Consider the following 57671-nt stretch of genomic DNA (forward strand, 5'->3'; position numbering starts at 1 on the left):
CATGCCTTGCAGCATTTCACCAAGCATATCCGCATCCATGAATCCAACGAAAGCCTGAAAAGCCATCCCTTTCAGTCCACCGAGCTTTACTTCAGCCAGTTTCTCACTGGCGATCTTACCCAGCATAGCTTTCGTTTCAGGACGACCGCTCCAGTTAGATACCCCTTCCAGCGCATAATCCAGAGCCGCTACATCTTTTCCATCGTTCATTAATTTAGTGACAATCTTATCAGCCGCAACTCCAAGCTCCGCTTCACGAATATAGTCAGAGGCTGCCTTTTGAAGAAAAGGTACAGCTTTCTCTACCGGAAGACGTGACACGAATTCGCTAAGTTGCTCTAGGATCTGGGCTCTCGCCTTCTTCTTGCTAAAGAACTTCGTCAGCAGCTTGGAACTCATAGACATAATGCCAAACTTGCGCAGCTTGTTCTCAATACTCTCTTTGTTCAGCAGCTCAGTCTCCATAGCGGTAATTAACGACTGAATAATCTTATCCCGATTCTTGAGCAGCAGTGAGGTATGTGGAATACGCAGCCCGAGCGGATGGCGGAATAACGCGGTTACCGCGAACCAGTCGGCAATCCCCCCAACCAGCCCAGCCTCAAAGCCACCTCTTAGTAGAATTACAGCGAGATTTTCAGGTAGAAATAGTGTAATCAGAAACCCACATGCCATAAAAGCTAGTGACATGGTGGCCAAGTTTTTGGATCTCACGATTAGTCCCCCTTACATACACAGCTGCCGATGTCCTTACGCAGGAAAAATACCGACGGATCACGTCCCACGAACATGAACTGACGATAGACTCGGCTAGTCGATTAGTTTAACAACTATTGTACCACGACTGAACTATTTTCTGAAAATATACGATTAGACTAGGAATGAAAAGGTGTTTTTGGTTTTCAGAATATTAATGATAAGATACAAGTAACGTTCTCACTGGCCCGCGAAGGGGACAACTATGACTGGATAAGGAGATCATACACTATGCTGATTGCTTTAGATATGGATGGAACATTGCTGAACGAAGAAGGACAAATTAGCCCAAAGAACCGCGAGGCGATTATAAAGGCTCAAAATTTAGGTCATATCGTAATTATTGCTACGGGACGCTCTTTTATGGATGCGGAACGACAGCTGCGGCTGGCAGATCTGGAATGCCCTGTAGTCAGTCTGAATGGCGCAGTGGTTACATTGTCTGACCACACGCTCGCAGCAAGTAAACCGCTGAATAAAGAAGATATCATTCCTGCGTTACGCTGGATGAATGAAATTCCGGATTTGTATTACGAGGTATACACAGAGGACAACGTATATGTGGAACTCAATAAACGGGTAAGATTAGAGAAACTATCTGCACTAAGTGAAGAAGAAGTACCTGAGGAAGTCAGCTGGCTGCTAAAAGCAATGATCGATCAGCAGTTTCAACAAGCGGCTGTAACTTACGTCGAAAGCATGGAAGAGATCTGGAGTAAAGAAGAAAACGTCATTTATAAAACATTAGCCTTTTCTCTAGACCGGGAACTGCTCAAAGAAGCCTCCACCCGCTTCGCCGCGATCCCTGGCCTCATTATTACAGCCTCCCATGTCAATAATATCGAAATTAACCATGAGGACGCCAACAAAGGCTCCGGTGTAGCTATGCTCGCCGCCCACTATGGCATCCCGCTAACAGATGTAGCCGTAATGGGTGACAGCTATAATGATCAACCGATGTTCGAGAGGGCCGGCTACCGGATTGCCATGGCTAACGCAGCACCGGTTCTAAAGGAAATGGCTGAATTTGTTACCGTCAGTAATGGGGAAGATGGAGTGGCAGCAGGACTTGAGCATCTTATGGCTAAATTCTGAACCAACATGCCTGGCTTAAATCATAAACAGCCAAAATAACCTCTAACATCATCCTGAGGATGGGTTAGAGGTTTTATTAAGATTGTCTTAACTAATTATAGCTACAGCTTTATACAAGGATGATTGTCCAAGCTCAATGGCTTGGCAAACTCAACGTCTTTTAATAACTCGTTATTCCGCTTATTGTGCATAACACGTGATTCGGATAGCCCTGACAGAATCTCCTTGAGCATTTGACGATTCTCATCATATAAGGTAACTGCCAGTGTATGATCATCTTGTCTTACAACCAGCTCCATATTGGGCTTAACTTCAAGCGATACCGTTTCGAAAGGAGACATATCGATGATAACTTCCAGTCCCACATTCTTGAATGTATAGGCGTAAGTGATTTCAAGTCCACGGTTATACGTGGCTTCGATCTGTCCCTTTCCTATGTTCACATTATAGGCCAAGGATTCAAGCTGTTGCGGAATTCTTGGAGCAATTGTCAGTGTATTGTTAATCAGGTCTGGACGGATACCTAAGAAATATTGGTACCACACACGCAGGTGCTCAGCATTGGACCAAGCTTGCAGGTATGCACCCGTCAACTTCGCCCAGCTCTCACCTTCCTCTGGATAAGCATCCATATTCTCACAAAGTCCACCAACAACACCTAAATTCAAGGCCTGCCAGTTCATATTCTTGAATAGCTGATAGGCCGTTTCTTCCTGCCCCGCTTCAATCATACGCTGCATCGCAATACCATTAAGCCAAATCCAAACTGCACCGTTATGGTAAGCCTCGTCTTTCGGATAATGAGATGTTAAATGAAACGGACGAAACAATGGATGATGTCTATCTAGCGAAGCAACACCCCATGGATAGACCAACTCTTCCCACGCGGTACGAATCGCTCTAGCCTTAAAATCGTTATCATCAAACATTTCAAAAGCAAATAACTGGTTTGGGCGCAGGGAGAATTCCGGCTTATCTTCTGCATCCAGTCTGTCTGCTAAATAAGGATGCGCTTGATCAATGAAATCGACCTCAAAATGGCGCTTCAAGGTTTCAGCAATGCCCTTCCATTTATCAGCATTCACCTTGTCATTCATATATTCAGCAAAGTAAACACCAGCAAGCAATTGGTTATACCAGAGTGCTTGAATATCATTGGCACGGGTATCCCGAGGAGAATATGACTCCAAATTGCCATCCCGGGCATCCATCCAAGTTTCATTATCTGCGTGCTTCAAGTACCCTTTATCATCTACCCAATATTTTATGGAACCTTCAATACTATATTGTACATTGTGATACAGCTCTTTAATGATCGCTGTATCTCCTGAATACTTAACGTAATCCTGCAACTGGATAATGAATCGCGGCGTACCATCCGTTGTATGGTAATCCACTTTTCCAGGAGACAAGATATTTGGAATTCTACCAAAGTATTTAGAATCTTCGTCCGTATTCTGAAACTCTGCGAATGATAGCAAGATATTTCTAGCCGTTTCGAATTGCCCTGTAACGAGCACAGCACCTGGAAGAGCTATGAATTGATCCCGTCCCCAATATTCGTTAAACCATGGCAGCCCTGCATAGATACCGTCACCCTGCTGTCTAGTAACCAACTGATCCATTGTGATGTTCAACCAATTCATGGCTAAAGTAAACGCATCATCACTGCTGGTTAGATGGGCATTATGGTGTAAGAAATCTTCCATCCGCTTAACACGTTCATCTTTCAAAGTACTAATATCTTGTCTAGCTTTAAGGATTAAGCTTGCTGCTTCTTCGGATGTCTTACCTGCAGCGATATAATAACCCCCAGCGTTTGCATCGGCAATTAGAACTTCATTATCCATATGCAAAGGTGAACGGTTGATAGCACTAACTGCAATCACCCAATCTCCCTCGATAGCGCTAAAGAACGCGAGATGATCCTGTTGGTTTATATAGCTAACATTCTCTCCCCTTAAAACGATGCCTATGTCTTCCTTAGCATTAGCGAGACTAATTTCTAATAGATTATGATAATCCAACAACCACAGCTCTTCTGTAAGATCGGCGTGCTTACGCACCATTTTATAAGGATAGGCCCAAACTTCAGATTGTCGATTGTCTAGCTTCTGTTCACCTACGAATAAGGTGTATCCACCGAAAATTCTATTCTTAGCAATATTAAGTCCCTCAAAAAATGCATGTTCCACATGATCCGTATGATGGGATTGCGTAAAATAAAAAGCTGCCTCTTTATTCGTAAATGAAATACTCCGATTGGCTTCTTGAGAGACAAATGTCTTCATGTCATCCAGAATTGATGTATGAACTTGATTACTATTCATTGTAAGCCTCCTACTTGAAAATAGTAGGCCGCTATGAAGCTTCATAGCGGCTGTCTACTAATATTTATTCTTTAACCGAACCAACGACAATCCCTGATACGAAATACTTTTGCATAAACGGATAAATCAACAACAATGGTAGCGTAGAAACTACGATTTTAGCAGCGTTCAAAGTCTTATTCGAAACTTTTGCTAATTCCAATAATTTTTCAGGATCCGTAATGTTCTGAACCTCAACGCTAAGCTGTTGGATATAGGTTTGCAATGGATAATTCGCCGTCTTATTAATATAAACCAGGGCACCAAAGTAATCATTCCAATGGCCCACAATAGTAAAGAGCGTAACGGTGGCAAGCGTAGGCAATACTATTGGGAGATAAATTGTCCCTAATATTCTCCACTGCGAAGCTCCATCTATATTCGCTGCTTCCTCTAGAGATTTCGGTACAGCGCGGAAAGCATTCATCAGCAAGATAACATTCCCTATCGGTACTGCACCCGGCAAGATCAATGACCAGATGGAGTCTAAAAGATTAAGCTCTTTGACTACCATAAAGGTTGGAATCAATCCGCCTGAGAATAACATTGCGAAGATAACGAGATTCATATAAACCTTCTGACCCGTGAATACTCGTGAACTTTTAGACAATGGATAGGCTGTAAGAATCATCAGTACCATATTCACAAGCAGACCTAACACTACCCGTTCTACAGAGATCATGAATGAACGCCAAAACTGGCTGTCAGACAATAATTTTTCATAGGAGCTAAACGTCGGATTAACCGGGAATATACTTACTAGATTTGCGGAAGCCGCCGCATTATCACTGAAAGAGATGGCTACTAAATTGACTAACGGTATGAGACAGGACAAGGCGAACGCTAGAACAAATACCCAGATAATAACATCTGCAATACGACCCTTGATGTTAGATGCGTAAATGGGAGAACCCCCCTTTCTTTAGAAAATACGATAATCCGTAAGTTTTTGGGCCAATTTATTCGCAGAAAGAATCAGTACGATACCAACGACCGACCGTAATAGGCCAACTGCTGTACCTAAGCTGTATTGTCTTTCCACCAGACCCACCCGATAAACGTAGGTATCAATAATATCCGAAGATTCATACACCAAAGGATTATACAGATTGAAGATCTGATCAAAACCAGCATTCAATACATTCGGCAAGTTCAAGGTTGTAACCAGCAAAATAGTTGGCATTAAGCCTGGCAACGTGATGTGCCACAGTTTCTTAAACCGGTTGGCTCCATCAATGGAGCCCGCCTCATAAAGTCCGGGATCAATGGATGTCAGGGAAGCTAGGTAGATGATTGAACCGTACCCAAAACCCTTCCAGACATCTGTTAATACTAGCATCGGTCTAAACCAGGTATTGCTGGCCATAAACAAGACCGGGTCAATCCCAAACCAACTTAACATGGCATTAACAGGACCTTCATAAGAGAAGATATTCATGACTACAGTAGCTAAGATCGCCCATGACAAGAAGTTCGGCAGATAAACAACCGTCTGTATGAATCGCTTAGCAAACTTTACCCGAATTTCATTTAATAACAGGGCAAACACGATGGATGTAAAAGTACCCACGATAATTTTCCATAACGCGATAACGATCGTATTACTGAAAATCTGTTTGCTGTCAGGAATTTGGAGCATAAATTTGAAATTATCAAGACCTACCCAGGATGAACCGCTCATTCCCTTAGCCGGAACATAATTTTGAAAAGCCATTATAATACCGAACATTGGAATAAACGAAAAGATAATTAGGAAAATCATGCCTGGCGCCATCATGAGATGGAATGCTGTCTGATCTTTTTTATTTTTCATTTACGGATCATCTCTTTCAACATCATTTGGTTGCTATCGCTTCGTTAACTTCCTTAGTAATTACTTCGCCGCCAGTTTTATTCCAGCTTTCTACAAACTTATCAAATGCGTCAGGTGTTTGCTCACCTGTAATGATCTTCAAGTACATCTCAAGTTCCATTTTAGTAAGTGTCGGCCATTTCAACGTCATGGATGATGTACTTCCAAAGAATAATGGATTCACTTCTTTAATATTAGAGGCTTTCACCAAACTAGCTGTCGTAATACTGGAAGTATATCCAGCCCATGCATTGGAGTCTGGTGTTTCTCCATTCTTCTTACTATCAAGAAATTTCTTATAGGAGTTATAAGCCGTTAAATCCTCATTGCTAGTTAATTTACTTGTATCGCCTGTTTCTAATGCTGCTTTCATGATGTCAACGTTACGATAGAAAGCGTCATAATAATCGATATTAATGGCGAGCGGAGATCCGCCAACATTCATGCTCTTATAATCTTCAAATTCTTTCAAAGCTTTTGCATCTTTTTCTTGGTAACGCTGATAGTCATATTGAACACTCACAAGCTTGGCTGCAAGTTCAGGATGTTCAAAGCCTTTGCGAACAACCAAATAACTGCTGGAAGGATTTCCAGTGAACATTGTAAGCGAGCCATCCTCTGATTGTGGGGCAACATAAGATACCCATTCCGCTTCTGGATTCAGCTTAAGCGTGTCAGCCACAGTCCAGCTTCCCCACCAGTTATCCATGAACGACCCACTTTTTCCGCTTGTAAGTAGCGCCTTGCGGTCATCACCAGTACGTACTGCAAACTGACGATCAATCAAGTTATTCTTGTACATTTCAGACAACTTGGTCAGTGCTGGCTTCATCTCTGGTTGAACAGATCCATATACAGCCTTTCCACTTCCATCATCAATCCACTGTTTTGGATACGCACCATATAGTGAAAAGATATTATTAAATGAGAATTGTCCACCAGAGACACCGGCAACGTTTTCATTATCGACAACAAGACCTAGCGTCTTACCCGCTCCGTTACCACCTGGATCTTTTTCTACAAATTGCTTAATAATGTTCTCGACATCAGCCATTGATTTCGGCTCAGCAAGTCCCAATTTGTCCATCCAGTCTTTGCGAAGCCAGAGGATACCAGGACCATGTGAGATTTCAGTAGTTGGTATGGCCATCAGCTTGCCATCGAACTTTGCGCTATCCAGAACACGACCACCGTAGGAATCATAAATTTCCTTAATTCGATCGCTGGCAGTATTTTCATAAACCTCGGTCAGATCTGCAATCAGATCGTTCTCATAAAGCTGTTGCAATGTCGCGTAGTCAGGAACCACCATTAGATCAGGGATTTCACCGCTTACAATCGCCATCGAAACTTTCTGACTATAGTCTGTACCATCATTGGACTCAAACGAGGTCGTATTTTGAATGTTCAGCTTATCCTTGAAATATCTTGTCCACACATTGTTTGTGGCATTATCTTTCTCATAAGGCGTTCCTGCAAGTGCTGAATAGCTCGTTGCCACTTGTCCAACAGAATAAGTAACTGTTTCAGGATAGGCGCCAAATGGAGTCGTCTGTGCTTCTTTCCATGCAGGATCACTCGCATCTGTCTTTGGGGTAGATGCTGAAGAATTATTAGAACTTGAACAACCTACCATAGCAACAGCTAATAGTGATGCTAATACTATGGAGCTTGATTTTCTCAATTTATGTTTCATTATAAGAGCCTCCCTTTTTCTATAAAAAAACTCGTATTAGAAAACGATTTCAAAGCGCCGGCCAGCTTCAAAAAAAATTATATTATTACTTCCTTAAGTTTATAGATTATTGCTATCCATCGTAAACGCAAAAAAATTATGTTTTACACAAATAAATACTCATCATTAACGATAATATCGAGGAATAATTGCTACGGTCGAAGATGTTATACTACAATATCAATGTCACTACATGTCGAAAGGTGGTAAATAATGTTATCCATATTGGTGGTAGATGATCATAAGGAGGAGCGAGAGGGGATTGCTTTCCTCATTAAGGAGCTTGGCTTCCCCCTCCAATTGCATGTTGCAGAAAACGGTCGTAAAGCACTTGAATATGTAAGCGCACACTCTGTCGATATTCTATTTACCGATGTGCGGATGCCTATAATGGATGGATTACAGCTAACAAAAGAAGCATTAAAGTTGCACCCCAAATTAAAGGTGATTTTATTCAGTGGATTCGCTGAATTTGAGTATGCCAAAACAGCCCTCTCCCTGGGCGTATCCGAGTATCTTTTGAAACCGGTTAACATTGAAGCATTCCAAACTACTTTAGAAAAAGTTATTCAGGAATTAAAGAACCAGCAACAAAAAGAAGAAGCGTCACAAAGAAAGCTAAGCTATGTGAGAAAACATCTACTCTTCTCTCTAGTCAATGGCATCGGAAGCCCGCCTCCTCTTCAAGAGCTGTCTATTGAATTACCCAGCCATTACAATAAAATGCTTTTGTTAGAATTCGATAAGCCATTTTTTGAATCTGTGGATTCAGAGTTCGAAGAGTTTGTTCTTGGTTTAGTAGACACATCTGCTGATTACTTAAATCTAAACGGATGTCAGAGTCTACTACTGTTTCCCGAGCAAGAGTCCCCTTCTTCCCGGTTTGATAATAATTCAGCGATGCACCTGCATCATTGTATCCTTGATAAATATAAAGTGAATTGTTATCTCGCTATGAAAGAGGAACTAACCTCAATACTAGATTTAGGTTCACTTTTGACTTCATTAGAAGAATTGATGGAATATCGTTTTTTTCTCCCAGATACCTTTGTGTTTAATACACAAAATGACTTACATTTCTCTGAGGCCTTGTATCCAGACCTTACAGATAGCCATCTACTAGATCAGATTCGAAATAATCTGAAGGATCAAGATATTTTTAGCTTACGAGCAAATACTGAGATTTTATATCAAAAATACGTACATCAAGTACAGTATTCACATTTATATGTAAAGTATATGTTTTCCACAATCTATCAAGAGATCATGACACAAGCTGCACCTATATCAGAAATGGAGCTGCAGACTGCCGTCGAGATCATATATGGATCTGAAGATTTGCGGGATATCAAAGATATCATATTTGAAGGTATCGCTCGGATTGATCAGAACTCCACCAACCATGAGCCTACTCAGAACCGTGATGTCGACGCCGTCAAACAATATATTGAACAATATTATGCAGATGATCTCAGTCTGGAAATGCTTGCTGCTAAAGTGTATTTGTCTCCACATTATCTTAGCTCCATATTCAAGAAGCAGACAGGCTGTGGGCTTAATAAATATATTAAGAATGTCCGCATGCAAAACGCAAAAGAGTTGTTAACAAATACGCATCAAAAAATATCAAATATTTGCACCGCAGTGGGCTATCGCAATATTTCATACTTCTGCCAAAATTTCAGGGATTTCTATGGGTACACACCAGAAAAATATAGACAGTATAATCAGAAGTCCTCTGTATATCGGGAGGAGCATTATGCAACTTTGGCGGACACTTAAGCAAAATATTCGCGACTTGAAGTTTCAAACCAAGATCATGCTTTCATTTATGTTAATCAGTATGATTCCTGTGATTGTATTGGGCAGCTTCTGCTATCAAGAAGCCAAATCATCCCTCATTAAGCAATCCAAATCTGATTTGAAAGCAGCCTTAAATCAAGGGGCTTTAGCTTTAAATAGTCATCTGGATGTCTACAATAAACTCATGAATTTCTTGAGTTTTAATCAGGAAATTATTAATTCGGCTAATCATACCTACACTAGTATGTATGAAATGTATGATCAGTTAACCCATGTGATTGACCAAAATTTCAATACGGCACGGTATCTAAATACAGGTGTAGAACAAATCACTCTGTATACAGGAACCAATCTTTTGGCACATGGCAATACCGTCCGAGCCCTAAATGATATTAAACAGAAACATTGGTACCCGGCGTTGATGAAGTCAGTCGATGTCCTGTGGTTTACGGGTAATAAGGAGATTTTTGCTGTTCGACGCATTATTAATACGAAACAGAAAGATCCAAAAGAAAATGTGCTGTATGCACGTGTGAATTACGATTCGTTATTCACACCTTTTGACTCCCTACTCTCTCAAGGTTCAGAGATTCTCGTCAAAGATGCTTATGGAAAGTCGATCTATGCCTCGCCTGGTATAGAAGGATATATTCCTTCCAATAGCACAGATAACTTGGATACGCTGCAATGGAAAAATACAAAGTACACTGTACTGCAATCTGAAGTTCCTATATCAGGATGGACAGTGATGTTATGCAAACCTACGAAGATGATTACGAATTCTGCTTGGAAAATCCTTTCGACAGTTGGGCTTGTTATTGTTGCCTGTATTGCTGCCGTTGCTATAACCGCCAATCTCTTCTCTCGAAAGTTCAATTCACAAATTAAGCGTCTGCGCAATAATATGCGCACCGTAGAAGAGGGATCCCTGGAAGTCACCGTCACCAGCACATCCAAAGATGAAATTGGGGATTTAATCAGAGGCTTTGGCAATATGGTTGACAAAACAAAAGTGTTAATCGATAAAGTCTACATTGAGGAAATTTCACGAAAAGAATATGAAATGAAAGCCCTACAGGCTCAGATTAATCCTCATTTTCTATATAATGCTCTTTCGCTCATCAATTGGAGAGCCATTCGAATCCATGCAACAGATATAAGTGAAATGGCTCAGCTTCTATCCACGTTCTATCGGACTACACTGAATAAAGGGAATAATATTATTTTGGTTTCAGATGAACTATTGAATGTACAATCTTATATACAGATTCAGCTTAACATGCATAGCAACAGCTTTGAGATAGAATATCAGATCGACGAGGCTATTCTCTCTTATTACATGCCTAACCTGATGCTTCAGCCTCTAATTGAGAATGCTATTATTCATGGTATTGAGAATAGAGAAGAAGAAGGAAGCAAAATTATTCTATCCGGAGAAATGGTGGAGGAGTCTATCATCTTCAAAGTAAAGGATAATGGCGTTGGCATCCCACAAGAACGACTCAATCTTCTGCTTAAATCCCAGTCTATAGGCTATGGGCTCAAAAATGTAAATGACCGGGCTATGCTAATGTACGGTCCAGAGTACGGCTTGTCCATTACCAGTATTCTAGGACTAGGAACGGAGGTCACATTTCGATTTCCATCCAAAAGATACGAAGGTGGCTCAGATCTATAACTCTTTTAAATGCAGTGATGTTAATTAGCTAGACTCTAAAATTAAATTCAACCGGGACATGTACGCTGGATTAAACCCGGTTGATTTTTTTTCAATCTATTGAATTACAAATGATCAGGAGCGCTTTCCTCCCCCACCCATTCAGCAGAAACACGTACATAATCCCCCACATCAGAAGACGTCACCAGTTCAATAATGATCAATTCGAGCAGTGTAATCGCCCGTAAACCATGTCTCGCACCGGCAGGTACTGTGACTGTGTCTCCGGCTGCAACTGCATGAAGAACGCCGTTCATACGATACTCCCCATTGCCCGAAAGAAAAGACCATATTTCTTGGGTATGCCTGTGAAAATGATAGCTGGTGTGCTTCCCTGCCAACATCGTGATTTTGGAAGTCGTAACTTCAACTCCTGCTGCTGTTCGTGAGAAATCCAGAATGCGTGAGCTTCCCCACCGCTTTTCTTCAATCATCGGCTTCGCGGCATGACCCTCCAGCTTCTGCTTAATCCGTTTCGCCTGCTCGATCCCAGCAACCAAAATACCATCCGCACCCGCCGCCACAATCAAACCTGGAGCACCGATGACATGTACGGGACAAGAGAGTTCGTTCACTAAATAGGTTCCTTTTGAATCCTCAGAAATGCTCCCCCTGCCAATTACCTTTTCCTGCAAATGAGGGGTAAGCGCATCCCAACTACCAATATCCGCCCAAACTCCGGTGTAAGGAATAACTACCGCTCGCTGCGTATGCTCAAGCACTTCATAGTCAAAACTTCGTTCTGGCAATTCGTCATAACGCTCCACTAGCTCCATGTAATCTGCTGAAAGATTCCGTTCCACCATAGTTGAGAGCAAGTATCCTAATGAGCAGGAGAACACCCCACAGTTCCATAGTCCTCCACAGGTAATGAACTCGGCCGCCGCCAGTTCGTCTGGTTTCTCTGCAAATTGCTTCACATTTAGAAAAGACGTCCCCTCTGAACCTTCACTCGGCAATATATACCCGAACTGTGTGGATGGGAATTCAGGCGTAACACCGATCAAGGCAATATCCGCTTGTGATTCGGACAGCACGCTGGGAAACTGCCGAAGCTGACTGAAAAAAGAAGCCTCCACATAAGAATCCACCGGAATGACCACAACGATCTCTTCTAAGTCTATTTTCTTCACGGAATGCAAATAGCTCGCCGCCAATGCAACTGCAGTAAAAGTTCCCCGCTTCTGTGGCTCCGCCAGTAAAGCAACCTGATTGCCAACAGATTTGCGGGTAATTTCCACCTGACTGCGATGGGTTACAATGCAGCTTGAATCTAACAATCCCGCCTCATCCAGCCCTCTGCATACTCGCTCGATCATCGACTCCATGCCGCCATTTTCTGTTGGAAGAAGTCTTAAAAATGCCTTTGACCTGATCTCATTCGACAGCGGCCACAGCCTCTTCCCCGATCCCCCTGAAAGGAGCACGATCTGCAACGCTATCTCCCCCCTGCGCTGGACTTACTACTCGGTGTTCTCACATACCCCTTCCGTTTATGAAAAGACAATGATCTATACTTTTCCGCCAGCTCATTCAGCTTCTGCTTGGACAGCTGACCTGCATTCATATGGAGGCCTTTATTGCGTGCTTTTTGGATCTTCATGCCCCCACGATCCTTCGAATACAGGTAATTCCCATAAGTTTCGAATTCAGAAAAAGCAAATTGCTTAGTTCGGTTCATACTGTGTATAATCGCCGAATACCAAGGCTTCTGATGCTTTGCTTCAATCTCTCTTTTCATCTGAGTCAATTGGCTGCGTTCAAACAGCATATAATGCGTCACAAAAGAAGAAGCAGATGCCGCCTTCTTACCCATTAGCTTCCTATAGGTTGTAAAGTACTGAGGCTGACTCCAATTACGGCTGTAAAAAATCGTCTTTCCCTTCTCACGGAATCGATGAGGAGCGATTAAGACCGTATCTGCATCGATGACTAAAAAATAGTCAGCCGTACACAGCTTGTCACCATTCAGCTTCAACAATTGCTGGAACAACCAACCGGACCTTTCCCATTTCCGTGAACGGTAATGGATATCTTTTTTTGTAATCGGGAGGACTGTATTCTCATCGACAAAGGTACAGCCCTTTTTTCGGCAGAAATCCAGTATACGTGTCTTTTTTGGAGCAACAATCAATATACGACCTATCGGATGCTTAACATGTGTTCGGACAGCGTCAATAACATAGGGGAGTGTAGCCAAATCTTTCTCGATAGCCGGAATCAGTACATCTATGGTAACGGCATGTCTTATGCGGACCTTATTGGCTGAGGGCATACGGTCATCTCCATATCATGATTTTGCTTTAGGATATGAGGATAATAAGGAAAGGGAATGGGCTTTACTGTAAACTTAAGAGAGGACAAGGGGGGATTTATACCCTTCTTTTCGCCCATAGAGCCCAATTCCAGCTTTTCTACGGGATTTATACCGTACATCTTGCCCACCAATCCCCATTCACACAACCAAGCTCCACACTCCCCCATACTATATCCAGCATTTTTTTCTGTGCAGTAAAAAGGCTGGGATGGTATATTGTAGATTGGCTAAATTTTCGGCGTATTTTAATCGGCACATTTTAAGATGAACTCAACCATTCTCCAACTAGTTTTGTTGAGCTCACTCTATACAGAAATATATGAAGGTGAATCTATTGAATAAGCTCTTATTTCATAATATCCCGCTGGGAGCAACCGGCGAACGCATCCCGCAAGCGGCAGTAGCTTCAGCACAGACCAGCAAGGAGCTAGTGAAGCGGGAGGAGGGGGACTCCGCTTATTTCCGCAGGCTGGAGGAAGGCGGCATCCTGCTCAACCGCCCGCAGATTGCTGCGGTGCGGCATCATAAAGGGCCGCTACTGACACTGGCCGGTGCAGGCTCCGGCAAAACCTCGGTTCTGATCTGCAGAACCGGTTATTTGTTGTCGGTGCGCGGCGTCTCGCCGAGTCAGCTGCTATTGCTGACTTTTTCGAGTAAAGCCGCGGCAGAAATGCGCGAACGAATCGCCCTGCTCCCTGGAGTCAGCACAGCGGACGTTGCAAGGCTTCAGGCCCGTACGTTCCATTCTTTTTTCTTATTTTTCTTGCGCAGACAAGGATTGCAACAGGAAATTTTCAGTGAGACACGTCGCCAGCACATCCTATTGAAGCAGATCATGCGTGAGCTCGGACTGCCGAAGGATGCTTATCCACCGGAAACCCTCCTCTCTCTGCTCTCTTCCTGCAAAATGAACATGGGCACCATGGAAGATCTACCAGAAGGCACCACCGCCGAAAAAGAAATGAAGTCCATTCTGGAAATATACGAACAATGGAAACTAGACAATTTCAAAATCGATTTCGACGATGTCCTCTTAATTGCTTATCGGATGCTGAAGGAGCGTCCGGAGCTTTTGCAAGAGTTGCAGATGAGATATCTGTACGTGATGGTGGATGAGTTCCAGGATACAAACGCCTTGCAGTACGAACTTGTCAAAATGGTCGCTCACCCACAGCATAATCTAATGGTGGTTGGTGATGATGACCAAACGATTTATTCCTTCAATGGAGCGCGCAGTGAGTTCATTCTTGAGTTCGAGAAGCTCTATCCCGGAGCAAGGGTTATTACACTCGATATTAATTACCGCTCAGGCCCAGCTATCGTTGGACTTGGCAATGGCATTATCAAGCACAATACACGTCGGCGTTCCAAAACCCTGCAAGCCGCAAAAGGTAGTGGAAGTCAGCCACGATATATGCGTCCGCAAACTGCAGATGAAGAAGCCGAGCAGATGATCGAGCATATTTTAAACGAGGTCTCTAGCGGCAAAAGAGAATATAGCGACTTCGCCATGTTGTACCGGGCGTCGAGCAGCAATCGGGCCGTTCTCGAACTGCTCCTTTTACGTGATATTCCCTATATCGATTACGGAGAGGGGCAATTATTGTACGAGCACTGGCTGATCTCTCCGGTAGTGGATCATTTGCGACTCTCCGTGAATCGGCGAAATTTTGCAGCGATGGAGAATATCCTGCCGACGCTATATATGAACCGTGAAAAAGGCATGAATCACATCCGCCAGATGGAAGCTAGACAGCCCAAGCAAGGACCGTTAATCCACCTATTGTCTATGCCTGGCATGGAAGACTTCAAAGGGACTAAACTAAGAGATCGGCTCGATCTAATCCGAAATATACGCGAACTGACCCCAATACAAGCAATCCGGCAGATTCGTACCCAATTCTACGATTATTTCATCGAAGCGAATGAACGGCATCAAGCGACGCTGCATCGAGAGACGTTAAAAGAAATGCTAGATGAGCTAGAATCCTCCGCGGCGCGTTTCGACAGCATCCCTGCCTTTCTTGATTTCATAGATAATGTCACGGAGCGTAACGAGCATAATCGCCAACCAGGTACTAAAGAGCAAGGCAATCGGATTGCATTAATGACCATTCATAAATCAAAGGGGCTAGAGTTTCCTGTAGTCTTTTTAATTGGAGCGTCTGAGGGAATTCTTCCGCATAGCTCTGCACTGGAGGGCGACCGGTTAAAAGACCGCAAACTTGCTGCCGGAAGCAGCGGAGCCTCAAGCTTAGCAGCACTGGAGGAGGAACGGAGACTGGCGTACGTGGCCGTTACGAGAGCCCGAGAGGAGCTATTCATCAGCTCACCTGCACAGCATCGGGGTAAAAAAGCGGAGGTCTCCCGCTTCATGTTATCCGCCTTCCGTTCAGCGGTTTCTTCCACAGCAGCAACTACGGTGAGTAGAACCGTGACAACAAGATCCTTGCCGACCAGCCGAGCGACCACGACAAAAACAAAAACCCATGTCGTTCCGGTATGGAACTGCACGGGCAACAGTTGTCCTGGTTGGACACGCATGAAAGCTAGCGGAGCTGAGGATCATCTAACCTCAAAGCCCTGCCCTTTATGTAGCTCACCTATGGCAAAGGATCAGCGAGAAGTTCCCGTATGATTTACACGCAAAAAAAGCAAGTTTCCTCTTCCCTGGAAACTTGCTTTTTTTAATATAAATATATATTTAAGCTGTAGTTACTACTGCTTCTTCAACTTCTTCATGTACAGTCTTAATCTGAATCATTACTGCATTCGGATCGGTCAGCACTTCGATTCCATCTTGGAAAATCAGGTCAGAAACTAGCAGCTGATCGCCAATATCAAGTTTACTAATATCTACTTCCATAGAAGTAGGCAAAACGCCCGGCATACAACGAACTTCTACTTCATACAATTCCACTTGCAATACGCCACCGGCTTTCACGCCGATTGCTTCCCCTGCAAAATGAATCGTAACTTTACTATCCATATTTACAGACATGTTCACATGCTGGAAATCAATATGCAAGATTTTACCTGACAGAGAATCCTTTTGAATATGCTGAACAATGATCGGCATTGCTTCATCGTCCGTTGTTTTTGCTTGCAGAATAGCCCGTGGATTTTTTTTCAAAGTACCCAACAGCTCTTTTTCATCCACTTCTACGTTCAGAGTATCTTTACCCACTCCATACAATACAGCCGGGATACGTCCCTGTTTTCTCGCTAATTTCTTTTGGGACTTTGTTTCGCCAGTACGCTTGTTTAATTGAATAAATTTACTCATTTTTTATTTCCTGCTCTCTTTGACCATAAATTCTTGTCAGTCTAAGTATAACATGACCATATAATCTAGTCAAATTTAGCAGAAATCTCCCTTTTCCATACAAAAAAGAAGACTTGAGTGAATTCAACTTCCCATTCCTCAACTCTTCCCAACTGCACTTTCTCAATTTATTTAACGCTTACTTAAACCATGTTCACCTATCACTTCTTCTATTGTACAATCACTTTCATTCAACTCTTCGATTCCGATGAGTTCCCCAGGCTGTACATTAAAATATAAACAAAGCTTTAAAAGCAAGTCTCTGGGATACTGTACCATCTCATCCTTATACATACGGCGAACCGAATCAAAGTGATAATTAATATCCTTAGCAAGCTTTCGTATAGAGAGTTTGGGATCATGATTCTCCATGACCACACTTAATTTACTTCGGATAACCGGCATATATTCACCTCCAGCTTAAGTCCACGCCCACAAAAATCCATCGCGATCCCACGCGATTTTGCCGCCGTGCAGCTTCCGGAAAGCTTTCTTTACTTCCTTGGACAGTGAGGCATTGCCATTCTCATTCACAAATACAAATTGTTCCCCAAAATTCTCTTTCACATATTCAATCGCCGCGGTCTGATACAAGGTACCCGTAAACCGAATTTCCTTAACCATCCATTCCGCTACATCTTGTGCTGTTACTTCCATATGGATGTGCCTCCTTTCATGTACTTCATGCTAAAATGTGCCCTCATTATAACATGAATACAGCCCGACCGGACAAACGTCCGAATCGGGCTGTATTAGGATGTCTTAATTATTGTGGATATGTATGATTCGAAGAATGACGAGTCTTCTGCCCGCCACTTACCATCAACAGAATCCCTGTAATCAAGTGTAATACCCATCCCACGAATGGAATCCAAGCCAATAAAGAAGTTACAATTCCGAGCACTGAACCATAGATAGATTCATTGTTCTTTGAAGATAAAATCAAAGTAACTAGATGAAGAATAAACATCAATCCCAGTGCGGAGTACGCAGTGCCAATTACAATAGCAGCACCCAGAATTGGAATTGCCAAAATAATTTCAAACGAGCCTGTAATCCATTTCAAAGCTCTAGAAGCGCTCAAAAGACAACCTCCCAATAGGTAAAATATACTATTTATTATACAAAAAACCATCGTTCTCGTATATGATTTTTATCGTGCTTTACTATTTTATTTTCATCCTAAAATCACAGGTTCATTCAACTCATGAAGTGGTTGATTTTGCACAAAAGGGGGCAATCCTTCCTTGCTCATTGCAGCCGAGGGAGCAAGCCCTAAGCAGTGGCACATTAGCGGAGCCAGCCTTAATTGAGGGATTGCATGATCCTCCTTTGCCAGAGGTAATGCATCTACTCCAAACGTATATAACGGCACATCCCGCTCGGAGGAGGTTATCCCTCCATGGTACCCATTTGCGTTCATTCCATGATCTGCCGTAATCAGAATCTTATACCCCTGCTCCATCCAAATAGGCAAAACAGTGGCTAGCAGTCCATCGGCGTTACGCACGGAAAGCTCATATTCCTTGCTCTCCCCGCCATAACGATGCCCGGCGTCGTCTATATTCATGGAATGAATGTATAGAAAATGCGGATCATAAGCACTCCGTAAATACACGGCATCGGCAAACACATGACTGTCAGGATAGTGATCCTCAAAATAAAAGCTGCCATGCTGAATTGGCTTCATCACATTATGCTGATGGCGATCAGCCAGTGGATCAAAGGGTGCCGAATTATAAAGCTCACTGACCCAATGATAGGCGACAGCAGCTGTACGCAAATTAGCGGCTACTGCCAAATGAAATACACTTTCTTCATGGCTAGGTCTCACAATATGGTTAGCCGTAATTCCATTTTTGGACACGGGTGTACCCGTTAAGAGCACTTCATAAAGCGGGCGTGATAGACTGGGTAACTCCGACTGTACTCGATAACAAGATAAGGATCCTTGCTCCACAAGATGCTCCAGATAGCCCATGTATTTGCGAGCAGCATCATATCTAAGTCCGTCCAAGACAACCACAATGAGTTTATTGGTCATATCCGTCATTCTACTCACGCTCCTTCTCGCTCTAAATGTAAAAGCTCGGAAGGGTTCAGCGCCAATGTGACTTTGTCCCCTTCTCCAACCCGCAGCCAGCGTCCATCATTTAAAAGATCAACCGTTAAGCGGATTCCTTCAGCCTCAACCGTACATCGAATAATATTGCCTAGCACAGACACCGATTTAATCATTCCATTCACCAGTTGTGCTCCGGCAGCAGCCTCCTGCTGACCCGCTCCATCATGCAGTAACGTTACTGCTTCGGGGCGAATAGCAAAGCTGTCCATCCCACTATCTATTCCGTGGAACAGCGCCATCACCTCTGGCCGAGTCAATACGTTATAACTGCCCATGAACCGGGCAACGAACTCTGTGCGCGGCGCGGTGTACAGTCCTTCCGGTGTTCCATCTTGGACGATGCGTCCACCATTCATAATGCAGATGCGGTCGGATAGAATCAGCGCTTCTTCCTGATCATGCGTAACGAATAAGGTCGTCATGTTAAAGCGCTTCTGAATATCACGAATTTCGGCACGTAGATTCTTACGAATCTTGGCATCAAGTGCACTCAGGGGCTCATCCAGCAGTAATACTTTGGGCTGCACGGCTAGAGAACGGGCCAGCGCTACCCGCTGCTGCTGTCCACCGGAGAGTGACTGCGGATAGACATCCCGCTTCTCCTCCAGATCGACTAAAGCCAGCAGTTCCTCGCATCGGCTACGTCGGGCGGCTTTGGACAAACCACGCATCTTCATTCCATACTCAATATTTTGGCTCACCGTCAGATTAGGGAATAGAGCATAAGACTGGAACACCATCCCCACCTCGCGTTTACGGGGCGGCAGATTTGCCAGATCTTTATTCTCTAGAAGGATTCTGCCGCCATCCAGCTCCGAAAGGCCAGCTATGCAGCGAAGTAACGTACTTTTCCCGCAACCGGAAGGTCCTAGCAGCGTTACAAGCTCCCCTTCACGAATCTCCAAATCTATATTGTCTAGCACACAGGTCTCACCAAACATTTTGCGTATTCCCTGCAGCTTCAGGTAATCGTTCATCCCTTAACGCCTCCTCCCATCTTTTTGCCAAGCTTCATTAGTACCATCGAAAGGACTAGAATAAACAGAAAATACGAGATGGCAATCGCACTGGCTAAATGTCCGCTTTCGCCCATTCTTTGATATAGATACACCTGAATCGTCTGAATATGCCCGCCAACTAGCATGTTTGTAAGAACAAATTCACCGAACAGAACGGAGAATGATAATAAGGTAGAGACGATAACGCCAGGCCAGATATTTGGCAAAATCACATTCATAAAAGCCGTTCTGCGGCGGGCTCCAAGCAATTCTGCGGCATGCAGCAGTTCTACAGCGTTAACGGTCAATAGACTATTGCGAATGCCCTGATACATATAGGGAAGAATGACCACAAAATACGCCCCCACCAATAAATAAGCTGTTCCAGCGATATCAAAGAGGCCAGAGGAATAGGTACGAATAAGTCCCACCGCAGCCACTACACCAGGTACCGCATAAGGCAGAACAACAATCACTTTCATAAAGCTCTCCCAGCGCGGAAAATAAATGGTGATGACAAAAACAGCTGGCAGCATCACGGCCAGACTCAGCACCACGCTAATCAGGCATAAATACAGCGAGGTCCAAAGCGCCTCCAAAAAACGAATATCCTTAAACATTTCTCCAAACCAATTCAGTGTCCAAGCTTGAGGCAATAAGGTATTTTGCCAGTCCTGCGCGAAGGCATAAATACCGGTTGCTAACAGTGGAAGTAATAAATACACCATGAGCATTAGCATGAAAGTGCGCGGAGCGAAGCCTGCTTTACGTATATTCATTGCCCCACCTCCTCACTAGCTGCCGTCCACAAGCGCCGAGACGATTTGGTTTTCACATCCGGTTTACTGAGCGCTTTAGCTCCAAATCTCTCCGTTCGCCGAACCATCAGATGATTCAAATAGACGGCCAAAATCGTAGTCAGACCCAGCAGAACAGCAAGCGTACTCCCCATTTCTGGCTGAGTAACCACATCCCCAGCAACCAGAGAACCGATACGTACCGCCAGCAGATTATAATTCCCGCCAACTAATGCGTAAGCCGTGGCATAAGCGCCCATCGCATTGGCAAACAGTATTCCCAGTGTGCCGAAGATCGCCGGAGTTAGAATTGGCAGCCCAATCGTCTTCCAGAACTGCCACGGTCCTGCCCCCAGCAAGGACGCCGCTTCTCTCCACTGCTCACGAATTCCGTAAAAGGATGGATACAAGAGCAGTAAGGCTAATGGAACCTGAAAATATACATACACCAGAATCAGACCAGACCAGCTATATAAATCAAAATCGGTAAAAACACTCCAGCCCCACTGTTTGAATAAGAGCGTAAACACTCCATTGTTACCAAGCAAAATAATATACGCAAAAGCCAGCGGAACTCCTGCGAAGTTAGAGGTCATATTCGACAGCATTAAGAGTCTGTCTCTTACTCTCGGAGTGAACCGAGTAATACAATATGCACAAAAAAGTCCGACAATGATCCCTATCAGACTTGAGGTTAAAGAGATCAGCAAGCTGTTCTTGATTGCCTGCATATAATAGGCACTTTGCAGGGCATGCAGATAATTGCCTAGCGTAAACCCGGTCCCATCTGCCTTTTGGAAACTTCCCGTCAGCATGGACAATACAGGCACCAGCTGAAATGCCAACACCATCAGTGCAAACGGAATGAGTGCCAGGATCACACCGCGGCTTTTCTGTTTCAACTTCCTCACTCCTTGTCGCGGGAATAGAACAAGGGCACCTTACGGCATCGTGACGAAGGTGCCCTGTTTCTTTTTTAGGGGGAAGAACAATTCTAGTTCAAATGCACAAGTACACGTTCCTGCCATAACTGTGGTATGGTCTTCGCTGTTTCTTCCCATACCTTGTAATCACCAACAGGCTTAGCGTTAACATACTCCTCTTTTGGCAGCAGTTTAGCCGCAACATCATCCGGCAGTGTTACACTGTCACGAATCGGACGAGCGTACCCTTTGGCAAGATTAATCTGTCCTTCATCACTAAGGATGTATTGACGTGTCAGCTTCGCAGCGTTAGGATGCGGCGCATATTTGTTGATGATCGTTGCATAACCGCTCACCACACTGCCTTCCTTCGGAATGGCTACCGCGAAGCCATCTTTGTTGATCTGATCTCTATAGTTCAAAGCGTTGAAATCCCACAGCAGGGTAACTTCTACTTCCCCTTTTTCAATGTTGGCAAGAGAAGCTTCTGCATTGGAGAGACGTCCTTTTTTAGCTAAATCTTCGAAAAAAGCAATCCCCGGTTCAATGTTCGACTCATCGCCACCAAAAGCAATCGCTGCGGCCAATACAGCCATCTGCGCTTGAGCAGCTTTAGTTACATCACCTACGATGATTTTGTAATTTCCGTTCTTCAGATCTTCCCAGCTCTTCGGTGGATTAGCCACGAGCTTGGTGTTTGTCAGAAACGAAATCGTCCCTTGATAGCCGACAATCCAATTTCCGTCCTTATCCTTAGCCCAATCAGGGATCTCATCCCAGTAGGTCGTTTTATAAGGTTGTGTTACTCCTTTTTCCATGGCAACCGATCCAAAAGCGATCCCTACATCTCCGATGTCAGACGTTGGTTTATCTTTTTCCGCATCAAACTTGGCAATTTCCTCCGCGCTCGACATATCCGTATCTGAATGTGTAAGACCATACTTACTACTCATATCACTCCATGTATCTTTCCAGTTCGCCCAGGAATCCGGCATTCCCACGCTGATAACACTGCCCTCTTCTTTAGCTTTACTCTCGATCTCGGTCAGACTTAATTCTTTGGTGCCAGCATTTCCATTCGTTGATTCGTCAGCCTTAGCCGAATTTCCACAAGCAGCAAGCAACAGGACGAGCAAGGATAACATTAGACCCATCGATAATTGACTTTTGATCCCTTTTTTCATGATTTCCCCTTCACTCCTATTTCTTATTTGCGGGCTTCTCTATGCTCCAACTGTTAGGCACCCAATTGCAGTATAGGCGTGTACTATTTTCGCGGCATTAAGGAGGATAGGAATATTTGTAAATAAAAAGTAAGACATACCAAAAACCACCTGATTCACTCAGGCGGTTCCCGTGTTTATGCTTAAAGCTACACTACTTTCTACGCGCCGCCACACTTACCACGCCGTATCTATAGAGCACTTTCTTGCCGAACCACCCAAATAACCGATCCGTGAAAAAGCCCATAAAGCCAAGACAGAATAACCCTACAAAGATCCAATCTGTCCGGAAAAACAATCTGGAATTCCAAATCAGATAACCTACACCTTCGTTCGAAGCAATCATTTCCGCACCGATAATCGCCATATACGAGGTTCCCATCGCTAACCGGATGCCTGTAAAAATATACGGTATCGTCGCCGGGACGATCACATGAATCAGAATTTGCCACTCACTGGCGCCCATACTGCGGGCTGAGCGGATTTTATCCTCCTCTACGGACATCACACCGGTCAAGGTATTCAGCACCACAATAAAAAAGGTAGCGTACATAATCAACGCAATCTTCGACTGCTCCCCAATGCCAAACCACACTAGAAACAATGTAATGAATGCAATCGGCGGGATAAAACGAATAAAGTTCAGAAAAGGCTCTGCAAAGATACGAATCACATTCACCTTTCCAATAATCAGGCCTACGGGAATCGCCATTAAACTGCCGAGTACCCAGCCAATTAGCACCCGGTAAAAGCTAATCCCGATATATTGCATCAAAGTTCCGTCTTCCAGCAGTTCCCGTCCACCCTTAAGCGTACTCCACGGTCCAGGGATTACATCAGGACCGTAGATCACCGCCCCAAGCTGCCAGATGCAGAATGCGGTAATCCATAGTATCGAAACGGAAACCCATTTCTTTTCCACCCATTTCATCATCTGTCCCACCCTATCCTATTCTTCGAAATGGCTCTGAATTTGGTTGTATAGCGAGTAAAATTCCGGTGAGGCTACGTCCCGCGGATAAGGCAGCGTATTGTCATAAATGTCCGTAATGTTAGAGGAAGGTCCTACAGACATAATGCCGATCCGTTCCCCCAGCAGCAAGGCTTCCTGAATATCATGGGTTACAAAAATCACCGTCTTATGCGTCTGTTGCCAGATGTTGACCAGTTCCTTCTGCATCGTCCTCCGGGTCATCGCATCAAGTGCACCAAAGGGTTCATCCATCAGCAGGATTGCCGGATCATTGGCGAGCACCCGTGCCAGCTGTACACGCTGCTTCATGCCTCCTGATAGCTCCTTCGGGAACTTTTCCTCATGACCGTTCAGTCCTACAAGTCCGATGAACCTATCCGATATCGTGCGCCGTTCAGCCTTTACGATTTTCTTCATTCGCAGTCCAAACTCCACATTTTCTCGAACCGTTAGCCAAGGGAATAAAGAGGAATCTGCTTGCTGAAACACAACTGCCCGATCTCTGCCAGGCTTATTCACCTCTTCGTTATCCACCCGAAGGTTACCGCCGGATTTGGAAACAAATCCGGCGATCATATTCAGCAGTGTCGATTTTCCGCAGCCACTTGGACCGAGTAGAACGAAGAACTCTCCGCCTTTGATTACGAGATCCACATCTTTAATAATATAATGCACATCTCCAGCGGCTGGCTCACTGTAGCTCTTGCGTAGCCGCTCAATATGAATGGTGTGCTGCTTAGCAGGTAATGACATGCTGAACCCTCCTATTTCTTATACGTGACTTCTTCCGGCAAAGCTTTGGTCAGCGGTTCAAGATTCAGCTTGCTATCCAGATCGAAATCCTTCTCAATGATTCCAGTGTCGACCATATATTTCTTCTGCTTAGTCAGACTGTCATACGCCGCCTGTGTGAATCCGAGTGCCCATGGATTGTTCGGAAGATCTTTGATCGTCGATTCCTTAGGCTGCTTCACTGCCTCGTACATCAAATCAGCAACCTCATCTGGATGGGCCTGGGCATAGCCCCCTGCTTCATCCACTGCTGCGAGAAAGTTCGAGATCCCCTCTGGATTTTTCGTTACAAAATCATTCCCTGCTACAATGCCCATCCCTAACCGTACGGTTGTTTTGGACATATCCGTCAGCTCATGTACGCCTGCAAGGGCACCCAGCTTATCATTAAGAACTGAACCATAAAACCATGCACCATCCACAGCCCCTTGCTTCAAAGCGATATAAGATTCGTCAAAGGCTCCCTGCCCTATCAATTCCACATCACTGAGCGCGATGTTATGCTCTTTTAAATATTCATCCCACAGGTACGGAATGAAGGTTCCACGAATAAAGCTCAGCTTCTTGCTTTTCAATTCCTCAGCTGTCTTGATATCATCCTGTACGAACAGCTTCCATTCTGTAGAAGCTTCATCTGTCGCCAGACCTGCAGAGGCGATGATTGCGTAATCTCCTTTCGACACTGCGTTCAACAAGGGAAAATCGGCCCCGAAAGCCACATCTACCTGTTTAATGAAGAGTGCATTTACACCTTCTGCCGGGGAACCAAAGTTGACTAGTTCGGCGTCTATCCCGTGTTTGGCAAAGATACCTTTATCTAATGCCACACGAAAGGTTGGATTCGTATTGATGTCAGCGATTTTAATCTTCAATGTCTCTTTTTTGCCGTTCAATGCTCCATCTTTAGAGGACGACGCATCACCTTTGGAGCTGCAACCTGATAATAGGATAACAACGGATAAGGATAAGAGCAGAAAGCTTGAGCTGATCCATGACTTTTTCACAACGACATCCCCCTCAAATGTATTAGTTGGCTTTGCGGCTACTACCTTCATCAGTCGTCGCCACACAAGCAGCCCCCTCAACAAACGGCAGGGTTGTTGCCACGTTCACTACCGAATCCGATCCCTTAGGTGCAGCCCCTGGTACTCTGAACTGCGTAACATCTATCGGCTCAATCGCTTGTTCTTCCGGCTTCTCCAGCTGTGGTACCCACGCATAAGGCACACGATAGGAACGATAAACCATGTTTGTATTTCTGGAATCGTTATACGGTGAGATATATTCCCAGACCAGTTCATGCTCTGGCGTAACCTCGAAAAGTCTACCGTTAGATCCTTCTGTAATTAAGGTGTTGCCATTCGGTAACCGCTGGGCGGAGCTAATATAAGGACTATAGAATTTATAAGAATCCGTCGGAACAGAGAAGCCTGCTTCTGCCGCGGTATACTGCCATTCAATTTCGAGTGTCACTGGATTAATCTCTAGAATTCGAGAGTAGTCGCGGAGTGCATTTTTTTGCCCAAAGGGTGAAGATGGATTGGGAAGACCATAACCGCCCCAACCTCCGTTATCAAATACGAGTAGGTTTCCTTCTCCCGGCAAGCCCTTCGGAATGATGTGCGCATGATGCTGGCCAATGATCCAATCGATATGCTTCAATTCTGGCAGTGAGTAGTCTGGACCGATTCTCCACACGATGGCCCCGGTACGCTTATCTGTAATTGCGATAATGTTCGCTTCCCGTGCATCCCAGATCACGTTATCTGGATGGAAACGCTCATCGCCTGCATCGTAAAACTTATTAGGTCCTACATACGAAGCTGAATTGATATGCAACCAGTCACCCACACCGCCCCCTAGATTCCCGAAGGAGCGTGAATTAGGATCACGGAATAAGACGTTTTTCGCCGCTTCATCAAAGCCTAGCTCTGCAAAATGTTCATTCGGAGCCCACTCCCAAACGATATTCCCTTCCCAATCCACTTCGATAATCGTGTCATCCAGCAGCTGCTTGTCGGAGATTTGGTGGTTGTAGATATTTTTGTGAGCGAGGATTAGGGTTTTGCCGCCGTCAACCTTAGGCTCTAGCCCTGGTGCAAAATAACCTACTGGATTGCCTTCTCGTTGATAGTCATGATGCTGGCGGGCATACCAGAGCGGTTCATAACCCGGATCTTCTATATGTTCATAGCTATTATATTTCCATACGATGTTACCGTCCCAATCGACCTGCACCAGATCTACATTATCCTGAATGCCAAATTTGGGATCTCTCCTTCCTGTACTGCCTAGCACATAACCACCAGGGAAAATTTTTGCCGGAAACCCGAGCAGCCCCTTCCACAGATGCACTTCTTTACCGTTCATATCAATCAGTACAACACCTTCTTCACCCGCTTGAAATACGGTATAGCCATTCCACGCTTTGCTCGGATTATATACGGTTGCTCCAGTTGGAAATATGGTTGAATGTCCCATCGTTCATCTCTCCTACATTTAATTTATTTTAATAGCTAAGATAATTACTTTTCTTTGTGACTGCTCGTGGCTTCTGTTCAAGGTTTGGAGAAGCTTCAGCCTCAGCATTCTCCTTCACCAGCTTCAGCAAGATGTCTGAGAATCCTTCGAGATTACTAATGATCCGCTGATAAAAGTGACTTTGCTGCACCAATTCCTCTTCCGTGAACCCTTCAAACAGAAGCGAAATACATCGTTCCCCAATGTTGCTGTTAAGCTCTGCCATCTTCCGGCCTTTGTCTGTGATGTCCAGCATCACCGTTCTGCGGTCCCCTTCCTTACGTCTGCGTACAGTAAATCCGCCTGCCTCAAGCTTATCGCTCAAAGCTGTGATCGCACCTGACGTAAAGTCCAGTTCATCTGCTAAATCCCCAAGCCGCTGTTCACCCTCGCGAATGATTTTATGTAGAATCAGCATGCCGGGTAAAGAGATGCCTGCTACTGTAACCTTATCCCGTTCCTTTACAAATCTGCGGACCACCTTGCGGAATACCCAGTCCGTCTCTTCCAGCTGTCTCCAATACGTATCGCTCATTCTTACCTCATCTCTCTCCATAGCCAACAAAAAAAGACTCCCAGCACAACTCCCTGGCAAGGGAAAAGTGCGGGAGCCTTTGGCGGTCCAATCGGCTCAGATAAATTATTTCACTGTTCATTTAATTAGTGTTTAAGTATTGATGATATCATATAACCCTTTATTCCTACCTGTCAAGTATGTATTTTTAATTCTAAAAAATTACCCCGATACCGGCGCAAATCGCATGCTTGTACTAATTCAAAATCAAATAAATTTTAAGCTTTTTCATTGACATTTTGCCCATTGTTAAATATATTGTACCTAAGAATAAATGTTTACCTAGGGAAACAAATTAGATAATTAAAATAAATGTTTCCAACAGGAAACAAATCAATAAATTTCAAGACGAGGAGCTTTTTTAATGATTGAGATTAGAAACCTAAACGTGGATTATTTCGGTAATTCAGCGCTAGAAAATGTAAATATCGATATTCCCTTTGGGTACACCATCGGAATTATCGGGCCAAATGGTGCAGGAAAATCGACATTCATTAAGTCATTGTTAGAAGTAATCAAGAAAAGAAGCGGAACGGTGATGGTAGAGGGAAAAGACATTTCTGAGTATAAACGGAAGATCGCATATGTACCGCAAAAAAATGATATTGACCTTACTTTTCCAATCACAGTGAAAGATACTGTGCTAACTGGAACCTATCCAAACTTAAGAATTTTCCAGCGCCCCGGGAAAAAAGAGCGGCAACGCGTCGAGGAATGTATGGCCATGGTAGATATAAGTGATCTTGCAAATAAACAAATTAGTAATTTGTCTGGAGGACAACTACAAAGGGTTTTTATTGCCAGAGCGCTTGCCCAAAAAGCGGATGTATTTTTTTTAGACGAACCTTTTGTCGGCATAGATCTAGTCAGTGAGAAAATTATTGTAAAACTGCTTAAACAGCTTCGCGAAGAAGGGAAAACCATATTGATCGTTCATCATGATTTACATGAAGTCGAAGAATACTTTGACAAAGTAATCATTCTCAATAAAAAGCTTATTGCCTTTGGCGATGTGAAAGACACCTTTACAGCCGACAATATCCTCAATGCTTACGGGGCTTCCTTAGGTAATCTTGTAATCAAAGGAATGGGGGGCACCGAAAATGATTGACTATTTCTCATCATTATTAAACATTCCGATCTATGCGCTTAACGCCGGATTGTCTGCTATCATTCTTGGAATTGTTTCAGGGGTTTTAGGAAGTTTTATTGTACTCAGAAAGATGTCATTAATGGGAGATGCTTTATCTCATGCTGTATTACCAGGTGTGGCGTTATCTTATATTTTAGGGATTAACATTCTTGTAGGAGCTTCATTGTTTGGACTTTTAGCAGCCATCCTCATTCAATTTATTACAAGTCGCAGCAATATCAAAAGTGATACCTCGATCGGAATTATTCTCAGCTCATTTTTCGCTCTAGGAATTGTCTTAATCACTTTCGCCAAGAGCGGGCTTGATCTAACTCATATTTTATTTGGTAACATTTTGGCCGTCCCGCAGTCCGAGTTAATGCAATCATTTATTATCATGCTTGTTGTTATAGCCATCATTTCGTTGTTGTATAAAGAGCTGTTAATTAGTTCGTTTGATCCTGTCGTCTCTAAGGCATTTGGTTTAAAAACGGGATTCTATCATTATTTATTGATGATGCTGTTATCCGTGGTTACTGTGTCCTCATTATCTCAAGTAGGCATTGTGCTTGTGATTGCAATGCTGGTTATTCCAGCAGCTACATCTTATCTTTGGACGAATAAGCTGATCCACATGATTGTCCTGGCTTCTACCATCGGCGCTGTATCTGGAATTATAGGTGTGATCATTAGCTTTAGATTCAATTTACCTACAAGTGCCACCATTGTTCTGGTAGGCGTAAGTTTGTTTGCTATATCATTTATTATCTCGCCCAAAAATAATTTTCTAAGGAAAGGGTTGAAACAAGGATGAAAACAATAAAGATGCTCTCTTTGACAATGTTCATCTTGCTATTTACCGCATGTTCAAATGTTAGTGAGGGAGAAGCAGACCATGACAAGTTGAAGATTGTTGCAACCTACTCCATTATCGCGGATATGACCGAAAACATTGTAGGGGAGAAAGCCGAGGTCTATAGCATGGTTCCCATCGGAACAGATCCGCATATGTACGATCCACTACCTAAGGACACAAGTAAAGTATCTAGCGCAGATTTAGTTTTTTATAACGGATTGAACCTGGAAACAGGTAAGGGGTGGTTCCAAGACCTTCTTGATGTCACTAATAAAAAGGATGTCGCTTTTGCCGTCTCAGATGAAGTAACTCCAATGTACCTAACAGAAAAAGGCAAAGAAACTCAAGAAGATCCTCATGCCTGGCTTGATGTTCAGAATGCTATTAAATATGTAGATATCATCACTAAACATGTAATCGAAAAAGATCCGGACAACAAAGAATTTTATCTGAATAACCAATCAGAATATGTTAAGAAACTTAATGAATTGGATCAATATGCAAAAGAATCGGTAGAAAAAGTTCCACAGGAGAAACGCATTTTAGTTACAAGCGAAGGGGCATTTAAATATTTTTCAAAAGCCTACGGATTTGAATCCGCATTTATTTGGGAAATCAATACCGATAGTCAAGGAACCCCAGAACAAATGAAAAACATCATTAACATTATTGATGAAAATCAAGTGCCGGCTTTATTTCTGGAAACGAGCGTTAATCCGAAAACAATGGAAACCATCTCCAATGAAACGGGTGTACCGATACATTCTAAGATTTTCACCGATTCTTTAGCTAAGAAAGGCGAAGAAGGCGACACATACGTTAAGATGATTAAATGGAATATTGATAAAGTCGTTGAAGGATTGTCGTCATAAAAATAGGCTGTCCGTATAACAACACTCAAGCCGAAAGTCATAGAAATTATTATGAAAACTGAATTTTCAAACTAGATGACCTTTCAAAGTCATCGTAATCGGGTATTGAATTATAGTTCCATTCCAATTGTTGCACAAGCATCGCATATATGGATCATTAGGTTACATGGCACATGCTCAGCACCAACATGAAGCACATAAAAAATTTATATATCAATGTTTTTCTCAAAGCCACTCGATCAGGGGAATGGTAATTCCCCTGACTGGTAAAATTTCAACCGATAATTTGTATTGTGCTTCACCTCTTAGCAAACCCGATGCCTAGAAAGAAAAAAGGCATCGGGTTTTGGTTTACTAATTTGAAATATTAAATGTTTTATTGAGCATGAATGGCCAGAGATAGCTAAATCCACCGGAATATCAGCGGTATATCCATAATCAATATCAGGTGATATTTCATAACCGAAAGGAATTGGTTCATGTGCAGAATCGAATATCCAATTTATATTCCTATTTCCCGCATTTTCGCCGTGACTCTTTCCATTCTGTCGTCAATATCTGTGCCGCTGAATTTCTGAAGTCGCATTTCGCTTACGATTTTTCCGTCACGCATAAACATAATACGCTCTGTCCGCGCCGCAATCTTTGCATCGTGGGTTACAAGCATAACCGCAGTGCCTTCCATATTGATTTCAGAAAAAATATCCATGATTTCCTGTGCAGATTTTGAGTTAAGCGCGCCAGTCGGCTCGTCTCCAAAAATAATTTTCGGATTGCTCATAAGTGCGCGGCATATTCCTGCACGCTGAAGCTGCCCTCCCGAAACCTGTGTAATATCACGGTTTCCCAGCTCCGCAATACCCACCTTTTTCATAAGCGTTCTTGCTTTCTCAATAATCTTCGCAGCGTTTTTTCTATTGTCGCGCATGGAGGGAAGAATGATGTTGTCGAGAATATTAAGATTTTTCATAAAAGTTGCTTGTTGAAATACAAATCCCATTTTTGTTCTGCGTATGTCGGCAAATTCATTTTCTTTGAGGGATGATAAATCCCTGCTGTCAAAAGCAACCTTGCCACCGTCGACACCGTCCATTCCGCTCAGCGCAAACATCAGCGTCGATTTTCCTGAGCCCGAAGGTCCCATAACCGCAACAAACTCTCCCTCGTTTATTTCAACGGACACTCCGTCAAGAACATTTCGCTTCTCATCGCCCTCACCGAAAGATTTTACTATGTTTTCACCGATAATAATCTTTTTCATTAGCTACTCCTTTATGTTTTCGGGTATTTTTATTTGTCCCGCGCCCAATGTGCCAATAATTGTCGCGATAAGTACGGAGCCTGCCATCATAAGCGGATACAACAAATATGCCGATAGCAGATTGACCACAAACTTAAATGACGATGCTCCAAACGAGGAGATCACCGCTCCTGTGAGAACCTCTCCGATAGTGTTTGCCAAAAGCGTGCCGAGAACAATTCCGACGAGCAGAACGAATACCGAACGCGTTACATACTGCACCATAATATCCGAATTTGTAAAACCTAACGCTTTCATCATGGCAATGGAATATCTGTCCTTTGTAACAAGCATTTTCATAAACAACAGTGTAACCAGTACCATTATTATCAGCGCAACGGCAATTGCGGCATAGGAGGCCTTTCCGACGGAGCTTATTGTCGAGCCGAATGTCTGTGTAATATATTCATCAATGCCTGATATCTTTGCATAATCAAACCGGTCCGCATATTCCGAAGCTTTGCCGTCAACAAGAGATTTATCTGAAAGCTCTGCGTAGATAACGCTCCACATCATATCTAACGAGTTGTCGGTGAAAGCAGCCTTTGCGGTTTTACCACCGTTGGTGATGTCGGAGTAAATTCCGCTTACCGTGAGATTTTTCTCTTCCCCTTCAATCACCAACGTAATGACATCCCCGACCCTTTTGCCCAGTTCATCAGCGTTCAAAACCGAAAGCGCAATTTCATTTTCTGCTGCGGGTGCTCTGCCCGCGGAATATCCCAGAGGGAATATCGAATGGTCGCCAAGCTCAATTTTCAAGCTTTCCTCCAAGCCTTTTTCCGTCTTTGCTTTGAATGTTTTAGTTGTAAGCACGGCATATTGGGATATGGATCCGTCGCTCTCCATCGCCTTTGCAATTTCCGCTGCTTTTCCAGAAATATTATCAGTCTGCTGAATGTCAACGCGCATATCGGAGCTTCCTATCCCCATATATGTGATGAAGCTTTTTGAAGAAATAGTGTTGTACAGGTTCTGCGGAACAATAATGATAAAGGTCGAAATTACAAGCACCACAAGCATCGTGGCGTAAAGTCTTTTCCTTGCGAGTACATCTTTGATGCCGAGAAAAATATTTGTGTTAAACAGCCTATTTCTGTTCAGGCAAAACCGCTTTGCACCCGCGGATTTTTCTTGTGAAATACCAAAACGAATGGCTTCCGTGGGGGATATTTTCCGAAAGCGTTTCAGCACTATGCTTACATTAGCGATAATAGCAAGGAATACAAGCAGTACGCCGATTAATCCAAGAAACAAGGCAAAAGAAGCATTGCCGCTTTCCCCCATGTAAAGCCGTATATTTTCAAGAAGCATGCCTCTGAACACAAACGAGAATGCAAATCCAAGTGTACAGCCAGCCGCCGCAATCGCCGCGTATTTCGCAATATAAATCTTTTTTATGTCGGAAACGCGCAGCCCTATTGCTTTCAAAACTCCAATTTCACGGTAGTCGTCTTCGATTTTCGCAAGGAGCGTAAAGCGTATGCACATAAATGCGATTGCAACGACAAGCACGCTTATAAGAAGTATGACCGCTATCATCAACCCGTCGGAAATTGCGTTAAGCATTTTGAAAAGCGGATATGTAATCGTCGGTCCGTTTGCTTCAAGTCCAGCGGAGGTATAAGCTGTTTCAAACGCGCCAAGCTCGGACAAATCCTTTAATCTAAATTCAATCAGATACTCCGTGCTTCCAAAATCCTTTATTTCGGCAAAGTCATTTTCGCTCACAAGAAACCTCTTTGACGAGGCAAGCAATGAATTCATCTGTGAATCGCGAAGAAAACCCGCAACAGTAAGCTTCTTTCCGAATACGGTAGTCTGGTCACCGAGCTTTGCAATACCATCCTTCATATAGCTTATTGGAACATATAGCTCACCGTCTGCTACGTTTATGACTTTCCCGTCTAGATCAAGAAGATAATCAAATTTACTGCTTTGGGTGCTAAAGCCGTTGTCCTGAACACTGTTTGCAAGCGAATTTCCGTCCATTACTATCTGCGTACTGTCTACATTGAGAAACTCAAGCACCTGAAATTCATCGACATTGCTGCTTTGCTCCGCGAAAGCTGCAAGCCGCTCATTATCAATTGCGCCTGAATGCATCTGCATAAAATGCGGGGTTTTTGCCTGTGTCATTAACGTATCAATCGCACCTGATAAATGTACGACAAGAACTGCCGCGAGAGAAACTAGCATGGCCGCTGCAGCGACAAATATCATAGTTGTCAGTGTGATTAATTTGCTTTTTGAAATGTCATTGCGGATTATTCTGAAATACATAAGTCACCTCTGTTTCAAACTTTTAACCGACTTCAAAATCGATTTTCCCCATTATTCAGTGCTACCTACATGATCGCTGCCAAACATCTGCATAGCGGACATAAAGCTTCCACTTTCAGCACCAAGCAGCCTTTCTGCGTTGAAAACAAACGCCTGTATGCGTGAAGCGCTCTCCTCCTCGTTCGCCATAGTCACCATATCATCATCAAAAACAATATTCGCATATGTCACAATCATTTCCATGCATTCATAAGGGAATGGAGTGCTAAACAGTCCCTGTTCAATGCCCTCGCAAATTATTCCTGTCAGGATCGGCGTAACACCGTTGATTATGATCTTTTCTATCTTCTGATGCATTAGCGCGTTCTGCGGCTTGTTAATATGGTCAATAATTTCCTTGCCGTTTCCTCCACTAATGTTAAGTGACATTACAACACGGATAATGCGCTCGTTTACGGGTATACTCTTGTCTGCAGCATTTTCCTTCGCCGCTTCTAAAATGAGAACCGTATAGCGCTCAATTAGAGCGTCCATAATATCCTCTTTCGACTTGAAGTGATAATACAGCGTTCCCCGCGCAATCCCGACCTTTTCCAAAATATCGTTTGTACTTGTGCCATCAAAGCCCTTCTGACCAAAAAGCTCATCTGCCGCGTCAAGTATTTCGTTCTTGCGCTCCTCGGCTTTTTTTATAACTCTCATTTTTACAGCTCCCATCTATAGACCGACTGCCTGTCTATTTTAGGCTAGCATAATGTTGATTTAAAGTAAAGCTCGATTGAACATTTCCTTGAACCATAAACGAACGAAAAAAGCCGAGCGAAAATCCGGAATGCATACCTGGAATTCTTCGGCTTAGCAATAAATAATAACATCCCTCTCTCATGGGACACTTTTCCATATGAGTCTGTATATTCCCCCTATTATCCGCCAGTTCGACGTATGATCAAATGCCAGAACGTCATGTGAGCCGGCATCCCTCTCAAGTTGCTGTAAAAGGGCTCGTCCAGCTCGAAAAGCCGTTTCATTCTTCGAAACATCGGATAACGCGAAGCTTGCTCCGCCAAATAGTTTGTCATGACAATCGTGAACATATCCGTATCCCGAACCGCTTGTCCCCGATACTCGCACGTCTGAAGACGTGCGCCAATCGGACGCGAAACATCAATTGTATACTGAATGCCTTCGAACATAATGAACTGATAAAGCTGAAGATGCGGCTTAAGCCATTCCTCTTGCGGCTCCATGGTATGCGCGTCATACCATGAAGCACTGGCTTCCAGAGCAGCAAGCAGCACCGCCCATCTGGAAAACTATTCGGACGCCTTAAGAGGTTGAGTAGCACTATTTAACTTCACCTGTGCTCCGTCCAACCACACTTGCATGTTATTACCCGCTGGCAGCAGTGGAACTGATTCAAGCAGATCAGCCTCGCTACGCAGTGGCTTAAGAGCTTGCAAATCAAGATTCAATACCTTTAGCTTGTTATTCAGTGTATCGGTCACATACAGCTTCCCGGAGGCAAGCGCAACACCGGAAGGCTGATCAAACATCACTTTATCCAATACTCCAACCTGATCTCCCGAGGTCCCCTGCCCTGCGACTGTTATGACTTTTCCATCCTTCTGAATGGCCCGAACCCTATGGTTCAGACTATCAGCAATCAGCAATACCCCATCGGCGTAGGCCAGTCCACGAGGACGATTGAACAGCGCCGACAGACGATCTCCATTCTGGAATCCTCCAGCCATATATCCAGTCACTGGATCAACTGTCGTTGCTTTGCCCGCAAAGGCCTCAACCTTATTGCCTGTAATCAAACGAATCATCTGATTCCCACTGTCAGCCACATAGAGATTACCGGTTTCATCGAACACAAGACCCACCGGCTCATTAAATTTGGCCGAAGCTACCGAACCATCTAAATAAGCACCATTATTACCCTGCTGACCCGCAAAAGTTGTCACAATACCTTGGGGTGTAACTTTGCGAATCACATGATTCAGCGTATCGGCAACATATACGTTGTCATTGCTGTCTACTGCCAATCCACCCGGCGCGTTAAACTGCGCGGTATTGGGTTGTCCATCTTTATAGCCGGCCACTCCTGTTCCTGCGAGGGTATATACTTCTCCATTCTTTATTTTACGGATAACATGATTGTCGGTATCACTGATATAGATAATGCCTTTACTGTCAGCAGCGGTATACGTTGGATGATTGAACAAGGCCTTCGCACTCTTAGCATCGATATATCCTTCAGCACCTTGTCCAGCCACTGTCTGCAGCTCTCCATTGCTCCACTTGCTGATAACACCGCTTCCGGACTGAACGATAATGAGGTCATTGCTACCAGGTACGGCAGTCAGTCCCCACGGCTGTTTAAGAGAGAGCACAGCATTAGAAGAGACATTCTGATCTATACTCCCTTGAACATTGCTGCTTATGGGTTGCACTGCCTCTGCGCCGACGATACTGGATAGTGATCCGCTTATGAGTATAAATCCACAAATGATGGAGGTAAATTCCTTTTTCATTACATTATTTTCTCCTCTCGAAGGTTGCTGCACCACTGGAATTACATATTAACATAGAGCCTAAGATAATCTATTACTACCTGCATATAACCTTCCTCTGTTTCTTCAAACCTCACAAGAGGAATGATCACGATATAGGATTCTGTACCTTTAGCGTTCAAAAATTCAGGTGAAAGTTTTAGGACCGCAGTATTCTCATCGTTCCGATCCAGCGTGTATTCAAAGCCTTCAAGGGGAATTGGGGCTCCCTCATAAAATTCTGGCCAATATCCAATCTCCCCTACATCATAACCCAGTGAATGGATGATAAATTCCGGTGCTTCATCTTCACCTATAGGGCCAGTATGGTTAAAATAACTCGGAGTGATCTGTCCTTCAAAGTAAAACCCGCCGTCTGCTATCTGTTGATCCTCTTTCTGTACCTCCCCCTCGGGAAGGGCATTCTTTAATAACCCGCCGTTAACCTTAATTTGAACGAAAGACCTATAAGGAAGTGATTCACGAGACTGAATGTAAAGCTTATTCTCTCGAATGTAGACCTCGCCTAAGTCGAGCTTGTCCTCACTCTGATTCAAAGTAACACTCACTCCATCCCTTGCTGCATTTGGATTAGAGTCGTCTGCGATATTAAAAGCTAGCGGTGCTGTAAACGGTAATACAATTTCTCTGTCACTGACGAGAAAGTCATAGATATGTTCTCTAAATTCCTGCTGATCTATCTCAGGTGCACCAAGTGGATTTGGTGTTTCCGTTGGTATTGGTGTTGGTTCTGGCGTTGGCGCTGTTGTTGGTTCCAGTGTCGGTGTCGGCGTTGGTTCTGGTGTCGGTGTCGGCGTTGGTTCTGGTGTCGGTGCTGCTGTTGGTTCCGGTGTCGGTGTTGGTTCCGGTGTCGGTGTCGGTGTTGGATCTGGTGTTGGTGCTGCTGTTGGTTCCGGTGTCGGTGTTGGTTCCGGTGTCGGTGTCGGTGTTGGATCTGGTGTTGGTGCTGCTGTTGGTTCCGGTGTCGGTGTTGGTTCCGGTGTCGGTGTCGGTGTTGGATCTGGTGTTGGTGCTGCTGTTGGTTCCGGTCTAGTTGGTGGTGTTGGCTTCGTTATATCTAAAGGAGACCAACTAGATAGATCATAGTTAATCTGAGGTGGAATTGATGGTATAGGTGAGCTTGAGTGAACAGGCATAGTAGCTTTTATTTGCTGGATTAGTTGTTCGATTCTTTTCTTAGCCGATTCCAATTCCAATGTATATTTTTCTTCGTTCAGATATTTCAAATGCTGCTCTAGAGCAAATTGCGGTAATGCATTCAGGGACAGCTGCTCCTGTGTCCATTGTTCATTCTCCATAATAAGCTGTTGGGAAGCTGTTATCATACGCTCAATCAACGTGGGATTAGTAGGCGAAACTACGTGAACCGTTCCTTCCAGAACTCCCAGATAATCGCCGTTAATTCCTACCCCACCATTAAGGACTACATTATCTTGGCTATTAACGCTAACAAAAAACTCTGTGCCCATCACGCCCATGATAGCCGTCGGGGTCTCAATCTCAAACCGGGAGTCGCCTTCCAGCTTCTTTTTCACCTTGATCAGGACTTGCCCATTTTGCAGCTTCAGACTTGTCTTACCGCCCAGCGCTTTTGCACTTTCGACTAATTGGCTAATAGTAAGCGTAGTGCTGGCTCCGATCGTAACTTCTTTGTTAGCATCGAGGTCGAGGCTGATTTTCCCGTCAGTCCCAGTTATAATCGTATCGCCTTGCGTAATCGCCATTCCTTTAAAAGCGTTGAATTTCTTCGTTCCACCGCTCTTTTTCACCTCAGACTTGCCTGAGACTGCAGTTATTTTCCCCACTTTAACGCTATCCTTCGCCTCTGTGACAACCGCTGGCCAAAGAATACTGAACAACAGCATAAACGACAGTGTAAGCTTTAACGACCTCATCTCAATCCCTCCAGTTCATAGACACTGATTCCTTGTTCCTTGCCCTTTACCTTGATCTCTCCTAATGAAACGGCTGATACTCTATCTTTTACAAAAGCGTAGGTAGCCTCACTGATGAGGATTTGTCCAGGCTTCGCATTGCTTTCCAGACGGGCTGCCGTGTTGACGGTGTCGCCAATCGCTGTATAATCCATCCGGGTCTTGGAGCCGATATTCCCGAATACAGCTGGACCAGTATGCACCCCGATACCGAATTTCACTACAATACCAAACCGTTCGAACAGCTTTTGTTCCACCGCAGCCGAGCCTTCCTTCATCGCCCACGCCGCCTTCACCGCTTGCATTGGATGATCCTCCAGCAGCAATGGAGCATTAAAGATCGCCATCGTGGCATCCCCGATAAACTTGTCCAGCGTGCCATCATACTTAAAAATACAACCCGCAGTCAGATCCAGATACTCATTCAGAATCTCAACAATCTCCTCTGGTTCAGCAGCCTCCGATAACGGAGTGAACCCGCGAATATCAACGAATAACAGGGTTAGCTCTCTGCGGCTTCCTCCCAGCTTCAGCCCTTCTTGACCGTTCTTGAGAATTTGATCGACAACCTGCGGAGCAACATATCGACCAAAAATATCCGTTACTCTACGTTTCTCCATCAGTTCTTCTAAATATTGAAAAGCTATTACGATAATACAACTAACGATTAGAAAGGGAATCACATAACCCAGTGAAATTACTATCCCTTGGTCATAGAAAAAACGACCTGCAAAGATAAGAAGTGCAATGATGACCACAATGACCGCGTAGGAATATAGCATCTTCACTTTACGGAATAGTAGATAGGCTAGGAGCGCAACAAAAAGCAACACTACCTCGTTCCACTTCCAATCCAGTACCCGCTTATAATTATCGTCCAGTAGAGATTGAATGATATTTGCATGAATTTCCACACCATATAACGTATTTTTTCCGCTAATGGGTGTTAGGAAGTCATCCTTAAACCCTGTAGCATAGGGCCCTATAAGCACAATTCTATTCTCAAAATAAGATGGTGGAACCTCTCCGCTAAGAACCGCCGAATAAGGAATCTCCTCAAAGTCGCCATTGCCACCTGAATAAGGGATATAAAAGCGCCCAAAGTCATCCAGTGGGAGTTTCTGCGGATCAGCAGTGCCCCCCATCGCCTCTCGATATTTCTGGTAGACCGTCCATGACAAGCTGTGAATAGACTCCCCTTCATAGTCAAAAGAATAAAGAGCCTTACGCACCACTCGATCAGTATCGGTAATAGTATTGATATGGGCGGTTGCAGCCGCAGCCTTCCGCAAAGCCTCAAACGGCTGGGATAGCTCCAGCGCTTCGATCTTTCCCTGCTCGGTATTTGGCGCAAATGTGCCATATACCGGCAAAACTACATTCCCCGCACGGGCCACAGCCGCAGCGAATTCTGTATCCGCCTCCGGGTCCTCCGAGCCTACAGGGAACGTAAGGTCAAAACCGATCACTGCTGGATGTCCCTCGGAGAGCGTATCTAACAGCTGTGCATGAACATTTCTGCTCCACGGCCAGCTGCCAAAGTCCTCCAAGCTCTGATCGTCTATCCCGATGATAGCAATCGTTGTATCCACAGACCGCTCGTGCTGCATCACGCGGTCTTGTAACAGATGATCAATGGAGTCAAGACTCCCTCTATACAGTAGAACCGCAAAAATTACCGTAAGTAGAAGCAAAATATGTGCTAACTTTACTCTCAAGGTTCGTTTCTCCAATCTATGTATTATGCAATGAGTCCGAGCCAGCGCTATAATAAGCGTTCAAATACGTTGGTAATTGATAAGCAAAGAAGAAGGGGGCAGTGGATAACAGAATAAGGAATACAAGCAATCGTGGATGAATACCCATTCCTGCGCCAATTGGAAGAAGTGCCGTAACAAGGAGAATAACTGCCGGATCATCGTGAATAACTAGTGTAACAACGAAAGATATCATTATGACTGCCAGCAGGAAGCTAGATTATGTCTATTAAAAATTTATTCAAAAATATTATATATGAAAAATCATATGAATAGTAAGAATTTCCTGCTTTGCTAGAAGAAAAGGAATATTGAGTGCAAAAAATGACAAAAAACAGGCCAGAGTTACCTCTGCCTGCCTTTGCCATACTATTCTTATAAATTGATTATTCCATATAACAGTTTTGCAATTTCAGCACGGGTTACTTTGCCACGAGGATCGAAATGATTGTCGCCCTTACCGTCAAGGATTCCCTTAGCTTGTAATTCACTTACCGCTTGCTTCGCCCACTCTGATACGCTGTTTATATCCTTAAAGCTTGCAGTAGCAGCAATGGAAGACTGCACTCCAGCTTTGTATTGTATCAATTTCTGCAGGACAACAGCCGCTTCTTCACGTGTAATTGCATCTTTAGGACGGAACTTGCCATCACTGCCTTGGATGAGTCCAAGCTGGACAGCTTTGTCTATCGATGATGCATAATAAGCATCTTTTGATACATCTGCAAAAGCACTATTCCCCGTAGTTTCACTTGTCTCATTCAATCCGAGTGAACGAATGGCTAGTGTAACAAAATCTGCACGGGTTACATTCGCTTGTGGACCATAGTGCGTATCGTCGATACCCTTAATCACATGCTTAGCCGTCAGCTTGGAAATGTACAGCTCTGCCCAGTGACCAGCGGTATCACTAAATTGCTTATGGTATTCCAGTACCGCGAAGGAAGAGAAATGATCTGTTGTAAAGGTCACGGTATTGCCTTTAAACACTCCACCCAAATATTCCAAGGTACTGCCATTTACATAATAGACACCCGCAAAATCTGTATCGAGCTTAGCAAGCTGTTCCTTCGTCAGCGTCAGGGTAATCGTAACAGCACCTTTAAGCTGGTGGATAGCCGTTTCTTTGCCGCCTGCTGATGTACTGAGGTTCAGCGTAACGTTAGCTCTGGATGGACTCATTCCAGCGACATTGCTTTGTACAGCTGTCGTACTTGTATCAACGCTCAGCAGCAGCATGTCACTTCCGGCCGGGATCGCTGGTAAAGAGCTTGTTGGTACGCTTAATGTAACGCTGGAAGATACAATATTCAGATTCAGCTTCTTGTCGGCAGCCTGTTGGATGCTCGTTGCATCAAGTGCAAGTTTAAACTGATCTTGAGTCAAAGCTCCTCCGCCTAAGCTAATCTTGATATTTCCACCTGTCGTAGCTTCCTCAATCAGCTTCTTCAAGGCTGCAGAGTCAGCGGTATAAGTACCGTCACTTCCCAAGGTCAGTTCAATGCTTCCTTTTTCCGCTCCAGGTGTTGCTGTAGGACTCGGGGTCACTGTAGGCACTGAAGGTGCCGTTCCCCCTGGTGTTGGTGTTGGTGTTACATCCTCTTTCCCAGTGTAGAAGCCCCAAATGTCTGAAAGCACACTACCAGAGTTATCATCCTCGACTTTTGTATACCACTGGTAGTAGCTTTCTGGATTAAGCTTACTCCAAGTGACCTGAGTCTCCGTACCGCTCTCTACTTGCTGATTGGTCGCGATTGTCTGATCACTGTAAACCTTAACTCCAATGTAATCGGTAGCTACACGTTTGGTTACAGGCTGCAGATCGAGATCTAGTACGAATTCATCTTTGCCCGGGAACTCATTTTCATCATAATAATTATAATCATCCAAGTAAGGCGAATAAGTCTTCACACGAAGCTTGTTGTTAGCTACATCGAACTGAAGCAGACGAATATAACCAAGTCCACCCTCTTCGGCACCTTGATAATCTGCCAGCATTTGATATACACTGCGGTCCGCAATGCCATCTCCATTATCATCCAGCTCATCTACCTTAAGCTCTGCATCATGATAATGCCCGGACAGTGCTGCGATTACGTTCTTGTTAGGTTTTACAACCTTTTCAAAGATCGTATCGGCGATTGGTGCACGGTTATTCGATACAAGCAGGTACTCATGAAGACAAAGGATCGCTTTACGCTCTGGATAACGAGCAACAACCTCATTCATCCATTCAATTTCTTCTTCAGCCAGTCCCCAGCCCATATATACGATAATAAAGTCATTTCCGTTCGCAGATACCAAATCATAATGGCCCCGGTTGTTGTCATAGGAACCACCAAAGGTCGGCATATTCTTGAATCTCCACTCTCCAAAATACTCCCAGAACTTCGTATAGTCACCGGTTTGATGACCTACGTCATGGTTACCTGCAAGAACACCATAAGGGATGTTAGCATCCTCCAGAACCTTCATGTTCTGGTCCGCTTCCTTCCACTCGTACTCTTGATAGGATTTATCCACTATATCCCCTGTATGAATTACATATTTCAGGTTCAAATTATCCTTGTTGTCGGCTATCCACTTCACGTTCTTACGATAAATGTAAGGGTAGCTCTGTGAATAATATTGCGTATCAGACATCCAAACAAAGGAAAAGTCATAGGTGTCTTGCGTTACCGTTGTAGCTGATTTAGCCACAGACGCAATTTCATCCTGAACCATTACGGCAATGCTATTTCCATTCATAAATTGCCCAACGGTCACCGTAGATCTCAGTTCAAAATCCTCTGTTCCAGCGATTAAATGATCCAGCTGTATCCATTTCTCTTCAGCAGGACTCCAAGCGTAAAGACTTACTTTACGTCCCGGCAATGAATTTCCTTTCCACTCAATATCCACACGATCTGTCGCCTTAACGGACTCATCAAGCTTAATTTCATATCGCTGATAAGGAAATTGCTCAACAGCATCGTTGATTAAATACTGTCCGTCCACTGCACTTATTTTGCTGTATTCGTCACTGCTAAGGGCTTGTTCGCCCGCAGGAACGGATTGCTTCGGCGGTTCTGTATCGGATGCGTTCTTAAATCCAGTAAATCCTTGCTCTGGATGGTTACCATCGTACTTGAAGCCTCTATAGAAGGTAACATCCATCTTATCCTGGTTAGGATCTTCAACCTTAACCTTCAAGGTCGGATTCGTACCCACACCAATCTCCCAGTTCTGAGGTGAGATCAGGAGTGGTGCAAATGGATTTTCATTCGGTACATGGAATGTAATTACCTTTTCCACCTGATTACCTATCTTATCCAATGCGGTGATAGAAAGCGTATGGTCTCCACCGGACAGCTTTCCGGATGAAGTAGCATAAGGCAGTTCAATAACATTGCCGTCCAGCTTCACGCTAACTTTATCTACACCTGCGTAAGTATCCTTGATCTCAGCAGTAATTACGAAATTACCACGATAAGTTTTTCCATCTTCAATCGATGCTTTAATAGATGGTGGCGTGTTGTCTACAACTACGTTTGACGATACCTTGGATCCACCTTCGGTCACTGTTACTTTATGTTCTCCGTCCGTTACTTCTGTAGTATTCCAGTTATAAGCCTTCGAACGGAATAAGTCAGATTTCAGATCGAACCGGAAGCCGATGGATTCATGCTTACCTGCGCTGTCCCCCATCTTAATTTCTTTATCACGTTCTGCATAAGCAGGGTCCCAAACTTCAGTACCGTCTGCAAGTAATAGGCGCACATTCTTTACTTCAAAATCATCTTTATTCTCCTCGGGACGAGGGTCAAAAGGCGATGATTTAGAGCCCGCCCGAATGTAGATCACATTATCCTTGCCCACTTGTAAAGCGGCAGAGGAGATCGGGAAGGTCAATGTCGTATACGTAGTAATCGGGTCCATAAAGGTGTATAGAATACTCGCATCCCCTAATTCTTCTGGTCCCATGGTGATACCGTTTTTGAAATAATAATCTACATTCTTCGCATCAAATACAAAGTAAGCATCATTCTCAAGCGCGGCATATACCTCGTTATTGCCAAGTACCTTATTGTCGATGCTCAGGCCCACTTCATCAGCCTTTGCGGTAGCAGAGGTTCCTTTTACCGTCATAGAGCCATTAATGAATTGCCCATCCTTCACATTCAAACGAAGCGCTGATTGATCTGGGCCACCTGTAATTTTCACTTTCATTACCGGAGATTCGGTCTCATTCGTGCCATCGGAAACGACGAAATAATACTGTATTTCATTTCTGCCGATCAAATCAGCAGACGACAATTTATAATGATACAAGCTATCGTTAAAGTCTTGGGATAGATTATGGCTGACAAAATCAGGCTGCTTATCCGAAGCTACCCTTACTTCTACAGACGTAACGGCTTTATTGTCATCCGCGAAAGCCTTCAAATCCAGACTCATCGATTGATCAATCTCCGTTACAGCAGTCAGATCATTTACCGTCGGATTTTTGGTATCCGGATCCACATGGATCGGTGCGTTAGGAAGTAGTGCATCATCTACCTGCCCTGGTGACGGAACCGCTGATCCTGTGCTAATCTTGAGCATTTTACTTTGCCCATTCACAGGATACTTGTATAGAAGGGCTTTATTTTCTTTAGTGTCGTCACCTTTAGCCCCACCATCATAGGTAAGATCAGCATCATAATACGCAGAGGAAATTTCTTTCTCGGTATTACTTTTGATTACGACGGCCCGGCGGCCAGAGTTCGCCATCCCATCGCTTTTGATTTGAAAGAGATTTGTGCCATCCATCAGATTAGTGTTGAATTCTGCATTAAAGTCACTAGCGGTGTATGTACTGTTAGCACTATTAATAACCCAGAACACTACGGACTGCTGTGCAGGAATTACAAAACTCTCTTTCGTAGAGGGCCACTTCACATCGGAAGCATTGCCTTTATCAGGATAGCGATAATAGATCTTGTAGTTTTTAAAATCAATCGGTGCATCAGTATTGTTATATACCTCAATGAATTCAAAAGCATCGCTGCTCGTTCCTTTTACATTCGTCGAATTGGGCAGCAGCTCTGTAATTAACAGCGGTGGCACATTATTCGAATCAAATGCAGGCAGGTTCACATGAACAGAATAGCTCTCTGTTACATTGTTTACACGAATGCTGTAGTGCAGTTCTGGTTCTTCCAGTGCAGCCGCAGGAATCACGGCCGTGTATTCCCCCTCACCTTTTGAGGTCATGGTGATTACCGTATCTTTCACCTGAGAAGGAGAGCCGTATTGCAACTTCACTACCGGTAGCGTTCCGTCTGGTCCAATCTCTAGGTTCGTAATCTTCGCAGTGATGGGAAGATCCGCTGGATCCACACTGCTCTGCGAGTGGTGTTCAATTACCGGTTGCTTGTCTCCAGGTACTAGCTCAGGTAGTTGTTCTGGATCTACGGTTCCTGGTGTAGCCGCAACCGTTCCCGAAATCGCCATGAGACTCATCATAGAGCTGTCGGATTGCGAATACTTATAGAAAATCCCGTTATTTTCCTTCACCTGTTCTTTTCCATAAGAAGCAGAGACAATAAGAGCATCTCCTGCTTTACTTTTAATTTGTAAGTTGCGCGGAGAAGCGTTGGCCATACCACCGCCACCGTTAATACGGAACAGATTTACACCTTCCTGCAGAGATGCTGAAGGATTAAAGTTTTTGATGAAATCCTCGGCAGGAACACTCAGATTATTGCCGTTCATAATCCAGAAGACGATATTTCCATGCGCCGGTATGACCGCATCGCCATTTGGTGTCCAAGTATCTTTGTCATTATAAAAGAAATAATAATCCTTAAAGTTAACCGGCTCGTCCGTATTATTGTAGACCTCGACAAATTCATAGCCATCTACTGAGGTCCCGTCCGTGCCTTTTACATTTTTAGTATCTGGAACAACCTCTGTAATAAGTAAAGAGCCTGGATTGGTTGGTGTCGCGTATACATCTGTCATTACAGTCGGTTGACTTAAAAGCGTGTTGAGCTCAACCTGTTCATCAAAATGTGCTCCTAATTCGGAAGATGTCTGCTCTGTATCCGGCTGCTGTTCTTCCGCATATCCTGCTGGAACCATGATCCCCAACATCAAACTACTTGCAATTACGCTGGATAGAAAACGTTTAGCTTTTGCTGTTATTCTCAAAACTCCGAACACTCCCCGTAAGTTTGATTGTGACCCTTCTGCATAAATATGCAATTTAGATCATCTGGAAATTATACTAGGGGTATATTATCGCTATATCATTTCAATGTTAAATCTTTAGGTTATCTTAAATATTGTTTAAGCTTCAGCTCAGCTTTCCGGGTTATAATAGAAATAAGTTAAACCACAACCATTACAGACACTTTCAACAGAAACCATAGAACGTTATTCGTAAAATAAGAAAAGAGGACTCTAATGGATATAAAAAGAGTGATTATAGTAGGAACCGTAGTTATAGTAATGTCTTTCGGAAATGCTTGGAGTAGCCTTACTGCTAACGCAAGCTCGTCAACTCAATGGTCCACCACAAGTGTTGCGGATAAAGACGAATTATTATTGAAAGCCCTTAACCAACCCACAGATGATGATCTGTACGACGCCTTATATGACGGCAAATCACTTCAAGATATTGCAATAGAACAAAACACAGATATTGAAGATGTGATCAATCTACAGGTAACCCAGCTAACGGAACAGCTAGATTCACGACTAGCCTCTGGAAGCATTACAGCCGAGCAGTATGCAGCACACAAAGCGGAGCTGAGGGACATCGTTACGGAGAGTGTTCTCACTTCTTTCGGCTAAGAAAGATACATATAGTGGCCGTATAACATTTCTCCGCGCCCAAGCTATAACGCCTTGGACGTCCCTAATGGACGGTAAGCGTTTATGCGAGAAATATAAGGATAATATATAGCTTGGAGATTATAAATTCTTATATTTAAATAAAGAGGGTGATCCGAAAGCCATTGAATGGCTGTCGGATCACCCTCTTCGTATATTCAACGCTATTTAACTGAATTCCTAAGTCTCTATCTTGTTATCTCTATTGATCTCCAGTATATCCAGGAAGAATACAAAAATTGGAATGCCGAGAATTAGACCCCATACGCCCATATAGTGCTCAGAGAAGAGAAGTACGATAAAGGTGTAGAACATAGGCAGGTTCATTTTGGATGACATCAGTTTTGGATTTAAGAAGTAACCCTCGACAAAATGTAGTATGGCGATCATAACCAATACATATATCGTCATTGCTATACCACCAATGTTGTAACCAATAATACAAAGTGGTATTAAGGAGATCACAAAGCCTACAACTGGAATCAAACTAAGCAGGAAGATCATAATCGATAAGGCGAATAAATACGGAAAACCTAAGATCCAGAGTCCAATCACCGTAAAGCATGTATTAAACAGCGCGATCAGAATTTGCGCTTCGATCACTTTACCAAACGATGAGATGAATTTTCTACCGAAATACTCAAGCTCAACATAGAACCAAGAAATCTTGCTCTCTTTAAGACGGGCAGTGAAACTGACAATTCTGTTCTTCTCAAGGATAAAGACAAAGCTCAGAATGGTGGATAATACGAAGCTTGTGCCCCAATTACTTATTTTCAGGACGTATTCAAGACCATCTTTCACATAAGACTGGTAGTTTAAATCCTTAAGCTGGGCAAATAAATACTGCACGATTTCGTTCTGCGGAATGTTTGCAGGGGTTAAGCTGGTCAGAAAGTTAGTTAACTGCTTTATCTGTGTGAAGACCTTCGGTAAATAATTCACTAAGGTCACTACGATCAGAGCAATCAGAGCTAAATACAAAATAACAATAATGACTTTACTGTTGACTGCAACATATTTATTGATTCGCTTCGTGAGCAGCACCTGAAAGCTGTTCATTACATAAGCAATCAGAAATGTTAACAGTACTAAATTGAGCATATCTCTAATACTGAATAGCAGCAGGGCAACCAGCCCCAAAATAAAAAAACGCCGGACCGTTAAATTCGCGTAATAACGCTTAAATACTTCCATCTGTTCTCTCCATTCGCCTACCAATTAGTACTCTAATTATAGTCTACAGTAAGGAATTCACTTATAGCAACTAGTGATTCGCCCAAATTGGCGAAATTTCTCACTTTTTGTAAACTCCTAATGAACATAGGGAAAGCTGATATCCATTCCATACATTTCCTTAGCCGTTTATGAGCCTCCCGTTGTGTTCATTAACTTAACGATTCGACTCTTCTGATCGTAGTTGAGATCAATATGTAGATCCTTGCATAATTGTATAAACGGAACCATCAGGGTCCCTTTCCTCATTTCGGGCGCACTTCCTATCAGGGCTACTCTTTGGTTATTCAGGGTTAATTCCATAGGTGAATCTATATGTTTAACCTGCTCAAGAGTTTGGACTGCAGTTAGACTCTGACTTCCCCCGTTGATCCGGGAGGCATTCCGGTCCGTTCTCGCATTGATCCCATCCTGGATTTTAAATGTTAGCGAAATTCCGAGTGAATCACATGCCGATAGCAATCGGTCATTGTATGATCCATAAGGAAAGGCAATCGCTGAATCGGTATTCCCCAGCTCTTCCTTCAGCCTTTGCTCCGCCTTGGCTAAATCACGAGTAACTCTGCTGTAGTACTCCGTATTCATTTCGTTTCTGTTCTCATCATCGATATATAACAAAGCACTGGCGGCTGGCCGCTCCCCACCCTCAGCATCCACGATACCATAATGGTGTAAATCGTACGTGTGACTATAGAATCCCATCCCGTCCCGCTTCATTTCCCGCATCTGCTCCCAATTGAGCTTCGGCACACTATTCGGATCTGGGTGATCAATCGTAGATACGATAACAAAATTCACTGCCGTATAGCCATATTTTTTGAGAATAGGAAAGGCCAATTCATAAAAGCTCTCATATCCATCATCAAAAGTCAGCAGCACCGCATTATCTGGAACCGTGCCGCCATTCAGCATAAATTCACGATATTGTTCCATCGTAATCACGTGAAACCCTTCTTGCTTCAGCAGGTTCATTTGATCATCAAACCGATCGGCAGATAAGATCCAAGGAAACTGCGGCATTGGCTTCTCTGAAAGATGATGGTACATCAGCACAGCTACATGGTCTCTATAGTAAATACCTTTCGGAAGTGGCCCCTGCTTCTGCCAGCCGATATGCATATTAAGGGCCTGTTCTGCGGCAGCCTTGGGAATCATTAGCTCATCAGGCGAGCCCGGATATGTAGCTACTGTCTTAATGATTTGACCGTTCACATCTATAGTAACTGCAGAAGACTCGTGTTGATTGTTGAAAATAGCAGCAAGACTTATTAGCAGAACAATGACTAAAAGTATCATATATTTTTTCGTATGCAATCTCTGAATCTCCTTAAAAAGATCTTTTATTCACTATGTAACTACATATTTGGTGACAGTTCCACCTACTTTTGGTTACATTTTCTTTTTAATTTTGTTTCTTATAATAAAAATAGGAGGCGAACCCTATGCCTGAACTGGCTTAAGGAACACCTCCCTCACATGGAGATCTATATATAATTATGTACATCTATGTGTAATTGTAGACGGTCTAGGATCTTCTCTTGTCTACGAAGTAATTTTCTTCCCCTAGCTCGTCCACAAACTGCTGCAGCCAATCATAATATTGAACGGCATGCTCCAGCTTCTCCAGATCCTTCAGACAGAAGTGCCGCTCCTCCTCAGGCGTATCCACGGCATGAACCAATCCCTCCAGCTCAGGAATAACAACATCCAAGGCTTGCCTCATGACATCAATCTCCCGCTGCAGCTTCATTCCAAAAAAATTCTTAAAGGTCTGAAAGAAATCTGTTTCCACTGCATACAGATCCTTTCGCTCCCGCTTCTCCTCCAGCTTGGTCACCATTTTGGAAGCCATCAAAGATCGGACTCCATAGCTCATATTACTCTTACTCATATTCATCACATTCTTCATCTCTTCAAGCGTCATCGGCCGGTCTTCAAAGAACATAATTCCATACAGCTGCCCGAATGAGTAATTGGCGCCATATAAGTCCATCGTCTGAGCAATTGCATCAATCATCGGACGCAGCAGCTGCTCGCGTGGAGATAAGTCTCTATTCTCTTCACCAAAGGCTACCTGTTTCATAGCTGCACCTTCATTCCACTTAGAATCTACCTTCTATTTTACACAAAATAGCAACTACTTTCGCTAATCTCTTAAATTTTTACATAATCTCGCATCGATCTTTACGCCCGCTTGACCACGCAGCTGCTCGATGAGTGTACAATTTTTTTTGAACGGAGGAGCTTTCCTCAGAATTATACCGCAAAAAACAGAAGATGGAATGGGGTATCGACAAAATAATGAAACGCACAAGATTTATAGGTGAGTTGAAACCGGTGCTCTTCACCTTGCCGGCAATGATTCCATTCGTGGTATTTTGGCTCGCGCCATTACTTTATGTATTTTATCTCAGCTTTACTGAATGGGACTTCATGAGCCCCGAGAAAACCTTTGTCGGACTAACCAACTATCTGGATCTGTTCAGCAATCCCGCCTTCTATAAAGCGCTAAGAGTAACCTTGTTATTCTGTACGGGAAGTGTACTGCCCGTTATTCTGATCGGACTTGGACTAGCACTCCTGATGAATGGGAAGCTGAAAGGCTCCACCCTCTATCAGGTATTGCTTTTCTCCCCTTGGGTCACACCGACCGTGGCGGTATCCATTGTCTGGTCCTGGATCTATGAACCCGAAATCGGTCTTGCTAATACTGTACTTGACCTCTTAGGTCTAGAAAAAATCGGTTGGCTTCAAGATCCTACATGGGCACTGCTCGGCGTTCTGCTCGTGACGATATGGAAATCGGTAGGCTGGGCGATGATTTTTTACTTGGTGGCACTACGCAATGTCCCTACCGATCTGTTGGAAGCCGCTGAACTGGATGGAGCAAATGCTGTTCAAAAATTCAGCCGTATTACTTTACCGCTAATCTCGCCAACGACACTGTTTCTGTTCATCGTACAGATCATTGGTGCCTTACAGGCATACGACCAGATTAACGTACTCACACAAGGTGGACCGTCGGGATCAACACGTACCTTGCTCTATATGTATTATCAGTCTGCCTTTGAAGCCTTTCAGATTGGAGAAGCCTCTAGTGTCGCAATGATTCTGGTATTTATATGTATGCTGCTCTCCGTAATCTCACTAGAGGTTAGTAAACGGACAACCCATTATCAATAACTACTGCTGTAAAGGAGAACGACTGATGAATGCAACGACCGTACGAGTGGGCAAACTGGCCCGCCATCTATTTTTTGCAGCTATTGCACTGATCATGGCCTTCCCCTTCTATTGGATGGTCACCAGCGCCTTAAAAACCAATGATGAAATCTGGCAGTCTCCGCCGACGATCTGGCCGAAAGAGCCGCTGTGGAGTAACTTTTCAGCCGCTTGGCACGAAGCCCCTTTCTTTAGATATATGGGCAATAGCGTATTTGTCGCCGTATCGATTGTTATTTTGCAGGTGATAAATTCCGGGATGATGGCCTATGCGCTTACGCATATGAAATTCCGCTTCAGAGGGCTGTTCGCAGGTGTCATTCTTTTCGGCTATATGGTCCCTGCCACCGCCGTTTATCTTCCCGGATATCTGGTATTGTCCCAGCTTCATCTACTGGATTCATATGCTGGGTTGATTCTATCTAACTGTGTAAGTGTCTTCTCCATCTTTCTAATTCGGCAAGCCTTCCTTCAGGTTCCCCATGAGCTGGTAGAGGCTGGAGAAGTGGATGGTTCCTCGCATATGCGGATTCTCTGGACCATTCTTGTCCCCATTACACGGTCTTCCTTTGCTGTGCTAGCCCTGATCACCTTCATTGATCAGTACAATAACTATTTCTGGCCAATGCTCATCACCAAAGATCCTAATCTACAGCTGGTCTCGGCCGGTCTGCGTAGTTTCTTCACTCAAGGAGGTGCTTACGGATTGAAATGGCCGCTGATCATGGCCGCTAGCGCATTCACCATCGCCCCGTTGCTGCTAGTATTTCTACTAGCTCAGAAAACGATCATGCAAAGCGTCAACATGACCGCTGGTTCCAGCAAAGGATAAGCTAACTATTCTATTTAATAAGAGGAGAATGATGATGAACGTATTGAAGAGACTGTCCGCCCTATCTTTGGTTGCCGGATTTACAATGTTAACAGCTTGTGGAGGAAATGCGAGTACAGGTAATGTTACAGCGGCAAATGGAGCTTCTTCCTCCCCCTCCGCAGAGACTGCGCCTACACAAAATGCACCGGTAACGATTGAGTTCTGGTATGGTCTCGGCGGTAAGCTTGGTGAGAATATGGAGGCACTGATTCAGAAATTTAATGCCTCCCAGCAAGAGGTCATTGTCAAAGGTATCGCGCAGGCAGACTACACTGAAACCGAGCAGAAGCTGCAAGCGGCGATTGCTACAGGAAATGTGCCTGCTGCTGCTCTCTCCTCAAACGTAGATTGGGCTCGCAAAGGATATTTCGCTCCGATAGATGAGCTTATGGCATTGCAGCCAGATTTTAATAAAGAGGATTTTGTCCAAACCTTTCTAAATCAGGGCCAGGTTGATGGCAAGCAATACTTCCTGCCGATGTATGGAACAACACAGGTTATGTACTATCGCAAAGATGCTTTTGAGAAGAACGGAATTGATGCGAGCACATTGAAGACTTGGGAAGACCTAGCTGCCGCAGCTGCGAAAATGACCGTGAAAGACGGCGGCAAAACCACCTTCTTCGGTTGGGAGCCTATGTGGGGTTCAGGGAACATGATTGATGCCGTGCTCAGCAAAGGAGGCACCATCCTTAGTGAGGATGGCAAACAAGTCACGATCGACTCTAAAGAGTGGATCGAAACCTGGGATTTGTTCCGCAAATGGATCCACGAGGATAAGATCATGCGGATTCATTCAGGGGGTCAAGGCTGGGAATATTGGTACAAAACAATTGATGATGTAATGAAGAATCAATCCGCAGGCTACACCGGCTCCAGTGGCGATCAAGGTGACCTCGACTTTAGCATTGTTTCTGCTATGGAGCAGCCAGGCTGGGCAGGGATTGGCGAGGGCAAACCCGTAGCCCAATCACTGATGGCCGGCATTCTATCTAAAGCTAGCGACAGTGAGAAACAAGCGGCTATGAAATGGCTAACCTACTTCACAAATGCCGAGAATACTGCCTCTTGGTCCATTAATACTGGATATATTTCGGTGCGCCAATCCGCATTGCAAGACCCGGCGTTTGTGTCATTCAGTGAAAGCAATCCACAGATTAAGGTTCCATTGATGCAAGCATCTCATGGTTCTGCACCATTCCAAGATCCAACTGGCGGCAAAATCAACGATGCGCTGAAAATCGCCGCTGATAAGGTGCAAATTGAGAATATTCCTGCAGCACAGGCACTTAAGGAAGCACAGGAAACAGCGCAAGCAGCGCTTGATAAACTAAAATAAAGGCGGTGGAGTTCATGTCTGAGCTCATCACGCCACAAGGCAGATACGCTGTAGCAGCTATTCTATTCGACAAGGATGGTACGCTGCTCCAGTTCGTATCCCTCTGGGGCAGCTGGGGCGAGTGTTTTTTAGAGCGATTCACGAAGGATATGAAGCAAAGAGGACTACAGATTCCAGAAGAACAGCTCCCTGCATTAATGGGAACTATACACAATGCCCAAGGAAGCATTACCGATTATGATCGGAACGGACCCCTGGCTATGGGGACTATGAGTGATCTCTATGCCATCCTGTCATGGCAGGGTTATCTGCAAGGTTTATCGTGGGCGGAGTCCATGGAGCTTGTTCATCAGTGCCGTCTGGAAGCGGATGTTATGTTGGAAGAGAAACGCCCCGTTCACTCGCTGCCGGGTATTCACCGTTTTCTCGATGAGTGTGCGAGTGCTGGCATCCCTCTCGCCGTGGTGACCGCAGATGAAACAGATGCTGCAGAGAAACATCTCCAATGGCTCGGCATACGGCACTATTTCTCCGAGGTAATTGGAACAGACCTTGTGGATCAGGGTAAACCTTTCCCCGACATGGTGCAGCTTGCCTGCGAAAGGTTGGCCGTTGAACCCGCGCACACAGCAGTTATCGGTGATACTAATGGGGATATGCGAATGGCTAAAGCAGCGGGTGTGCAAGTAGCTATAGGTATCACTGAAAATGAAGACATTAGTGCTTCGTCGCATATTCTCCCGGATGCAGATCTCATTGTGCGAACTTACGCTGAACTTAGCATCGAGGTTACTTCCCTGTGAAAATAGAAGGAATATGGGCATGGATGTTTCTGATGCTAGCTATTGTGTTCGAACTCTCAGGGACCATCTCAATGAAAATATCTCAGGGGGTCACTCAGCTCTGGCCTTCCGTGCTCATGTTTCTGTTCTATGGAGCCAGCTTCACCTCCCTGAATTATGCCCTCACCTCTATTAAGGTAGGCGTTGCTTATGCGATATGGTCAGGGGCGGGAATCATCCTTATTTCTTTCATAGGAGCCCTATTTTTCGAAGAAAAGCTAACCCTGTCCTCCCTACTATGGATAGCCGTTATCCTAACCGGGATCATAGGACTGAACATTAGCGGGAAGACGCATTAGTGAACAGCCACAGTATTTCATAGATTCATAAGATGAAGGGGGATGCCTAAACATGAGCGCGAACACATTACCTGAAGAGAAGCCTGTTATTACCTTTCAGATCATCACGGATACGCATGTCACCGCTGACCGAAATCATGAGTACAATCTTAACTTTGAGCTGGCGCTCCGTGATATAGCCGCACATGGAGAAGGCAGCAGTGGGATTATGCATATCGGTGATGTCACAAACCATGGTTTTTCTGCTGAATATAAAGAAATGCTTCGTATCATTAATCAACATAAGGCTGACTTGCCCGACATTACTTTCACTTTAGGTAATCATGATGTAGGCCTCGGGATTTGGAAGTCTCGCTTAGGGATGTATACGTCACAGACTGGAATGTCTGGACCCTATCATGATCACTGGATTAATGGCTATCATTTTATCTTTCTAGGTACAGAAAAAGGATTACCTAAATTCTGTCATCTTTCCTCTAAGCAGCTTGATTGGCTGGAGCATAAGCTTGGGGAGCAAGCTTCACCGGATCAGCCTATCTTTCTTTTCCTGCATCAACCGCTTAAAGATACAGTAGCTGGATCGTTAGAATCACAAGATTGGTATGGTGTAACTCAAGATAAGGAATTAAAAGAGATTCTTTCGAGACACCCCCAGACCTTGTTATTCACTGGTCACACCCATTGGGAGCTAGAGGTAGACAACACTATTCACCCTGGCCATGGAGAGATGGCAACGATGTTTAATGCTGCTTCTGTCGCCTACCTTTGGACAAACGAAGATAAGCATAAGACAGGCAGCCAAGGCTTCTATGTGGAAGTGTATAGAGATAAAGTGCTTGTCCGGGGCAGAGACTTTAAGACAGGAACCTGGATTGAAGCTGCACAATATGAGGTTGCTTATACAGCAGTAAACGTATAATGAAACTCCCCGCAGCAAGCTGCGGGGAGTTTCATTCTGTAAATTACACGCACAAGGATTAGCCGTACCGCCACGCTCTGCGTTATTCATCCCATGCTTCTAATAGCTTCGGAATGCCTTCTACAAGAAGCTTGTGGTATACCTCGGAAATATCTTCAATATCATCCGTATTCGCCACACCCAGCAGCGTCTGCATAACGATCCCGTCAATAGCTCCAATCAGTAATGAGGCAATGGCTTTATTGTATTTCCCGGGCTGTTTTTCGTACACGCGTTGCAACAGCTCCTCGGTATGACCAATCCATTTCTTATACTTAACTTTCAATTGATTGGAGATTTCCTCATTCCCTAGTATCGCTTCCTGGGCAAGATAGAACTGCATTCGATTGTCATCTATTTTGTTAAAACGATCTTTCACATTCTCGCTGATTTGCTCAATAACTTCCCCGCGGCTATACTTCCCTTGCTGTACCTCCTCGGCAATTCTCGTAGATACGGATAGACTGCGATCCATCGCATCATAAAGAATCTCTTCTTTACTATTGTAATGATGATACAACGCCCCTGTGCTAAGCCCGGCTTCATCGGCAATTCTCCGCATTGTCGTACCCGCAATACCCATTCGATAGATAACACGATTCGTCGCCTCAATAATATGTAATTTTCTATCCTCAGACATAAACTCCCCGCCCAACTGAATCGCTTATTGCGATTTATTTTTATATGAAAAGAGTACTGAATCTAATTTGTTTTTTGTGTGTTAATTAGCACAGACAGAACCAATTAATTCCTAATACAATAAAACCGAACAGTTGTTATGTTTATGAATTAACCAAGCATTGTAAGGTTGAAGCTCAGTATCGGCAACAATTGATTACGCTTTCACAAAAAAAGGAGGTTTATCATGGATATTCCTGCATGGCAGTACGGCGTTAGTATGATCGGCTACATAGTTCTGCTTCTTATTGTTGTCAGTATCATGCGCAAGCATTATAAGTTTGCCCACTGGTTCTGGATTGCTTCTTTACTAACCTTTCCCTTATGGCTTATGGGCGGTGTCGAAGGCTGGTTTCGCTGGGCCAAGATTTTAAGTGTAATTCTTCCTACGATATTTGTTGGATTCATTCGTATTGCTAACTACGAGAAACGAAAAGGACCGTTCTGGAATGGGTTACAGAAGGATTGGGTATTGTGGTTCGTATATGGCGTTCTATTCCTTAATATCATGGAAGCGACCATTAAAGACTTTACGATGGGGAATACATTCAATGCGCTTACCGGCCTCCTATTATGTATAACCATCCCTTTTGCGCCAAAATATTGGAAGATTTCTACTGAATCGCACGGCGATCTCATTGCATATACGACAATCGGCTGGAACTTCCTCTATACAACTTGGAATGCAGCCTTCGTCTATGCAGAGAGTCCGAAGTTCTTTGCAAGCTCGCTATGCATTCTTCTCGCAGCCGAGCTCTATC

At 44.0% G+C, this 57671-nt stretch carries 49 protein-coding genes (2 of these 49 running past the window's edge); 15 read left to right on the forward strand and 34 right to left on the reverse strand.

The features are described from left to right. Positions 1 to 714, reverse strand: partial view of a DUF445 domain-containing protein gene (locus tag MKY52_RS07495; protein ID WP_341050726.1) — the 5' portion only. 528 nt of this gene lie to the left of the window's left edge; only the first 714 of its 1242 coding nucleotides appear in the window; its start codon is at positions 712 to 714; its stop codon lies off the left edge, out of view. Between the two features lie 273 nt (positions 715 to 987). On the opposite strand from MKY52_RS07495, the gene MKY52_RS07500 reads away from it, so the two are divergent. After that, complete coding sequence (locus tag MKY52_RS07500; RefSeq protein WP_341050727.1) at positions 988 to 1851, forward strand: Cof-type HAD-IIB family hydrolase; 864 nt, start codon at positions 988 to 990, stop codon at positions 1849 to 1851. 101 nt (positions 1852 to 1952) lie between these two features. Here the strand turns inward: MKY52_RS07500 and MKY52_RS07505 are convergent, their stop codons facing one another. From MKY52_RS07505 to MKY52_RS07520, 4 genes are all read right to left on the reverse strand, one after another. Continuing rightward, positions 1953 to 4181, reverse strand: a complete 2229-nt coding sequence (locus MKY52_RS07505; RefSeq protein ID WP_341050729.1) for an amylo-alpha-1,6-glucosidase — start codon at positions 4179 to 4181, stop codon at positions 1953 to 1955. A gap of 64 nt (positions 4182 to 4245) precedes the next feature. Next, complete coding sequence (locus MKY52_RS07510) at positions 4246 to 5124, reverse strand: carbohydrate ABC transporter permease (RefSeq protein ID WP_042184238.1); 879 nt, start codon at positions 5122 to 5124, stop codon at positions 4246 to 4248. An 18-nt stretch (positions 5125 to 5142) separates the two neighbouring features. Beyond that, on the reverse strand, positions 5143 to 6033 hold the full coding sequence (locus tag MKY52_RS07515) for an ABC transporter permease (protein WP_042184236.1): 891 nt from the start codon (positions 6031 to 6033) through the stop codon (positions 5143 to 5145). 22 nt (positions 6034 to 6055) lie between these two features. Continuing rightward, positions 6056 to 7768 (reverse strand): ABC transporter substrate-binding protein, encoded by a 1713-nt coding sequence (locus tag MKY52_RS07520; RefSeq protein WP_341050730.1) that lies wholly within the window; start codon positions 7766 to 7768, stop codon positions 6056 to 6058. A 252-nt stretch (positions 7769 to 8020) separates the two neighbouring features. Between MKY52_RS07520 and MKY52_RS07525 the strand changes: the two genes are divergently transcribed. After that, positions 8021 to 9589 (forward strand): response regulator, encoded by a 1569-nt coding sequence (locus MKY52_RS07525; RefSeq protein WP_149646278.1) that lies wholly within the window; start codon positions 8021 to 8023, stop codon positions 9587 to 9589. After that, a complete protein-coding gene (locus MKY52_RS07530; protein ID WP_341050732.1) occupies positions 9567 to 11288 on the forward strand; it encodes a sensor histidine kinase in 1722 nt (573 codons plus the stop codon). Before MKY52_RS07525 ends, MKY52_RS07530 begins: the two co-directional genes overlap by 23 nt. 104 nt (positions 11289 to 11392) lie before the next feature. Here MKY52_RS07530 and MKY52_RS07535 read toward each other — a convergent pair whose 3' ends face one another. Together MKY52_RS07535 and MKY52_RS07540 are read right to left on the reverse strand one after the other, a co-directional pair. Continuing rightward, complete coding sequence (locus tag MKY52_RS07535) at positions 11393 to 12754, reverse strand: sugar phosphate nucleotidyltransferase (protein WP_341053358.1); 1362 nt, start codon at positions 12752 to 12754, stop codon at positions 11393 to 11395. 11 nt (positions 12755 to 12765) lie between these two features. Further along, positions 12766 to 13602: a DUF6492 family protein gene (locus tag MKY52_RS07540; RefSeq protein ID WP_076299911.1), complete on the reverse strand. Its 837-nt coding sequence runs from the start codon at positions 13600 to 13602 to the stop codon at positions 12766 to 12768. Positions 13603 to 13978: 376 nt separating this feature from the next. On the opposite strand from MKY52_RS07540, the gene MKY52_RS07545 reads away from it, so the two are divergent. Further along, entirely contained in the window at positions 13979 to 16282 is a 2304-nt protein-coding gene (locus tag MKY52_RS07545) for a UvrD-helicase domain-containing protein (RefSeq protein WP_341050734.1), read from the forward strand. A gap of 66 nt (positions 16283 to 16348) precedes the next feature. On the opposite strand, the gene MKY52_RS07550 is transcribed toward MKY52_RS07545, so the two are convergent. From MKY52_RS07550 to MKY52_RS07615, 14 genes are all read right to left on the reverse strand, one after another. After that, positions 16349 to 16930, reverse strand: coding sequence for a 50S ribosomal protein L25 (locus MKY52_RS07550; RefSeq protein ID WP_042184221.1), 582 nt, complete (start codon positions 16928 to 16930; stop codon positions 16349 to 16351). A 171-nt stretch (positions 16931 to 17101) separates the two neighbouring features. After that, positions 17102 to 17374, reverse strand: coding sequence for a helix-turn-helix domain-containing protein (locus tag MKY52_RS07555; protein ID WP_262495646.1), 273 nt, complete (start codon positions 17372 to 17374; stop codon positions 17102 to 17104). A gap of 15 nt (positions 17375 to 17389) precedes the next feature. Further along, positions 17390 to 17626, reverse strand: coding sequence for a DUF6953 family protein (locus MKY52_RS07560; RefSeq protein WP_042123499.1), 237 nt, complete (start codon positions 17624 to 17626; stop codon positions 17390 to 17392). A 109-nt stretch (positions 17627 to 17735) separates the two neighbouring features. Then, positions 17736 to 18053 (reverse strand): hypothetical protein, encoded by a 318-nt coding sequence (locus tag MKY52_RS07565; protein WP_341050737.1) that lies wholly within the window; start codon positions 18051 to 18053, stop codon positions 17736 to 17738. A 93-nt stretch (positions 18054 to 18146) separates the two neighbouring features. Continuing rightward, the gene (locus MKY52_RS07570) at positions 18147 to 19022 is read right to left on the reverse strand and encodes an alkaline phosphatase family protein (RefSeq protein WP_341050739.1); all 876 of its coding nucleotides are present in this window, start codon (positions 19020 to 19022) and stop codon (positions 18147 to 18149) included. Positions 19023 to 19027: 5 nt separating this feature from the next. Continuing rightward, positions 19028 to 20071, reverse strand: coding sequence for an ABC transporter ATP-binding protein (locus tag MKY52_RS07575; protein WP_341050741.1), 1044 nt, complete (start codon positions 20069 to 20071; stop codon positions 19028 to 19030). Next, positions 20068 to 20871 (reverse strand): ABC transporter permease, encoded by an 804-nt coding sequence (locus MKY52_RS07580; RefSeq protein ID WP_042184213.1) that lies wholly within the window; start codon positions 20869 to 20871, stop codon positions 20068 to 20070. The genes MKY52_RS07575 and MKY52_RS07580 overlap by 4 nt, the downstream gene beginning before the upstream one ends. Further along, on the reverse strand, positions 20868 to 21791 hold the full coding sequence (locus MKY52_RS07585; protein WP_341050743.1) for an ABC transporter permease: 924 nt from the start codon (positions 21789 to 21791) through the stop codon (positions 20868 to 20870). Before MKY52_RS07585 ends, MKY52_RS07580 begins: the two co-directional genes overlap by 4 nt. A gap of 92 nt (positions 21792 to 21883) precedes the next feature. After that, on the reverse strand, positions 21884 to 22996 hold the full coding sequence (locus MKY52_RS07590) for an ABC transporter substrate-binding protein (protein WP_341050745.1): 1113 nt from the start codon (positions 22994 to 22996) through the stop codon (positions 21884 to 21886). Between the two features lie 193 nt (positions 22997 to 23189). After that, on the reverse strand, positions 23190 to 23966 hold the full coding sequence (locus tag MKY52_RS07595; protein ID WP_341053360.1) for an ABC transporter permease: 777 nt from the start codon (positions 23964 to 23966) through the stop codon (positions 23190 to 23192). Positions 23967 to 23984: 18 nt separating this feature from the next. Then, on the reverse strand, positions 23985 to 24761 hold the full coding sequence (locus MKY52_RS07600) for an ABC transporter ATP-binding protein (protein ID WP_341050746.1): 777 nt from the start codon (positions 24759 to 24761) through the stop codon (positions 23985 to 23987). A gap of 11 nt (positions 24762 to 24772) precedes the next feature. After that, positions 24773 to 25804 carry an ABC transporter substrate-binding protein gene (locus tag MKY52_RS07605; RefSeq protein WP_341050748.1) on the reverse strand — a complete coding sequence of 344 codons (1032 nt, stop codon included), beginning with the start codon at positions 25802 to 25804 and terminating at the stop codon, positions 24773 to 24775. A 22-nt stretch (positions 25805 to 25826) separates the two neighbouring features. Continuing rightward, positions 25827 to 27281: an aryl-sulfate sulfotransferase gene (locus MKY52_RS07610; RefSeq protein ID WP_341050751.1), complete on the reverse strand. Its 1455-nt coding sequence runs from the start codon at positions 27279 to 27281 to the stop codon at positions 25827 to 25829. Positions 27282 to 27309: 28 nt separating this feature from the next. Further along, a complete protein-coding gene (locus MKY52_RS07615; RefSeq protein WP_445671014.1) occupies positions 27310 to 27855 on the reverse strand; it encodes a MarR family winged helix-turn-helix transcriptional regulator in 546 nt (181 codons plus the stop codon). 406 nt (positions 27856 to 28261) lie between these two features. On the opposite strand from MKY52_RS07615, the gene MKY52_RS07620 reads away from it, so the two are divergent. Genes MKY52_RS07620 through MKY52_RS07630 form a run of 3 tightly spaced genes read left to right on the forward strand, consistent with a single transcriptional unit; the run spans position 28262 to position 30754 of the window. Further along, a complete protein-coding gene (locus tag MKY52_RS07620) occupies positions 28262 to 29005 on the forward strand; it encodes a metal ABC transporter ATP-binding protein (RefSeq protein ID WP_341053362.1) in 744 nt (247 codons plus the stop codon). Then, entirely contained in the window at positions 28998 to 29840 is an 843-nt protein-coding gene (locus MKY52_RS07625) for a metal ABC transporter permease (RefSeq protein ID WP_341050752.1), read from the forward strand. Before MKY52_RS07620 ends, MKY52_RS07625 begins: the two co-directional genes overlap by 8 nt. Next, positions 29837 to 30754: a metal ABC transporter substrate-binding protein gene (locus tag MKY52_RS07630; protein WP_341050754.1), complete on the forward strand. Its 918-nt coding sequence runs from the start codon at positions 29837 to 29839 to the stop codon at positions 30752 to 30754. Before MKY52_RS07625 ends, MKY52_RS07630 begins: the two co-directional genes overlap by 4 nt. Positions 30755 to 31256: 502 nt before the next feature. Here the strand turns inward: MKY52_RS07630 and MKY52_RS07635 are convergent. From MKY52_RS07635 to MKY52_RS07675, 9 genes are all read right to left on the reverse strand, one after another. Next, entirely contained in the window at positions 31257 to 32015 is a 759-nt protein-coding gene (locus MKY52_RS07635) for an ABC transporter ATP-binding protein (RefSeq protein ID WP_341050755.1), read from the reverse strand. Positions 32016 to 32018: 3 nt separating this feature from the next. After that, positions 32019 to 34337, reverse strand: a complete 2319-nt coding sequence (locus MKY52_RS07640) for an ABC transporter permease (protein WP_341050757.1) — start codon at positions 34335 to 34337, stop codon at positions 32019 to 32021. A 51-nt stretch (positions 34338 to 34388) separates the two neighbouring features. Beyond that, on the reverse strand, positions 34389 to 35039 hold the full coding sequence (locus MKY52_RS07645) for a TetR/AcrR family transcriptional regulator (protein ID WP_341050759.1): 651 nt from the start codon (positions 35037 to 35039) through the stop codon (positions 34389 to 34391). A gap of 221 nt (positions 35040 to 35260) precedes the next feature. Next, positions 35261 to 35635 carry a 5'-nucleotidase C-terminal domain-containing protein gene (locus tag MKY52_RS07650; protein WP_341050760.1) on the reverse strand — a complete coding sequence of 125 codons (375 nt, stop codon included), beginning with the start codon at positions 35633 to 35635 and terminating at the stop codon, positions 35261 to 35263. 15 nt (positions 35636 to 35650) lie between these two features. After that, positions 35651 to 36874, reverse strand: coding sequence for a hypothetical protein (locus MKY52_RS07655; RefSeq protein WP_341050761.1), 1224 nt, complete (start codon positions 36872 to 36874; stop codon positions 35651 to 35653). Positions 36875 to 36915: 41 nt separating this feature from the next. Next, positions 36916 to 38808: a FecR family protein gene (locus MKY52_RS07660; protein ID WP_341050763.1), complete on the reverse strand. Its 1893-nt coding sequence runs from the start codon at positions 38806 to 38808 to the stop codon at positions 36916 to 36918. After that, complete coding sequence (locus tag MKY52_RS07665) at positions 38805 to 40565, reverse strand: CHASE2 domain-containing protein (RefSeq protein ID WP_341050764.1); 1761 nt, start codon at positions 40563 to 40565, stop codon at positions 38805 to 38807. Before MKY52_RS07665 ends, MKY52_RS07660 begins: the two co-directional genes overlap by 4 nt. A 16-nt stretch (positions 40566 to 40581) precedes the next feature. Continuing rightward, positions 40582 to 40800, reverse strand: a complete 219-nt coding sequence (locus MKY52_RS07670) for a hypothetical protein (RefSeq protein WP_340973778.1) — start codon at positions 40798 to 40800, stop codon at positions 40582 to 40584. A gap of 179 nt (positions 40801 to 40979) precedes the next feature. After that, the gene (locus MKY52_RS07675; protein ID WP_341050765.1) at positions 40980 to 46778 is read right to left on the reverse strand and encodes an S-layer homology domain-containing protein; all 5799 of its coding nucleotides are present in this window, start codon (positions 46776 to 46778) and stop codon (positions 40980 to 40982) included. A gap of 255 nt (positions 46779 to 47033) precedes the next feature. Between MKY52_RS07675 and MKY52_RS07680 the strand changes: the two genes are divergently transcribed. Further along, the gene (locus tag MKY52_RS07680; protein ID WP_149646295.1) at positions 47034 to 47423 is read left to right on the forward strand and encodes a hypothetical protein; all 390 of its coding nucleotides are present in this window, start codon (positions 47034 to 47036) and stop codon (positions 47421 to 47423) included. A 219-nt stretch (positions 47424 to 47642) separates the two neighbouring features. Here MKY52_RS07680 and MKY52_RS07685 read toward each other — a convergent pair whose 3' ends face one another. The 3 genes from MKY52_RS07685 to MKY52_RS07695 all read right to left on the reverse strand — a co-directional run bounded on the left by MKY52_RS07685 (position 47643) and on the right by MKY52_RS07695 (position 50781). Continuing rightward, the gene (locus MKY52_RS07685; RefSeq protein WP_042184192.1) at positions 47643 to 48659 is read right to left on the reverse strand and encodes an AI-2E family transporter; all 1017 of its coding nucleotides are present in this window, start codon (positions 48657 to 48659) and stop codon (positions 47643 to 47645) included. 168 nt (positions 48660 to 48827) lie between these two features. Next, positions 48828 to 50012: a polysaccharide deacetylase family protein gene (locus tag MKY52_RS07690; protein WP_341050767.1), complete on the reverse strand. Its 1185-nt coding sequence runs from the start codon at positions 50010 to 50012 to the stop codon at positions 48828 to 48830. Positions 50013 to 50223: 211 nt separating this feature from the next. Then, complete coding sequence (locus MKY52_RS07695) at positions 50224 to 50781, reverse strand: GbsR/MarR family transcriptional regulator (RefSeq protein ID WP_149646297.1); 558 nt, start codon at positions 50779 to 50781, stop codon at positions 50224 to 50226. Between the two features lie 218 nt (positions 50782 to 50999). Between MKY52_RS07695 and MKY52_RS07700 the strand changes: the two genes are divergently transcribed. Genes MKY52_RS07700 through MKY52_RS07725 form a run of 6 tightly spaced genes read left to right on the forward strand, consistent with a single transcriptional unit; the run spans position 51000 to position 56193 of the window. Beyond that, complete coding sequence (locus tag MKY52_RS07700) at positions 51000 to 51881, forward strand: carbohydrate ABC transporter permease (RefSeq protein ID WP_341050768.1); 882 nt, start codon at positions 51000 to 51002, stop codon at positions 51879 to 51881. A gap of 25 nt (positions 51882 to 51906) precedes the next feature. Next, a complete protein-coding gene (locus tag MKY52_RS07705; RefSeq protein WP_149646299.1) occupies positions 51907 to 52752 on the forward strand; it encodes a carbohydrate ABC transporter permease in 846 nt (281 codons plus the stop codon). A 34-nt stretch (positions 52753 to 52786) separates the two neighbouring features. Continuing rightward, positions 52787 to 54133, forward strand: a complete 1347-nt coding sequence (locus MKY52_RS07710) for an ABC transporter substrate-binding protein (protein ID WP_341053363.1) — start codon at positions 52787 to 52789, stop codon at positions 54131 to 54133. Between the two features lie 14 nt (positions 54134 to 54147). Beyond that, the gene (locus tag MKY52_RS07715; RefSeq protein ID WP_341050770.1) at positions 54148 to 54936 is read left to right on the forward strand and encodes an HAD family hydrolase; all 789 of its coding nucleotides are present in this window, start codon (positions 54148 to 54150) and stop codon (positions 54934 to 54936) included. Further along, the gene (locus MKY52_RS07720; protein ID WP_341050772.1) at positions 54933 to 55274 is read left to right on the forward strand and encodes a DMT family transporter; all 342 of its coding nucleotides are present in this window, start codon (positions 54933 to 54935) and stop codon (positions 55272 to 55274) included. Before MKY52_RS07715 ends, MKY52_RS07720 begins: the two co-directional genes overlap by 4 nt. Positions 55275 to 55326: 52 nt before the next feature. After that, positions 55327 to 56193: a metallophosphoesterase family protein gene (locus MKY52_RS07725; RefSeq protein WP_341050774.1), complete on the forward strand. Its 867-nt coding sequence runs from the start codon at positions 55327 to 55329 to the stop codon at positions 56191 to 56193. 82 nt (positions 56194 to 56275) lie between these two features. Here MKY52_RS07725 and MKY52_RS07730 read toward each other — a convergent pair whose 3' ends face one another. After that, positions 56276 to 56872, reverse strand: coding sequence for a TetR/AcrR family transcriptional regulator (locus MKY52_RS07730; RefSeq protein WP_341050777.1), 597 nt, complete (start codon positions 56870 to 56872; stop codon positions 56276 to 56278). Between the two features lie 225 nt (positions 56873 to 57097). Here MKY52_RS07730 and MKY52_RS07735 point away from each other — a divergent pair, with 225 nt between their 5' ends. Further along, on the forward strand, positions 57098 to 57671 hold the 5' portion of the coding sequence (locus tag MKY52_RS07735; RefSeq protein ID WP_042184178.1) for a hypothetical protein. Its footprint extends 260 nt past the window's final position; the window shows 574 of its 834 coding nt (coding positions 1-574); its start codon is at positions 57098 to 57100; the stop codon falls past the right edge of the window.

Source organism: Paenibacillus sp. FSL P4-0184, assembly GCF_038004625.1.
GTDB lineage: Bacteria > Bacillota > Bacilli > Paenibacillales > Paenibacillaceae > Paenibacillus_AQ.

Excerpts from the sequence above, each read along its gene's own strand:
- MKY52_RS07575 (WP_341050741.1), bottom strand. The coding sequence starts at position 20,071 with ATGAACGATTACCTGAAGCTGCAGGGAATACGCAAAATGTTTGGTGAG.
- MKY52_RS07580 (WP_042184213.1), bottom strand. The coding sequence starts at position 20,871 with ATGAATATACGTAAAGCAGGCTTCGCTCCGCGCACTTTCATGCTAATG.
- MKY52_RS07710 (WP_341053363.1), top strand. The coding sequence starts at position 52,787 with ATGAACGTATTGAAGAGACTGTCCGCCCTATCTTTGGTTGCCGGATTT.
- MKY52_RS07645 (WP_341050759.1), bottom strand. The coding sequence starts at position 35,039 with ATGAGAGTTATAAAAAAAGCCGAGGAGCGCAAGAACGAAATACTTGAC.
- MKY52_RS07560 (WP_042123499.1), bottom strand. The coding sequence starts at position 17,626 with ATGGAAGTAACAGCACAAGATGTAGCGGAATGGATGGTTAAGGAAATT.
- MKY52_RS07640 (WP_341050757.1), bottom strand. The coding sequence starts at position 34,337 with ATGTATTTCAGAATAATCCGCAATGACATTTCAAAAAGCAAATTAATC.
- MKY52_RS07530 (WP_341050732.1), top strand. The coding sequence starts at position 9,567 with ATGCAACTTTGGCGGACACTTAAGCAAAATATTCGCGACTTGAAGTTT.
- MKY52_RS07730 (WP_341050777.1), bottom strand. The coding sequence starts at position 56,872 with ATGTCTGAGGATAGAAAATTACATATTATTGAGGCGACGAATCGTGTT.
- MKY52_RS07635 (WP_341050755.1), bottom strand. The coding sequence starts at position 32,015 with ATGAAAAAGATTATTATCGGTGAAAACATAGTAAAATCTTTCGGTGAG.
- MKY52_RS07705 (WP_149646299.1), top strand. The coding sequence starts at position 51,907 with ATGAATGCAACGACCGTACGAGTGGGCAAACTGGCCCGCCATCTATTT.
- MKY52_RS07515 (WP_042184236.1), bottom strand. The coding sequence starts at position 6,033 with ATGAAAAATAAAAAAGATCAGACAGCATTCCATCTCATGATGGCGCCA.
- MKY52_RS07520 (WP_341050730.1), bottom strand. The coding sequence starts at position 7,768 with ATGAAACATAAATTGAGAAAATCAAGCTCCATAGTATTAGCATCACTA.
- MKY52_RS07525 (WP_149646278.1), top strand. The coding sequence starts at position 8,021 with ATGTTATCCATATTGGTGGTAGATGATCATAAGGAGGAGCGAGAGGGG.
- MKY52_RS07595 (WP_341053360.1), bottom strand. The coding sequence starts at position 23,966 with ATGAAATGGGTGGAAAAGAAATGGGTTTCCGTTTCGATACTATGGATT.
- MKY52_RS07670 (WP_340973778.1), bottom strand. The coding sequence starts at position 40,800 with ATGATATCTTTCGTTGTTACACTAGTTATTCACGATGATCCGGCAGTT.
- MKY52_RS07505 (WP_341050729.1), bottom strand. The coding sequence starts at position 4,181 with ATGAATAGTAATCAAGTTCATACATCAATTCTGGATGACATGAAGACA.
- MKY52_RS07685 (WP_042184192.1), bottom strand. The coding sequence starts at position 48,659 with ATGGAAGTATTTAAGCGTTATTACGCGAATTTAACGGTCCGGCGTTTT.
- MKY52_RS07570 (WP_341050739.1), bottom strand. The coding sequence starts at position 19,022 with ATGACGGATATGACCAATAAACTCATTGTGGTTGTCTTGGACGGACTT.
- MKY52_RS07615 (WP_445671014.1), bottom strand. The coding sequence starts at position 27,855 with ATGAGCGATACGTATTGGAGACAGCTGGAAGAGACGGACTGGGTATTC.
- MKY52_RS07725 (WP_341050774.1), top strand. The coding sequence starts at position 55,327 with ATGAGCGCGAACACATTACCTGAAGAGAAGCCTGTTATTACCTTTCAG.
- MKY52_RS07600 (WP_341050746.1), bottom strand. The coding sequence starts at position 24,761 with ATGTCATTACCTGCTAAGCAGCACACCATTCATATTGAGCGGCTACGC.
- MKY52_RS07555 (WP_262495646.1), bottom strand. The coding sequence starts at position 17,374 with ATGCCGGTTATCCGAAGTAAATTAAGTGTGGTCATGGAGAATCATGAT.
- MKY52_RS07715 (WP_341050770.1), top strand. The coding sequence starts at position 54,148 with ATGTCTGAGCTCATCACGCCACAAGGCAGATACGCTGTAGCAGCTATT.
- MKY52_RS07590 (WP_341050745.1), bottom strand. The coding sequence starts at position 22,996 with ATGAAAAAAGGGATCAAAAGTCAATTATCGATGGGTCTAATGTTATCC.
- MKY52_RS07700 (WP_341050768.1), top strand. The coding sequence starts at position 51,000 with ATGAAACGCACAAGATTTATAGGTGAGTTGAAACCGGTGCTCTTCACC.
- MKY52_RS07550 (WP_042184221.1), bottom strand. The coding sequence starts at position 16,930 with ATGAGTAAATTTATTCAATTAAACAAGCGTACTGGCGAAACAAAGTCC.
- MKY52_RS07630 (WP_341050754.1), top strand. The coding sequence starts at position 29,837 with ATGAAAACAATAAAGATGCTCTCTTTGACAATGTTCATCTTGCTATTT.
- MKY52_RS07695 (WP_149646297.1), bottom strand. The coding sequence starts at position 50,781 with ATGAAACAGGTAGCCTTTGGTGAAGAGAATAGAGACTTATCTCCACGC.
- MKY52_RS07660 (WP_341050763.1), bottom strand. The coding sequence starts at position 38,808 with ATGAGGTCGTTAAAGCTTACACTGTCGTTTATGCTGTTGTTCAGTATT.
- MKY52_RS07680 (WP_149646295.1), top strand. The coding sequence starts at position 47,034 with ATGGATATAAAAAGAGTGATTATAGTAGGAACCGTAGTTATAGTAATG.
- MKY52_RS07500 (WP_341050727.1), top strand. The coding sequence starts at position 988 with ATGCTGATTGCTTTAGATATGGATGGAACATTGCTGAACGAAGAAGGA.
- MKY52_RS07540 (WP_076299911.1), bottom strand. The coding sequence starts at position 13,602 with ATGCCCTCAGCCAATAAGGTCCGCATAAGACATGCCGTTACCATAGAT.
- MKY52_RS07610 (WP_341050751.1), bottom strand. The coding sequence starts at position 27,281 with ATGGGACATTCAACCATATTTCCAACTGGAGCAACCGTATATAATCCG.
- MKY52_RS07655 (WP_341050761.1), bottom strand. The coding sequence starts at position 36,874 with ATGAAAAAGGAATTTACCTCCATCATTTGTGGATTTATACTCATAAGC.
- MKY52_RS07625 (WP_341050752.1), top strand. The coding sequence starts at position 28,998 with ATGATTGACTATTTCTCATCATTATTAAACATTCCGATCTATGCGCTT.